Below are 57,671 nucleotides of genomic sequence, written 5' to 3' on the forward strand. Positions count from 1 at the left end.
CGAAGGCGGGGCATCCGGTACGCCGCGGCTTCTCGGACCCGCCGCTTCAACACGGCCGCCGGCCGGGGCAGCCTCAAATTCGAATACCCATCGATGAGGCCGCCAGCCGGATCATCTGTACGGCAGCGCCGGTGTAACGGCCACCGTTGAAATTGACATCAACAACCCACAAAACGAACACAGCAACAAATGCGGCGGTGACTGCTCTCATAAATTATTAACGATGAGGATACGGAACATGTTCCGGGCCTGCGTCGCGATAACGTGGTTGTCAGCGAGAGACGAGGCGGTGAGACGGATCAATCGTGCGTGTTACCCTGGCAGCAGACATAACCGCGTTCACCAGTGCTTTGCCGGCTGAACAACACAGGTGTTGGGCCAGGTCGCCATCTCGCAACCTGGCCCCACGTATAAAATAAACCCTACTGACAGACGTACATGATGCTGTCGCCGCCCTTGGTCGCAGTACCGGGCGTGCATCCAATACCATTGCGCGCTGCGTAGTCAGACCAGCCGGTGTAGCTGTACCCACGCCCACTCCAGGGGCCACCGAAGTAGTAGGCCCTCACGGCGTACCAGGAGCCCGGCTCGACATAGACAGCCCTCGCGGCGTAACCACGCGTGATATAGACCCGCTTCTGCGCCTCGGCTTTATTGATCGACAGCGATATCCCGCCTTGATCGGACCAGCCAGGCGAAAACAACGCCGCGCATGCGAACGTCGACGCAGCAACGGCCACCGTTCTCAAAGTCATTTTCATGATCTCCTCCATTGCTAATCCCCGCGGCTTAAACCGTGCTTTTGCCGGTGGAGCGCCCTTTGACATAGATCAAGCGCCCAGCTCGTTCGGTTGGGGCTATGGCCGCATGTGCTGGGAGGTAGCGTTGTGCAATTCGCGGGCCCGAGGTGAGGCCGCGGCTTAAGCCGTCGCTGCGGCGGGCGGCTTCAATTCGGCCAGAGCGTGCCGCACGACGGTCACTGCGCCTTGCAGCGCAAGCATGGCCATGATCGCGGCGACGATAATGTCGGGCCAGCCGGTGCCGGTGCCGAACACGCCAAGCGCAGCCAGCAGCACAGCCAGATTGCCCAACACGTCATTGCGCGTGCAAGTCCAGGCCGACCGCATGTTGGCGTCACCCGTGCGGTGCCGCCACAACAGGTAAAAGGACAGCGCGTTGGCGACCAGCGCGGCAAAGCCGACGCTGCCCATGGTGATGGCCTGCGGCAGCGTGCCGTGCAGGGCATGCCAGCCGGTGACGCCGATAACCCACAGCCCGAAGACGCCCATCGTGGCGCCCTTGGCAAGCGCAGCGCTGGCCCGATAGCGCAAGGCCATGCCGACCACGAACAGGCTGATCGCGTAGTTCGCCGCATCGCCCAGAAAGTCGAGCGCGTCGGCTTGGAGTGAGGCAGAGCCCGCAGCCAGGCCCGCGCCGATCTCGACCATGAACATCGCAGCATTGATGCCGAGCACGGCCCACAAGACGCGCCGGAACGCGCTCACGTCCTGGCGCGGGCCGAGATTCAACGGTGGTGGTGCGCAGCAGTGATCCGCCATGACCGGAAGATAGTCGCAGGCAGCAACGTTACACAATCACGTGCAACACATTCCCTTGCCGTCCTGGACCGGCGGGCACCGCATGGTTCCGTACGAGCAGTAAACGCAGCAATCGCCCGGCTTGGGCTTGAGCCGGGTGCCGCAACGCCGACAGTCGTAGAAAAACTGGCAGGCGTTTGTCGGCATCGTCTCGGTTGCTTCGTTCCCGCACGAGGGACAGGTCAGCGTCGATTCAAGCTGCATGGACCTAAACTGAATGAGGACACCTCCAAATTCAACCTCGGACGTGTGCACCTGATCTCACAGCTTCCCGATCACCATCGCGATCGCGGCAGCCAGGAACGGAAACGGCACCGACACCGCCGCGCGAAACCAGACGAACCGGGCCGGCATGAACGGGATTTCCCAGAGGATCATGCGCTGGAAGGCGAACAGCGCCCAGGCGACGACATAGGCGATCACCTGCGGCGGGCCGCCGCCGACCTTCAGCGCCACCGCGCCGATCGAGAAACCGACCACCGGGCCGCCGGGGGTGGCTGCGCCGGCGATGACCGCGGTCAAGACGCCGAACCAGCCGCTATCAGGGCCGAGCCAGCCGGTGATGACTTCCGGCGGGATCACGGCGGCGATGTAGCCGGAGCCGATCACGCCGAGCGCAATGCGCGGCACGATGTTGATGAAATCCATACTGCCTTCGCGCACCGACGACACCAGCACGACGCGGCCGCGCTGCCAGGCCATGAAGCCGAGGATGGCGACCGAGCCCCACAAGGTGATGTCGATGATCAGCGCGGAGAGGGTCATGCCGGCGGCTCCGGCTCGCCCTTCGGGTACATCCGCACGAAGACGAAGCGGCCGAGCGCGCCGGCCAGCACCGGGATCGGCAGCGAGATCACGATCCGCCACAGCGTGAACTCCGTGCCCAGGATCGGCAGCTCCCAGGCGACCGCGCGGCCGTAGCCGATCAGCGTCCAGCTCACGACCATGGCGATGGTGGCGCCGAAATCGGCGCCGACCGTGAGCAGCGCCGCCGCCACCGGATAGGCGGTGAAGGGACCGCCCGGCAGGATCGCGCCGAACGCCGTTCCGATCAAAAGGCCCTTCAGGCCCGAGTTCGGCCCGAGCGCTCGCGAGACTTTGTCGTGCGGCAGAATTTCCGCAATGAAGCCGCCGAGCAGGCAGCCGGCCAGCACGCGCGGCATGATCTCACCAAACAGCCAGAGATCATGCGTGAGGATCCTGAGCACGCCGTCGATGCCGTCGCGCCGCCAGACCAGGCCTGCGCAAACCGCGACCAGCGCGCCGATCACGATCATCGACCAGCCGACCGGCTTGCGGGCGCGCCGGGGCTTCGGCTCGGCGTCATCGGCAGGCGCCGGGTCTTTTATCTGATCTTCTGACAAGGACGATGGGTTCGGCGGGTGATACGAATCCATCCTGCTTAGTCCCGCCATGGTGGCGACGCAACGATAGCCATGCGCATCTCAGGCATGCCCATGTGAGGGCGTCACGCAGCCCTGCCCGCCCCGGGCCATTCGTTCAGGCGAACTGGCGGACCAGCGCAAGGCCGGCAAACAGCCCGGCAATCGAGAGCACCACCGAGCCAACGACGTAAAGCGCCGCGGATGTGAGTTCGCCGCGCTCGTAGAGCAGCGCCGCATCGAGCGAGTACGCTGAAAACGTGGTGTAGCCACCGAGGATGCCGGTCATCAAAAACAGCCGCCACGGCTGCGACGCCTCGCCCTTGAAGGCGAGATAGCCCGCGATCAGCCCCATCACGGTCGAGCCCGTGATGTTGATGATGAAGGTGCCCCAAGGAAAGCCGGTGCCGAAAGCGCGGGCGCAGGTGAGATTGATGAGATGGCGGAGACTCGCGCCAAGCCCCCCACCGAGAAAGACGAGTAGATAGCTTGCCGCGTTACCCACTATTGCCCCGGTGTTCACCCTCCCCTGGAGGGGGAGGGTCGACGCGACTGAAAGGAGCGGCGGGGTGGGGTGAAGGTCTCTCCACTCGAACAGTGCCCGAGTTGAGAGATCACCCCACCCCGGTCCGCATTCAGCTTCGCTGCATGCGAACCGACCCTCCCCCTCCAGGGGAGGGTGAAACGGCGCGGACACATGGCCGTTTCATCTTCGCTTGTCAGCGACACGTTGCTTACCCATCGCGCCGACGGATTGGCCTCACACCTTGCCGAACAGCTCGTCGACATAGTCCCAGTTGATCAGATGATCGCAGAACGCCTTCAGATAGTCGGGACGGCGGTTGCGATAATCGATGTAGTAGGAGTGCTCCCAGACGTCGCAGCCGAGGATCGGCGTGGCGCCATGGACCAGCGGGCTTTCGCCGTTCGCGGTCTTGGAGATTTCGAGCTTGCCGTTCTTGACCGACAGCCAGCACCAGCCGGAGCCGAACTGACCGACGCCGGCGGCGGCGAAATCGGCCTTGAACTTGTCGAGACCGCCAAGGTCTTCGGTGATCTTCTTCTCCAGACGGCCGGGCAGCTTGCTGCCGCCGCCGTTCGGCTTCATCCAGTTCCAGAAATGCAGGTGGTTGTAGTGCTGGCCGGCATTGTTGAACACGGCCGGATTCTTGCCGAACGAACCCTTGACGATCTCCTCCAGGGACTTGCCTTCGAATTCGGTCCCCTTGATCGCGTTGTTTCCGTTGGTCACGTAAGCCTGGTGATGCTTGTCGTGGTGGTATTCCAGCGTTTCCTTGGACATGTGGGGCGCAAGGGCGTCGTGGGAATAGGGCAGATTGGGCAGCGTGAATGTCATGGGGTGATGTCCGAACTGATGGGAGACTTGGTCTGGTCTAACGGGAACTCTTATAGAAGGTTCCAATGCGCATAAACATCGCAATTTGGCAAGAACGCGCAAGGTTCTGGGTAACGCCCCTCCGCGTCCAGCGTATGACGGATATGGTGCCGACGGTTTTTGGCGCGATGAGGTAATGAAATGAGCATCGAGATCGACGTTCTGAACGGGGACGCATCATGGCCACGGGCCGAACCGCTGATGCAGGCGGTGTGGCCGGCGCATGTGGTTGAAAAGCTGTCGTGGGGTCACGTCAAATGGGCCCATGCCGATCTGCGCGTGCTGATCGACGCGCCGGAGGACGCAGCTCAGCCGGGTCTCGCCTGCCATGTCGGCATCTTCTTCCGCGACGCGACCTGGGACGGGCGCAAGGTCCATATCGGCGGCGTTGGCGGCGTCTCGACACGCCCGGACTGCCGGGGACGCGGCTATGCCTCGCTGGCGCTGAACGCCGCCATCAGGACCATGCGCGACCACGAAGCGGTGCGGTTTGCGATGCTGTTCTGCGAGCCGCACAATGAAGCGTTCTATGAAGCGCGCGGCTGGCATCGCTTCCTGGGCGAGGTCTATGCCGAGCAGCCGCAGGGCCGCGTGCGTTTCGAGGCGATGGCGCCGTTCGTGTTCGATTTTACCCGAAAGCCGCGCGACGGAATTATCGACCTATGCGGCCTGCCGTGGTGACCCCTGCACCGGGCGCGGGTGGCTTGCGCTGGTCTAGCCGGATAATATGTCATCCATAATTTATTCGATTTGGATGATCGTGACGCATGACCATTGACGCCCCGCTCGACATGCGTCCTACCACCGCAGTTCCGCCCGCGCCGGCCAACGGCCTGCTGACCTCGCCGATCCTGCCGACGCTGCTGAACCTGGCGCTGCCCAATGCGATCGCCATGGTGGGCACGACGCTGGTTGCCGTCGCCGAAACTGCCTATATCGGCCGGCTCGGCACCGAGCCGCTCGCCGGCATCGCGCTGGTGTTTCCCTTTGTGATGCTGACGCAGATGATGTCGGCGGGTGCGATGGGCGGCGGCGTATCGTCTGCGATCAGCCGGGCGATCGGCGCGGGGAATCGCGACCGCGCCGCTGATCTGGCGCTGCATGCGGCAATGATCGGCGCCTGCGCCGGAATCTTTTTCACGGTTACGATGCTGATTTTCGGCCGCGCGTTCTACACGCTGCTCGGCGGGCGCGGCGGCGTGCTCGAACAGGCCATGCAATATTCGCACGTGCTGTTCTCCGGCGCGATGGCGATCTGGCTGGTTAACACACTGGCCTCGGTGGTGCGCGGTACCGGCGACATGCGGATTCCGTCGGTGACGCTGATCGGCACCGCGCTGGTGCAGATCGCGGTCGGCGGCGCGCTGGGCCTTGGGCTGTTCGGCCTGCCCAGGCTCGGCATGGCTGGCGTTGCCGCAGGTCAGCTCACCGCCTTCACGCTCGGGGCGATCTTTCTGATCTGGTATCTCGTCAGCGGCCGCAGCCGGCTGGCGCTGAACTTCAAGGGCTTCAAATTCCAGCGCGACATGTTCTTCGACATTCTCAGGGTCGGTGCGGTGGCCTGCCTGTCGCCGCTGCAGACCGTGCTGACGGTGCTGATCTTCACCAAAATCCTGGCCGGCTACGGCACCGCGACATTGGCCGGCTATGGCATGGGCTCGCGGCTGGAATTTCTGCTGACGCCGATCGCGTTCGCCTTCGGCGTCGCCTCGGTGCCGATGGTCGGCATGGCTGTTGGCGCGGGGCTGGTGACGCGCGCGCGGCAGGTGGCGTGGACCGCGGGCATAGCTGCCGGCATCGCCGTGGGCGCCATCGGACTGATCGTCGCCGCGATGCCGTCGCTCTGGGTTTCGCTGTTCACCAGCGATCCCGGCGTCACCGCCGCGGCTTCTTCCTATCTGGTCTGGGCCGGCCCGGCGTTCGCCTTTTTCGGGATGGGCGCCTGCCTCTATTTCTCGTCGCAGGGGGCTGCGAAGGTCGGCGGCCCCGTGATGGCCGGCACCACGCGATTGCTGATCGTCGGCGGCGGCGGCTGGTGGCTGGCCTCGATGGGCGCGCCGGCATGGACACTGTTCGCATTGATCGGCGCGGCGATGGTCGTGTACGGCCTCGGTACGGCGTTGTCGATCCGCCTCACCCGCTGGAGCAAATGATCGTGTTCGCGCAATCCGACGTTGCACAAATCTGATTTGTTGCTATGCAGGCCTGCTTTTTCGAAGGAATGATTCATGGCTTGCAGAACGGCTTTCATCATCGCGATCTCGGCGGCATTGCTGGCCGCACCGTCGGTCTTGGCACAAGGCGCCGGAGAGCCGACCGGCGTCTGGCAGACCCAGGCTGGCGACGCGCGGGTAAAAATCAGCAAATGCGGTGGCGGTATCTGCGGCGTGATCGTCGGCCTCAAAGAGCCGATCGATCCGGCCACCGGCAAGCCCCAGGTTGATGACAAGAATCCCAACCCGGCGCTGAAGAAGCGTCCGATGATCGGCCTGCCGCTGTTCAGCGGCATGCAGTCGGTATCGCCCAACAAATGGTCGGGCCAGATCTACAACGCCGATGACGGCGGCACCTACGCGAGCAGCGTCTCGGTGACGGGGGCGGATACGCTGAAAGTCGAAGGCTGCGTCGGCGCACTCTGCGGCAGCGAAAACTGGACGCGTGTGGGGCGGTAGGCTCGATCAATCGCCGTTCCGTAGGGTGGGCAAAGCGCAGCGTGCCCACCATCTCTCCAGACCGTTGCTTTGAATGGTGGGCACGCGGAGCCTGTCATCGGGCGCGCATTCGCGCGACCCGGTGGCTTTTCCCACCCTACAGATCTTCGCTTAAGCCGCCATCGCCTTGAGCGCCGTCGCCGCCGAGGCGTAGCCGCCGCGGGCGCCGTCGATGAAGTGGACATGATCGCTGCGCATCACCGAGGGCGTGAAGCAGGTCATCATCGCCGCGTCCTGCCGGTGCAGGCCGTAGCGCACGATCCGCTCTGAAGCTGCCTTGGCCAGAAGCTCCGCCAGCGCGCGCTCCAGCTCCTCCGTGCAATCGAGGATCATCCGCAGGCCGTCGTCATATTTGCGGAAGTCGGAATTCTCCACCACCTGCTGCACATAATTCTTCGGCACGAAATTGCCGACCTTGATGCCGAAGCGCATCACGACATAGGCCCACAGCGTCACCGCCAGCACGACGGTGCGCCGCTTCAACAGCGGCCCGCCGCGTGCGGCGCGCGCTTCATACTCGACGCCGGCCGGCGGCCAGCGCAGCGGCGGCCCGCCCGGCGGCACCGGCCGTCCGGCATCCGGCGACTGTTCGACCCGTCTAATGATGTCCTCGATCACCTTGCGGAAGGCGAGCGGATCGGCGCCCCTGGCCGGCACCACCAGCACGGACAGAATGAGCCCGCGCGCGGAGGGAATTTCCTCGAACCGGCAAGAAAGCCCGGACAGATCGGGCTGCGTGCCCGGCGCTGCCGCCGGCACCGCAAACTCGCCGCGCTTCATCGCCGCATCTGCCCAGCCAAGCCCGCCGCCGGAAAACATCGCATAGGACAGATTGGCCGACGGGCCGAAGCGGGCGACCTTGATATCGAGGCCCTGCGCGCGGATGTCCTTGACCGGCACTAGCGCCACCCGCATCACCAGATCGAGATCGTGGCTGACCCATGCCGCCGTCGCCGCCAGCGCGTCGCGGGCGCGCGCGAGGTCTGAGGGCGACACCGCAAAGCTGGCGCCATCGCCGCCGAACACGAACGGAAATTCGCGCCCGTCAAGCGCGTTGGTGACGGCCGCGATGACGGCGGCGCCAGCCATGTTGACCGCCTTGTAGCGCTGGTTCGCGATCGCCTTGGTCGATTCCACGATGTCGGCGACGCCGACGGTCCAGTCATCAGGCAACGGCGAATACATCGCCGGGTCCATCAGGCTGCCAAAGCCGCGAAAGACCGGGATCGCGCCGTAGAAAATGTCGGTGCCGTCAGGCGTCGTCATGGCAGTGAGACCCCCCGGGGTTCCAGCTTTCCAGCAGATACGGTCGATTTTGAAATCCGGTTCGCGACAGATCGTCCTACCCCTTCGCCAGCCCCCGCAGCACCAGCTGATTGAGCCGGCTGGCAAACGCGGCCGGGTCTTCCGGCAACTCGCCGTCGAGGATCTGCGCCTGCTCCAACAGCAGGAACGACAGATCTTTGGCCGCCTCCTTGTCGCCGGCAATCGCCGCGACCAGGGGATGGCGCATGTTGATCTCCAGGATCGGCCTGGTGGTGGGCGCCTTGTTCTGCATCGCCAGCAGCCGTTCGAGCATGCGGTCATGCGCGTCGCCGCCGGCAACGAGACACGACGCGCTCGCCGTCAGCCGCTGCGAGGCGCGCACGTCGGAGACGCGCTCGCCGAGCGCGTCCTTGATCAGCGCAATCGTCGTGGCTTCATCTGCGCCGGAATCTTCCTTCTTGTCCTCGGCCTTGTCATCCAATAGCGGGATCAGGGCGAAATCGATATCGCCCTGGCTCAGCGACTTCAGCGGCTTGCCGCCGAAATCGAGCTGGCCTGAGGTCCAGAACGCATCGACCGGATCGGTCAGCAGCAGCACCTCGATGCCGCGGGCGGTTGCCGACTCCAGTTTCGGGTTCGCCTTCAGCCGTTCGATGCTGTCGCCGGTCAGGTAATAGATGTCGGTCTGGTTCGGCTTGAGATCTTCGACATATTGCTTGAGCGCGCGCTTCTCGCCCTTGGTCGTGGTGAAGCGCGACAAGCCCAACAATTTCTCGCGGCGCTCAAAATCCTCCCAGATGCCTTCCTTGATCACGGGGCCGAACGCGTCCCAGATTTTGACGAACGCTTCCGGCTCCTTTTCGCCGAGGCTTTCAAGCTCCGATATCACGCGGCCGGTGACGGCTTTGCGGATCTGGGTGAGTTGCGGATTGTTCTGCAGCATCTCTCTGGAGATGTTGAGCGGCAGATCCTCGCTGTCGATCACGCCGCGGATGAAGCGCAAATAAGCCGGCAAGACATCGGCGTCGTCGGCGATGAAGACGCGGCGGACATAGAGCTTGACCTTACCCTTGCGCGCCTGATCGAACAGATCGAACGGCTTGGTCGACGGCGCGAACAGCAGCACCGCATAGGACTGCCGGCCCTCGGCGCGATAATGCAGCGTCATCGCCGGCTCGTCGAAGGCGCCGGCGATCTGTTGATAGGCCTGCTTGTAGTCCTCCGGCGAGAGCTCCGATTTCGGCCGCTGCCATAGCGCGCTGGCCGAGTTGATCTGGCGCGGCTCGCCCTCCTCCGGCACCAGTTCGATCGGGAACTGGATGTTGTCGGACCAGGCGCGGACGATGCGCTCGATCTCGTGCGTCTCGAGATATTTCGCTGCATCCTTCTTCAGATGCAGGACGATCTCGGTGCCGCGCGTGACGCGGGCGGCTTCCTCGTCGCTGGCCGGCGCGATTTCAAACCCGCTGCCGCCCGAGGACGACCAGACAAAAACTTGATCGGAACCGGCGCGGCGGCTGGTGACGACGATGCGCTCGGCGACCATGAACGCCGCATAGAAGCCGACGCCGAACTGGCCGATCAGATTGGTGCCGTCCTTGGCCTCGGTCAGGCGGGAGAGAAAGGATTTTGTGCCGGAGCGTGCGATGGTGCCGAGATTGTCGATCAGTTCCTGCCGGTCCATGCCTATGCCGCTGTCGACGACGGAAAGCGTATTGGCCTTCTTGTCCGGCGCGATGCGGATTTTGGGCGGCGCGCCGTCCGTGATCAGCTCAGGCGCCGATATCGCCTCATAGCGCAGCTTGTCGCAGGCATCCGATGCGTTTGAAATCAGCTCACGCAGGAAGATGTCGGTCTCCGAATAGACCGAGTGCACCATCAGATTCAGAAGCTCGGCGACCTCGGCCTGGAACGGCTGGGATTCGGGGGCAGTGGTGGTGGTCATACGGGGCTCGCAGGGAACAGGGCCAAAGGAAAGCCCTGATATAACGATGCCATCCGGGGTGGCAAGCTTTGCCGGGCCCCGCCAGACGCCTGTGCCCGCCCCCTTACCGCTCGATAAAAGCGCGTTGGAATTGATCTAGAATCGGCTTGAACAGGTAGCTCAGCATGGTCCGGCTGCCGGTCTGCATGAACACTTCCGCGGGCATGCCCGAAGAGAGCTGCAGCCCGGCCAGCCGCCGGCGCTCTTCTTCCGGCAGCATGATCCGGACCGTGAAATAGGACATGCCGGTCTGCTGGTCGCGGGTGGTGTCAGGCGAGACATACGACACCTGACCGATCAACTGCGGCGTTACCCGCTGGTTGAAGGCCGAGAAGCGGACGAAAGCCTGCTGGCCTTTCCGCACCTGGTCGATGTCGTTCGGCTGCAACCGCGCCTCGATCTGCAGATCATCGGAATCCGGCACCACCTCCATGACGGTGTCGCCAGCGCGAATGACGCCGCCGATGGTGTGCGCGTTCAGCTGATGGATCACACCCGACGTCGGCGCGCGCATCTCGATGCGCTCGAGGACGTCGCGCGCTGCGACGCTTCGTTCGCTGAGTTCGGCTTCCTTGCCCTGCGCCTCGCCGAGCTCCTTGACGACTTCCGTCCGCACATCCTGGTCGAGCCTGACCATCTGAAGCTTCGCCTCGTCGACCTTTGTTTTGGTCTCGGCGATAGTTGAGATCAACTGGCCACGTTCACCTTCTATCCTGGCGCTCTCGCGCTGCAAGGCGGTGAGCCGCGCGATTGGCACGAGGCGCTTGTCGAAGAGCTCCTGCACGCCCGTGAGTTCGCCGGTGATCAGTTCCAGTTGCTTGGCCTTGGATGCGACCTGCGCCTCCAGGCCCACGATCTCCTCGCCAAGCTGCGACACCTTGCTCTTGAGCAGCTCCTTCTGACTCTCGCGTGCCGTCACCCGCGCCCTGAACAGCGACGCCTCCGAAGCAAGCAGCGTCTTGACATTGGGGTCGTCCAGCCGCGCCGACATTTCCGGCGGAATCGCCGGCCGGGGCTGACCGTCGCGCTCGGCGACCAGCCGCGCGATCTTCGCCCGCATATCGTCGAGCTGCTTGCTGACCACCTGAAGGCTGGCCTGCGCCTGCGTCGCGTCCAGCCGCAGCAGCAGATCGCCGGCGGTGACCCGCATGCCGTTATGGACCGGGATCTGCGCGACCACGCCGCCGGTCGGATGCTGGATGGCCTTGACGTTGGACTGCACCACCAGATTGCCCGGCACCACGACGGCGCCCGACAACGGCACCAGCGCCATCCAGCCGCCTGCCAACCCGCCGACAACGATCAGCGCGCGCAAGCCAGTGCGCAATTCGCCCTCAAAGGCGCGCGCCGCCCGGACCACGATACTTTCGCCAGGCGCGCCCGCCACATCCGCCGATCCATCGCGATTGGCAAGGAATGCGACGCCGGCGGTCAGGCCATTGCGGACGACCCCCGTCACGGAACGTTCGCGCGGCACCGGGCCCGCCGGGCTCGGCGGCGCCAATTGGGGAGCCTCGATGCGCGGCGGCAGCCGTGTGTCGTCGATCGACAAAACCTCCGGCCGCGACCTCGGCATGTTCATGAGCGACGGATCATCGGGCGCGATGATCGGACCGCGCGCCTGCCGTTCATTCCGCCAGGAATTGCTTGAGGGAGCATTGCTTAAGGGAGCATTGCCCGCCGGGCCGCGCATGCCGCTCGCCGGTGGCGGGGCCATGAACTGCGGCTCGCGCGCGCTGCGTCCGCCCCGCGGCGCCGGAGGCTCGGGATCGAGAACCTCGGACTGGGATCCGAAGGGGCCGAGCCAATCCAGCACCCGTCCCATCTTGCCCTTTTTCTTCGACCGCTTCGGCCGGGCCTGGCGCGAACGCCGCGCGCCCGGACCTGGTTCGTCATTCGCCGGGCGGCGAAGCGGCGGCCGCTGGTCTTGCTCGAAAGCCTGTCGCAATCGTTGCAGTTCGAGGATCAGCGCCTGGCCTTGTGGCGCCGCGATGTCGTCATCTGTTCCGCCGAACCGCTGGCGCGCAACTCTCTCATCGGCATGCACGTGGTCAAAACCCTTCATGATGAAACACTCTCGGCAAGCGATGTGCGCTGTTCTGCCTTGGCCTGCGGCGGGGGCTGCGGCGATCCCGGCGGCCCCTTGCCGCCAGCGTTGCGGACGCGAGCGAACACTTCTGCGCTCGGGCCGAACGCGATCGCCTTGCCTTCGTAGAGTACCATCGTCATATCAAGCGCGGAGAGCGCGCTCGGGCGATGCGAGATGACGACGACGATGGATTTGTTCTGGCGCATGATCCCGATAGCGCGCGTCAAGGCGTTCTCACCGTCGGCATCCAGATTGGCGTTGGGTTCGTCGAGCACGAGCAGGAAGGGATCGCCGAACACCGCCCGCGCCAGCCCTACCCGCTGCTTCTGGCCGGCCGACAGCGACATGCCGCCCTGCCCTATTCGCGTCGCATAGCCCTCCGGCAGGCGCAGGATGATGTCATGGACACCTGCGATCTGCGCGGCCTTCAGGATGGCATCCGAACTCGCGTGCTCGTCGAAGCGGCAGATGTTCTCCGCCACGGTACCGTCGAACAGGCCGACATCCTGCGGGAGATAGCCGATGTGCCGGCCGAGATCTTCGTTGCGCCATTGATCGAGCGACGCGCCGTCGAGCCGCACGGCGCCCCGATGCGCCGGCCAGATTCCAACCAGCGCCTTCGAGAGCGAGGTCTTGCCTGACGCACTCGCGCCCAACAGCGCCAGCCCGGAGCCGGCCTTGAGCGAAAACGTGACACCCGACACGATCGGCATGTCGAAGCCCGGTGCTGCCACCGCGAGATTCTGAACGGACAATTCGCGGACGGGACGCGGCAGCATGACCGGCGGCGCCGGAGGCTGAGCGGTCGCCTTGCAGATGTCGCGCAGGCGCGCCAGGCCCTGGCGGGCTGCGGACAGTTGCTTCCAGGTGCCAAGCGCGATTATTCGACAGGCGCGAGCGCGCGCCCCATCAGGATCGAGGACGCGATCATGATGCCGCCCGACGCCTTGTCGGCGATGACGAGATAGGCGCCCATGCCCAGCATTCCCGATTGCAGGACGTAGCGCAGCACTTTCGCGCTCGAGCCGAGATTGGCATAGACGTCGGTCGCGCGGATGTTTTCCTGCAGGTACCGCTCGTTGGCTTGCGACCAGCGCGCCGTCAGGCGATCCGTCATGCCGAGGGCGCGCACGATTTCCGCGTTGCGCTGCGTCGCATCCGCCAGCACCTGCCGCTGCGCGTTCAGGTCCATCGCCGCCTTGGTCGCGCCGCGCGAGATCCGCTCGGTCACCAACGTCATGGCAATGATCGCCGCGGTGCCAAGCAGCGCCGTGAAGCCGATCAGCGGATGAAACAGAAACAGCCCGATCAGGAAGACCGGGATCCACGGCATGTCCAGGAACGCCGTCGGCCCCAGGCCCGACATGAAGGTGCGCACCTGATCGAGATCGCGCAGCGGCTGCTGCATCAAGACCGGCTTCACCCCGCGCAGCGGCAAGGTGGCGAGCGCCCAATGGATCGACCCCTGCAGCGCGCCATCGAACAGCGTTGCGATCCGGCAAAGCATCCGCGACCGCATCGCATCGAAATATCCCTGCACCAGGTAGGCGATCAGCACCATCAAGGACAGGCCGAACAGGGTCGCGAGGTTACGGCTCGGAATCACCCGATCGTACACCTGCAACATATAAAGCGAGCCTGACAGCATCAGGATGTTGATGACGCCGCTGAAGACGGCGACGCCGATCATGCGGCGCGCGCTCGCGCGCATCGCGGTCGCGACGGGATCGTCGGCAGCCAGCGTCGATAACAGGCCGGAAATTGCGCGGGGCGTCGGTGCTGCCCGCGCTCGGCTCTGTGCCTGACCCTGAGCGATACTCATTGAACTGCCCTTCGACCCGCTCGAGCGGGTCTCCCTGCAAGTCTCCTTGACGCGCGATGCAGACCATTTTTCGGCGAGAATGCGACGAATGCCGATTGTTCAAGTTCGCTCGTGGGTAGAACGGTGGCAAAGGCCTCGTTGTCGCCTATCCGGTGTGCGCGGCCGAGCAAAATTCCGGCACGGGAGGGACAGCGTCCCGGATTTGCGATGGACGCCGACATGGGCTGCGATATCCCTCTTTCGAACGCGTCTAATTCGCCGTTTTTCGGCGCGGCGCGCGTCATGGATTCGTCCGTCTATAACCTTGCTTCGGCGCTCATTGGTCGCTGTGTCGGCCGAATGACGCCACGAAGCTCCGTGATCCTTCATCGTGCGCACATCCTGCTTTCTGGCGGAGGATTGCGCCCATACGTCATGAAACTGAGTGAATAGCAGGGGACGAATGATGGCGGGCTTCGCTGACAAGGAGTATCTTCGCGACGCCGATTTGCCGATCGATGAGGTCGCGAGTCCGCAAGCCGCTCCGGAATCGCCGTCCGCCGTGCCCCCTCCCGACGAAACGCCGCCTGCCAGGCATGCGCCCGGCTCCTCAACCCCTCCGAATCTTCTCGACCTCGGCACGACCTTCAACGGTACGACGCGGTCGCCGGTCGGCGACGTTTGGCAGAACGGCCCCGAGGAGGTCGGCAAGGTATCCGGAAGCGTGACGCCCCATACGAACGATCTCGCGGCGGCACAGAGCGGATTGCTGGCCGGGATCAATGCGGGGCAGTTTTCCGGCGCCGCGCTCGGCCATGTTCAGGCGATCTTGTCCGACATCACCACCGCCATCTCGGCAGCCAACGCCTCGGTGAGTGGAGGAGGCATGCCCGGCGCAGAACAAACGCTCCGCGCCAGCCATCTCAGTATTCTCAACACCGTCAATACCGATCCCGTGCTGGCGAATCCGGGGACGCAGAACGGGGTAACCGAACCAATCCCGGCGCGCGAGGATGCCCCCGCTGACAAGACGGAGGCCACCGCGCCGGACGCCAATTCGGCGGAGACCACCCATCTGGCGGAGGCCGGCGATGCCGAAAACACGGCGCAGATCGACGAGAACCTCGATGCTGCGATAGCGGAGATGGAAGCGTTGATAGCTGCAAACCCCGATCTGTTCGTTGGGTTGACCGTCGACGATGCCGACGAGATCGTGCAGCAGATCCAGCTCGAACTCAGCCATATCCACAAGGGGGAGGTCCCTCCTGGTGCGGCACAGCACATCAGTGGCGATATCACCGATATCGTTACGGGCGATATCGATCTGGCAAGCATGACTGCGCAGGGCCCGCCGAACTCGCCTGGACAGCAGGCCGTCAACATCGTCGGCGCCAGCGAAACCCAGGCCTCGCCGCCAGTTTCCACCATCGCGACCGGCGATGTGCCGGTCACGATTGTTACGACGGAAGCCCCCACGACCGTCGTCGATCACAGCCAATCGGGCATGCCCGAATTGACACATCATTTACATCACACGTGGGGATAGCGGCGCGCGGCGCGGCCTCCAGCCGTCCCCATGTCCCGGAGATGCTGGAGGCCGACACATCGAGCAAAGAACGCGTTCGCCGATCCGGCGCACGCAGCGGGCGCAGAGAACAGGTTTTAGCCGGCCTGCGCCGCAAATCTTTAGACGATGGCCTCAATGACGGCTCTGGGGACCATCATTAGTACGGCGGCGACATCGGCGGTTTGGAGGAAATCGGCGCGGTTGCTGCCTCGGAAGTGAAGTAGCGGGGCGTATGCGTGAGGCAGCGTAAGACGGACTATGGGACCATCATTCTACACTGGACGTTCGTGGCAGCCTTCGCCGTTGCGCTCGTTACCGGCTTGCGTATCGCGACTGAAACACCCGACCGTACCTGGATCAACTGGTTCGATGCCGTTCTGCCGCGTGACAGCGTATGGATCGCCCATATGCAGGCCGCCATCGTCCTGGTCGCGGTGGCGATCGGCTACATCGTCTACATGCTCCGCTCCGGACTCGGCCGCCGCGTCCAGCTCGACAAGGTTCGCCTGCGCGGGCTGTTTGTCGGCCGCGGGCAGGCGAGGTTGAGCGCCGTGATCGCCCTGATGTACTGGATTTTCTTTGTCACGATGGCCGGGCTATTGGTCAGCGGCGGCGCGCTCTATTTCGGTTTCTACTCCGGGTATGACGTGGCGATGCTGCACTGGGTGGGGACCTGGGTGATCCTCGCCTTTGTCGTCCTGCATGTCTTGACCCAGTTCAAAAGCGGCGGCGCTTCGCAACTGCTGCGCATTTTTCGTCCCGCCCCGCTGCCTGCGCCGCCGCCGCGGCTCGATGCCGTCGAACTGCTGGGCATGCTGGCCGAGCAGTCGGCGCGTTCGCAAGGACCTGAAAACCCGGACGCGCCGCCCGATGCCTCGTCCCACCCACTTCAGCCGCGCGCAGAGATGCGCCGCGATCGAACGGCTGAGCCGGATCCGGCGCCCCGCCCCCCGGCCGGGCCTGCGCGATCGCGAAACCCGACCCTGCAGGCCAATGCGTTCGTGGTCGCGGCCGCCGCCGCGATCACCGGCGCCTCGCTCATCGTAGCCACCGACCGGCTGGCGGTGGACAGTGTGCAGATTCGCCGCATCAACGCCGCCGACGCACCGACCCTCGACGGCGACACGTCCGATCGGGCCTGGCGTGGCGTCAAGCCGTTTTCGCTGCTGACCGGAGAAGGCGGAAACTTCGACGGCAAAGGCGAAGCCAGAATCGAGATCCGCGCGGTGCATGACGGCACCTATGCGTACTTCCTATTCACCTGGCAGGATTCGACGCGCTCGCTGAAGCACCTGCCGCTCGTCAAGGAAGCCGACGGATGGCATCTGCTCCATTCCGGCTTTCAGCTCGGCGACGAGCATCAATACAACGAAGACAAGTTTTCGGTGCTGCTGACCACATCGGATGTCACGCTGGCCGGCGGCCGAACCTTTCATCCGGGGCCGCAGCCGGTTGCCGGCGCGCCGGCAACCATGAGCGGCCGTGGACTGCATTACACGGCGTCCGGCTACGCCGACGTCTGGCAGTGGAAGGCCACAAGCGGCGCGACCGGATGGATGGACGACGCCCATTTCGGGCCTCCGTTGAATCCGACCCCGATGCAGGCGGCCAACGTCGTTCCCTACAAGGGCGGCTTCGCAGCCGACCCTGGAACGGCAAACTACCGGGACAACTTCACCATCGAGGCCGACATGTCAGGCGGCCCGCGCCGCAGCCGCCTGATCGCCCCGCTGCGCCTGCCCAAAGTCGTCGCCGCCACGACCGACGCGATGGGCGATATCGACCTCGATCCCAATCATGGCGAGAGCGACGGCGCGCGCTGGTTCATGCCCGAGAAGGATTCAGTTGCCTATTCGACCGATGTCGACGCCCGCATCCCGACCGGAACCGTGATCCCGGGCGTCATCGTGGGCGGCGAATTTTCCGGCGACCGTGCCGACGTTCGATGCGCAGCCCGCTGGGCCTCCGGCCTCTGGGCGCTCGAGGTGCGACGCCGGCTCGACACCACAAGCCAGTTTGACGTGCCGATCAAGACCGGCGTCTTCATGCGGGTCGCCGCTTTCGACCACAGCCAGATCAGACATACACGGCACGTTCGGCCGATTCGTATCGAGGTGGAATAAATGTCAAAGATTTGCAAAGTCACGATCAACGACGAGCCGTTTCTGGCGAATCGCGGCGAGCTGCTGCTCGATTGGGCATTGATGAACGGCGTCGATCTTCCGCACGATTGCCGCGCCGGAATCTGCGGCGCCTGCCGCGTGCGCCTGGTCGACGGCCAGGTGTTCGGCGGCCACAGCCACGGCGACGACATGATCCATGCCTGCCAGGCCCGGATCGTTTCCGATCTCGAGATTGCGATCGAGGCCGCTCCCGAACCGGTGGCGCTGTCGGCGGAAGTGGCGCAGACCGTCCAGCTCGCGCCCGACGTGGTGGGCGTCGATATCGAACTGCCGAAGCCGCTCGACTATCTTCCCGGCCAATATTGCAAGCTGCAGTTTCAGGGCTTTCCGGCGAGGTCCTACAGCCCGACTTTTCCGCTGGAAGGCGCTCCCCACGATCACATGCTGCACTTTCACATCCGAAAGGTTACGGACGGGCTGGTATCCTCGGCGCTCGGCCAGGAAATCCGCCCCGGGCACCGCGTCAAGCTGACGGGACCGTATGGCCGCGCCTTTTTCAGGCAAGGCCACGCAGGCCGCATCGTTCTCGTCGCCAGCGGTACCGGCTTCGCCCCGATGTGGTCGGTCGCGGTCGCCGCGATCATGGAGCAGCCGCAGCGCGAAATGGTCTTCATCGTGCAGGCCCGCAGCATCCGCTCGCTCTACATGCATGCCGCGCTGTGCCGCCTGGCGCTGTTTCCCAATGTCAGGCTGATCCCGATGGTGTCGGAGCCGCAGCAAATCTCGCACGCGATTCAGAGCGGCCGGCCGACCGATCATTTGCCAAAGCTGTCGCCGGACGATGTGGTTTATACCGCGGGCGCGCCGGCGATGACCGACGCGGTGGCGCGGATTGCCAAGGCCGCGGGCGCAAGGTGCTACACCGACCCCTTCGTGCAGGAGCCGCGGACTGCCGAACAATCAGGGTTGATGTCGCGCCTCAGCGGCTGGCTCAACGAGTCCAAAAGCGGGACTATTCCGCCGCAGCCGGCGCGAAAGGCGGCGCCCATGACGCGAGGCGTAGCCGCAGTCGGCGCCGGCAACCGCTAGCTAGTTCATGGTCATGCTGCGGCTGCGGGAGCCAGCAGGCTCTCGCATCCGGTGTCTGCGATGATCGACGACACGCTTGGCGCGCGGCGCAGTCGAGCTTGCCCTATTCCTCAGCCGGAGATCGCCGCGATATAGCGCTGGACGGACATCTCGAACGCCGCCTTTGCATTGTCGGCGATGTTGCGGCCCCACCATGCGCCATAGATGCGGTCGAACGCCAGCGGCTCGACCGCAGCCCAGATCCGCCGCACGGCTGACGCATTGAGCGGAATGTAGTTCGGAAAACTGTACATGAAGCTGAGCGAGCGGCGGTCCATCGCCACCATCGCGACATCGCCGGTAAGCAATGCACCCCTGCCCGCCGCGCCCGCGCGCCAGTGCAGGATCGTGCCGCCGGCGAAATGTCCGCCGGTTCGCACCAGAACAATGTCGTCGGAGAGCCGGTGGCTGTCGCCGGTCCATGGCACGATGGCCGAATGCGGCCGTGTGACAAGAGCGCGATCGTCGCCATGCAGATAGACCGGCGCGCCACCGAACGCCTCACTCCAATCGGCGACCGCGCCATAGTAATGCGGGTGCGAGACGGCAATCGCCTTCAGGCCGCCGAGCGAGCGGACGTAGTCGATGGCTTCGCGGGTGGCCAGCGGCACACAATCCCACATCACGCATCCATCGGCCTCGGGCACCAGCAGCGCGCGCTGCCCGATCGCAAAACCCGGCTGCATGCTGATGCCGGGAATGTCGAGGTCGTCACGCCAGACGAGCTTGTAACGTTTCGCCAATTCCTCGCGCGTGAGCCACGCCTGGCCCTTCCAGTTCACAAATTGCCGCTCGTCCTCGCAAACCGGGCAGGCCTGCGGCGGCGCAGCGCTTTCGGGAAACTGGGCACCACATTGTTCGCACGTCCACAGCGGCATGGCGTTGCTCCTATTCGAGGCGTGTTCGGGCTGCGACAGAACCCGCGACCGCTAGACCAATCGGTCCAAATGCCAAGGATTCTGGCACGTTACGGGAGGTTTGGGTATTGCGGCCTGGATGGACGGCAGATAGGCTTCGCTTGACGCCGACCGGATTTTAATCGTCCCGGTTGTCCTAACCTGGGAGCATTTTGCTGCGACCGAGTTATGCGGGATGCCATCTTCATGAGGCGCCAGATCGCCGCAATTCTGGTAGCCCACATCGCCGACTACGGTTGGTCGCCGATGACGAAGAAGACGCTGCGGCGAATGGCGTCCTGTCGAACCACCATTGACGACTTCATTGCGATAGCGGGTCGTTCAGTCCGATGGCTGTGCCCGACTGAGCGGGCCGTTGATCCATTGACCTGATACCCGATGACCTAATACCCGATAGCCGCCCCATCGCTGCGCGGATCCGAGCCGCCGCTCAATGTGCCGTTCCGCCGGTCGATGGTGATGCCGTGCGCGTGACCGGCCATTTCGTTCCAGGCGTCCCAGCGGTTGATCGCGTGACCGCGTTGCGCGAGCGCGTCGATCGTAGCTTCGGGGAAGCGGCTCTCGATATGCAGCGTGTCGCGCGCTTCGCCGAGGGCGAAGCGGCCGGAAAGAAACCGCGGCATCTCGATCGCCTCCTGGATATCGAGGCCGAAATCGATCATCGCCGAATAGAGCTGCATATGGATTTGCGGCTGGCCATCCGCCCCCATGCAGCCGAGCACGCTCCAGAGCTTGCCGTCGCGTTTGGCCATCGAGGCAATCAGTGTATGCATCGGGATCTTGCCCGGCTCGAGACGATTGGGATGGTTGCGATCGAGCGAGAAATACGCGCCGCGATTTTGCAGGATGACGCCCGTGTTTCCCGCTACCACGCAGGAGCCGAAGGCGCCATACAGGCTTTGAATCAGCGACGCTGCGTTGCCGTCGCGATCGACGGTGGCGACATAGACCGTATCGCCGGACAGGCTGCCGAAAGACGGCACCATGTCCCATTTCAATGCCGACCTCGCGTCGATCAGCCGGCCGCGCTCGGCTGCGTATTCTTTCGATATCAGCCGCTCGACCGGCACATCGGCAAAGGCGGGATCGGCGAGCACCTGGTCGCGGCCGTGGTAGGCGATCTGCTTGGCCTGTACCAGCAAATGGACATGGTCGGGCCCGAGGAAATCCTTTCGGTGCAGTTGGTGGGGCTCGACGAGATTGAGCATTTCGAGCACGGTAAAACCCTGCGTCGGCGGCGGCGTGTTGAAGACCGTAACGTCGCGGTAGCGGCCAACAAGGGGAGCGGCCCAGACGGCCCTTTGCCGGCCGAAATCGGCAAGGCGAAACAGGCCGCCGTTTTCCTTGGAGAAGCGCGCCATCTCGGCGGCGACCGGCCCTTCATAAAAGCCGGACCACCCGTCATCCGCGATCGATTGCAACGTGCGCGCCAGGTTTGCGTTGGCAAGCTTGGTGCCCGGCCGCGCTGCCGCCCCATCGGCAAAGAAAAGCGCCGCGGCCGCTTGATCCCGCGCCAGATCATCGCGCGTCATCTCGATGAAGCTTGCAAGGCGGCCGGTGACAGGAAAGCCGTCGCTTGCATACCGGATAGCGCTTTCCAGCACGCGCCGCAGCGGAAGCCTTCCATAGGCATCGTGCGCCTCGATCCAGCTCGCTACTCCACCCGGCACCGTCAAGGTCGCCGGCACGATGCCCCGCAGCGGGATTTCATTCAGCCCGCGCGCTTCAAAGGACGACAGCGTAGCGCGCTCCGCCGCCTTGCCGCCGCCGTTGAGGGAGCGGATCTCGCCGCTCGCGCCGTCGTGAACGAGCCAGAACGCATCGCCGCCGAGACCGGTCATGTGCGGATAGACTACCGACAGCACCGCGCTGGCCGCGATCGCCGCGTCGATGGCGGAGCCGCCGGCGCGAAGCACGTCAAGGCCGGCCGCGGAGGCGAGCGAATGCGGCGACGTCACCATGCCGTTCGAGGCAAGCGTGACGGGCCGGCCGGTACGAATGTCCAACTCAAATCCCCGAATCTGCTCAGACGCCGATCAGGCGCGGATCCGTCTGATCATGTAATTGTCGTAGATGGCCTCGCATGTCGTGAGCCGCCAGCGCACGGCGGGCGCGGACTACGCGATGGCGGGTGCGGCGACGGCGCCAGTGGCGACTGCGGCACCGGCTGCCTTGAGGAGCTTCCTGCGATTCATGGTCAGTCTCCTTGCGTAGTGAGATGAGAAGCGAACGCGTGGACCGTCAGCCGCAGCATGGCCCGCGGTTATCCCGGCTCGCGCTGTTTCGGTCGGGCGGCAGGTCCATCGCCGGATTCTCGGCAAAGAAGCCGTTCGGCTTCAGCGCGAAGCCGACATATTCGACCGGCATCACCGGAAAATCTTCGGGACGGCAGACATGCGTGGCCCCGAAACTGTGCCAGACGACGATATCCTGGTTTTCGATCGAACGGTTTTTCGCAACATATTTCGGCAGACCGTCGCCGCCGGCATGCTGGTTTGGGAATTCGCCGCTCGCATAACGCTCGTCGGGCGCGTAGCGCGTCACCCAGATGTGCTTGGTCGCAAAGCCGCCGCGCGAGGTCATGTAGCAGCCCTCCTGCGCGAGCATCACGGGCGCGCTGTGCGCCAGGAGCTTGTAGGCCGTCGGGCCGCCGACGCTGTTCTTATGATTGGGATTGGTGATCTTCCAGTAGCGTCCCGTCCGGCCGTCGGCCTCGCGGACCGCGTCGCGTTCGCGCGCGAGAAGGCGCGACGTGGTATCGAAGACGTTGCCGTAGGGATTGTCCGTCCCCCATGGCCGTGGCCGGAACTCGTGCTCGGTGACGCTATTGCCCTCACCATCCAGCATCATGTGGAGGCGGGCATTGAAGAAATGCTGGTGGGTCGGACCGCCGAGATTCTCAGCGACCATGCCGCCCCACGGATAGGGCTTGCCCGGCGCGATCGCCGCCGTCTGGATGATGCCGGTAAGCTTGACCTCGAGCTGAATGGTGCCGTCCTGGTAGAAGTACCAGAAGAACCCGTAATCGTAATTTCCAACGGTGGTGAAGAACGAGACGACGAGCCGCCGTGACCGCCGCACCTCGAAGGTCTCATTGCGGAATTCGTAGTGCTTCCAGAGGATCCCGTAATCCTCCTCGTGCAGGCAGATCGCATTCCTCATGACGGCCGGCTTGCCGTAATCGTCGGCGACCGGCACATCGAAATAATGGATATGGCCGAGGCAGTCGCAGCCGAGTTCGAGTGCGTTGGCGAGCTTGCCCAGTCCATACTCCCCGGCGTCGAACGCGCATTTCCAGAAATGATTCGCGGTCGGATCGGCATAGGGAACGATCATGTCGGTGACGCTGGCCCGGTAGATGATCGGCCGTTCGCGCTCACGATCGCGAAACGAGATCTGGTGCAGCACCAGTCCCTCGCGCGCGGTCCAGCCGACACGGAACGACCAGTTCTGCCAATTGACCTTCCATCCCTCGACCGTAAAGCTCGGGCCGTCCTTTTGCACCACATCCAGCGGCTTCACGTCCTTGCGCGTCTGCGAGATCGATGCCCGGTCGTAGTTGCGCGATTTCTTCGGGATCGGAATCACGTCGGGCTCATCGACCAGATGGACGATCCTGTTCTCGATCAGGTCGACGAGCGCGACCACGCCTTCGATCGGGTGCGCGTAGCCGTTGTCCTTGAGATCCTTGCGCCAATAGGAAACGGCGCTGACCAGCCTGCGCCCCTTCTCCACCTCGCGGTTGAAATAGCCGGCCGAAAACGGGTCGACCTGAACCAGCTCGATGTCCTCATCATTCAGGCCCCGCCGCTTCACCGCACGCCGCCAGTCCGCGTCGGCCTTGACGATGTCGCCGACCTTGAACACTTCCTCGATCGTGATCGGCGGCTGGCCGTAGGGATGGAGCTTGGTCGGATACTCGCGCCACGCCGTCACGCGCTTGGAATCGAGATCTACCGTCGCGACATGCGTCGCGCCGGTCTTGCTGTCGAACAAGGTGACGGCGGCCCGTCGCAGGAGCCCGGCTGCCGGCTTCCATCCGAGGACGTCGGACTTGGCCGGCTCTTCGAGCTGCACGTGCGTAAATCGCGCGTGCGGGCCGAGCCGCTTTTCCGTCCTCAATATTTCGGACGCCAGCGCGACTTCGGTCTCGCTGAGCGGATCGAGCGGATGGCCGGCATCTGTGCCGGCGGATGGCTTTGTGCGTACCATATCGGACCGAATTCTCCAGAATTTGGCCGCAGGCTACGGCGGCCCGAGCCGCTGCGTCTTGAATGAACCTGCCACGTCCGGCGGTTTGGCCCTTGCCAGAGCGACCGGTCCTGGGCGACGCTGGGGGACCACAAACCGGATCTTGTTCGCACGATGCCGATCAGCGTCTCCACCGACCCGATCCGCCCGGCCGAGCGAACAGCCTATTGGACCGAGGCGATCTGCCGGTCATTCGCCAGTGTCGAAACCAAGCCGCTCGGCTCTGCAGTCGTCAGCGGTCATTTCGAATTCGTCGAAATTGGCGGCGCGAAGCTGGTCCGCTTCGACAGCAGTCCACAATGCTACACCCGCGATGCCCGGCTCGTGAACATGGCCGGTTCGGACGAATTCATGTTCGATTTCCAACGGCGCGGCCGAAGCTCGATCGTGCAAGCCGGAAACGAAAGCACGATCGAACCGGGATACGGCGTGCTCTACGACGCGCGGCGTCCGTTCGAGGATCGGCTGTTCGGTCCCGAGCAGCGCGTGGAGCTGCTGATCGCCACAGTCCCCGCCTCGTCGCTGTTGCGATCCGTCCCCGAAGCGGCGCGACTATGCGCGAAACCTATCCCCTTGTCCGGGACGATTGCGCGCGCGATTGCCGCGCTGGTACGCGACGCGATCTCCGTGCCGGACGCACCCGCAAGACAAAGCGAGCCTGACATCGTCGCTTATCTGTCGGCGATACTGCGCCTTGCCGCCGGCGCAAGCCATGAGCTGAGCCGCCCCGGCCTGTTCAGGCTGATCGACACTTACCTGAGGGCAAACATCGCCACGATCCGACCGGCGCCGGCGCTTGCCGCCGAGTTCGGCATTTCGGAGCGAACCTTTCATCGCATCTTCGCCGACCGCGCGACCACGTTCGAACGCCATGTCCTTCACCTGCGTGTCGAATTGTTCAAAGAACTGCTGCGGCAGGCTTCGCTGGCAAGCGTTCCGATCGCAAGGCTTGCGCATCAATGCGGCTTCGCCGATGCCGCCCACGCCACGCGCACGTTCAAGGACAGATTTGGCGCCACGCCACGGGATTTTCGCGCCAACCTGCCAGAGCGACGACTCGATTAAGCGTCGCAATAGCTGCGATACCAGCTCGCGAACCTGTGGATTCCGTCCTCGATCGGGGTTGCCGGGCGGAAGCCTACGTCACGCACGAGGTCATCAACATCGGCATAGGTCGTCGGCACGTCGCCCGGCTGCATCGGCAGCAGTTCCTTGTTGGCCTTGCGCCCCAGCTCCTGCTCGAGGAGACCGAGCACGAGCATCAATTCCTGCGGCTTGTTGTTGCCGACATTATAGATGCGCCAAGGGGCAATGCTCGATCCCGGGTCCTGAATTCCGTTCCACCCGACTTGCCCAACCTGCGGCGGGAGCTCGATCAGGCGGACCAGGGCTTCCGTCACATCGTCGACATAGGTGAAGTCGCGAAGCATCCGCCCCCCGTTGAACAGCTTGACCGGATCGCCGCGGACGATCGCATCCGCAAACACGAACAGCGCCATATCGGGACGATACCAGGGGCCGTACACCGTAAAGAACCGCAAGCCGGTGCACGGTATCCCGTAAAGATGGCTGTACGAATGCGCCATCAACTCGTTGGCCTTCTTGCTCGCGGCATAAAGGCTGATCGGGTGATCGACGTTGTCGTGCACCGAAAACGGCAGCTTCCTGTTGGCCCCGTAGACGGACGACGAGGATGCGAACAGCAGATGACGGCAGCCATTGTGCCGGCATCCCTCCAGAATATTGGTGAAGCCGACCAGATTGGCGTCGACATAGGCGTGCGGGTCCCTGAGCGAGTATCGTACGCCGGCTTGCGCGGCCAGATGGATGACGACGGGAAAGCGATACCGCGCAAACAGCGCCGGTATCGCCACGCGATCCGCCACGTCAAGCCTTTCGAACTGAAAGCGCGGGTCGTTGCGGAGGATATCGAGCCGGGCCGCCTTCAGCCGCGGATCGTAGTATGTGTTGAGATTGTCGACCCCGACGACGCGGTGGCCGGACTGCAGCAACCGCTGCGCCACGTGGAATCCGATGAACCCCGCCGCCCCCGTTACCAGAATTGCCTGGTCCGACATCATGCGCGCACCCTATCCGATGTCATGACGGCCTCTGCGCATCAGTACGCCACCGATTTCGGCCGACCGACGCCGCAGTACAGAAAGCCGTTCCGCTCCACCTCTTCCGGCGAGTAGATGTTGCGCAGATCGACGATGACCGGGCAGGCCATGATGGTGGACAATTCCTTCAGATCCAGGGCGCGAAACTGCTCCCATTCCGTGACGATGACGAGCGCGTGACATCCTTTGGCGCAACGATAGGCGTTTTCGCTAAAGGTGACGTTCTCGAACACCTTCTTCGCCTGTTCCATGCCGACGGGATCGAAAACGCGAACCTCGGCGCCCATGTCCTGCAGCGCGGTGATCAGCGGAATCGACGGCGCGTCGCGCATGTCGTCGGTATCTGGCTTGAAGGTTACGCCAAGCACCGCGATCGATTTTCCGCGCAGATTGCCGCCGAACGCGTTGGCGACCTTGCGCGCCATCGCCCGTTTGCGCTGATCGTTGACGGCGACCACCGTTTCCACGATTCGCACCGGCGATTCATTGTCCTGGCCGGTCTTGATCAGCGCCATCGCATCCTTCGGAAAGCAGGATCCGCCAAAACCCGGGCCCGCATGCAGGAATTTCTGACCGATCCGGTTGTCGAGGCCGATGCCGCGCGCGACTTCCTGCACATTGGCACCGACCTTTTCTGCAAGGTCCGCGATCTCGTTGATGAAGGCGATCTTGGTGGCGAGAAAGGAATTCGCGGCATATTTCGTCAGCTCGGCCGTGCGGCGATCGGTATAGAGAATCGGCGAAGCGTTGAGGTGAAGCGGCCGGTAGACCTCGGCCATCACGCCGCGGGCGCGCGCGTCATCCGTTCCGATCACGATCCGGTCCGGATGCTTGAAGTCGCGGATCGCGGCGCCTTCGCGCAGGAACTCGGGATTCGAGACGACGGCGACCGTGGCGGCGGGATTCTCTTCGCGGATGATACGCTCGACCTCGTCGCCGGTGCCGACCGGAACTGTCGACTTGGTGACCACCACCGCCCGCTCCGGAAGCACCGCCGCGATCTCGCGCGCTGCCGCATAGACATAGGACAGATCGGCATGGCCGTCGCCGCGGCGCGACGGCGTGCCGACCGCGATGAACACCACTTCCGCTTCGCTGACGGCCGACTTCAGATCGCTCGCGAATGAAAGGCGACCTTGTTCAACATTTCGCGCCACCAGTTCGGCCAGCCCCGGCTCGTGAATCGGCATCTCTCCGTTGTTGAGGCTGTCAACCTTTTCCGCGTTGCTGTCGATACAGACGACCTGATGCCCGAAATCGGAAAAGCACGCCCCTGACACCAGCCCGACATAGCCGGCGCCAATCATCGCTATATGCATTACGGTTCCTGCGTGAGAAGCCGCGCGCGACCGTGGCCGCGCCGGCGGGGATAGACGGTGAAACGACGAGCTAGCTGCTCAGTATCGATTCACCGTCGAGATGACGGGGGAAGAAAAAGAAATTGTTGACGTAGAACTGCCCGTCCTTGCGGCCGCCATCCGGTCGCAGCGCACCGGCATCCTGCAGCCTATCGGGATCGAACTGCTCCACGGCGATCACGTCATTGTCTTTCAGAAAGAAACCCCGATAGGACTTGCTCCGGAAGAATTCGAACACCAGGCGCGTCGCTTCGGCGCGATGGCGGTCTTCCGCCTCCACCAGAAATACCGGCTGGCACCGCTCCAGAAGTTCGACGGCGCCGTTCAGGACATTCAACTCGTGGCCTTCGACGTCGATCTTCACGAACGCCACGTCCTGGTCGATGACAGCGTCGAGCCGCGCGATCGGCACATGGGCCGAGACTATCTTGGCCGATGAATCGTTTCGCGCCTCCAGCGAGGCAAGCCCATAGACCAGGCCGTCATCGCCCTGCGGGATGAACAGCTCGGCATCGCCGTCATGATCCGACAGCGCTATCTCGTGGATGCTCACATTCCGCGCCGAGGTTCGGCGCAGCAGCCTTGCCATCTGCTGCGAAGGCTCGAAGGCATGAACCTGCCGGGAGAGGCGCGCCAGCCGCCGCGTGTACAGGCCGCAATTGGCGCCGATGTCGACCGTCACCGCGTCATCGGGTATCACCTTCTCGAGATAGGACAGTTCCCGCTCCGCCGATTTGGGCCGCTTCATGAAATGCCATTGCAGCCATATCGAGGGAAACGCGTCCTTCACCAGTTCCTTGACCTGTTGCTTTGCGTTCATCGCCGCCTCCCTTGGTGTCGCACGCACAGAATTCGCCGCGGCGTGCGTCGTCCTCGATGCGGATGCTGCCTCCCACCCAGCCGCACCTCAGACACGGTCATAGATATCCTGCACGCGAACGATATCGTCCTCGCCGAGATAGGCGCCCGACTGGACTTCGATCAGATTGAGCGGAACCTTGCCGGGATTTTCCAGACGATGCATGCATCCCAAGGGCACGAAGATCGACTCGTTCTCGCGCAAGAGGATTTCCTCGTCGTCGCGCGTGACGATCGCGGTGCCGTTCACCACGACCCAATGCTCGGCGCGGTGATAATGTTTCTGCAGCGACAGCTTGGCGCCGGGATTGACGGTGATCCGCTTGACCTGGAACCGGTCGCCTGAATGGATCGACTGATAGTAGCCCCAGGGACGATGGACGCTGTGAGTCTGGGTCGCCGACCGGTGGCCGTTTGCCTTCAGGCGCTCGACCAGCTTTCCAACATCCTGGTCGCGCTTGCGGCTGGTCACCAGCACCACATCGGGCGAGGTCGCGATGACGAGATCCTCGACCCCGAGCGCCGCGACCAGCGGCCCATCGCCGCGGACATAGCAACCCGAGGTGTCTTCCATCACCGCATCGCCAATCACCACATTGCCCGACGGATCCTTTTCCGCCATCGACCACAAGGCCGACCAGCTTCCGACATCGCTCCAGTCGAACGTCGCGGGCACGACCACGGCATTGTCGGTCTTTTCCATGATCGCGTAGTCCATCGAGATGGCCGGGCAGGCCTCGAAGGCCCGTTCCTCGAGGCGAAGAAAATCGAGATCGCGGGTCGCGCCGGTCAACGCCTTGCGGCAGGCGGCGAGCACGTCCGGCGCCCGTTGCGCCAACTCGTCGATGAACTGGCGGGCCGGCAGCAGAAATATGCCGCTGTTCCAGACATGCTGGTCGCAGGCCAGCAGGCGCTCCACCGTCACCAGATCCGGCTTCTCGACGAAGCTGGCCACACTGCGAATCGACGAAGCGGCCTCCCACTCGTCGCCCATCCGGATATAGCCGAAGCCGGTCGCCGCCGATGAGGGCCGGACGCCGAACAGGACGAATCGGCCGTATCGCGCGGCCGTGACGCCCGCCGATATGGCGGCGCGAAACGCGGCGTGATCGCGCACCCAGTGATCCACCGGCATCGCCAGTATCACGGCGTCAGGATCGCTTTCACTGGCGAGCAGCGCTGCAATCGCGACCGCAGGCGCGGTGTTTCTTCCGAACGGTTCGAGCACGATGGTCGGACGATCGACGCCGACCGCGCGTAATTGTTCGCCGATCGCAAAGCGATGCTCGGCGTTGGCGATCACCATCGGCTCGGTAAATAGCGAGCGATCATCGACCCGCAGCGCCGTTTGCTGCAGCAGGGTGTTCTCGCCAAGCAGCGAAAGCAATTGCTTGGGGTAGGTCTCGCGCGACAGCGGCCACAGCCGCGAGCCGGCGCCACCTGACAGGAGAACGGGTACGATACGGCCGCGCGGCTCGATCATCGCCATGGCATGGTCCTTCGATGTCTTGACGTTGGTCAGAATCCGCTTCCCGACAGGAATTCCTTGCGGATGGTGCGGATGATGATCATGACGTCCATACGCAGTGACCACTGCTCGATGTAATGCAGGTCGTAATCAATCCGCGAGACCGCAGGCCCGAACTCGGCCGTGCTGCCCCTGCAGCCGCTGACCTGCGCGAGCCCGGTAATGCCGGGCCGCGCCGTATGGCGCTGAAAATAATATGGCACGAGGTCTTCGTAGGGCAGATCCGCGGCCAGCATTCCCGGAACGTGCGGCCGCGGCCCGACCAGCGACATGTCGCCCTTGATCACGTTGATCAGTTGCGGAATCTCGTCGAGGCTGGTCTTGCGCAGAATTCGCCCCACCGGCGTCACGCGCGCATCGCCCTGGACCGTCTGCCTTACGCCGCGCACATCACCGGCATCGTTACGCATGGTGCGGAACTTATAGATCTTGAAGCGGCGGTTCCGATAGCCGTAGCGGTATTGAAAGAACAGCACCGGGCCCGGCGACGTCGTCTTGATCGCCACGGCAATCGCAATCAGGAGAGGCGCGAAAAACAGCAATGCGCCGCCTGCCGCGGCGATATCGAAGACGCGCTTTGCGATCGACGACGACGGCTCAGTCCGCGCGGCACGGCGCGACCGCCGGCGGCCTCGATACGCACGATGCGTACCGCCGCCGGCAAACTCGACAGGACGGACCGAAATCTGAGTCCGCTCTCTCCGAATCGGCGTGACGTTGTTCCGATCGAAGTTGGCTGTCACGATCGAGGTCATGACTCTCCTCTCTGCTGAAACCGGACTGTGATCGAGCGATTAGAGTCGCTCGGCACCGCGCGTGACGACTTCGCAGCAGCGAACGCCAGCACCTTCCGCGAGCGCGAACGCTCGCCGGTCGGTAAGACTTTCCACAATCTTGAGCGAAATTTGGCGCGAAAGCGAAAATGTCGCGTGGAACAACGCAACGGAATCTTTACCGTGATTTGTGCGACGCGATATTCCGGTTTGTTCGGAAGCGCTTAGTTTCGATTTGCCCGGTTAACGGGCTGCGTGTGACTCGACGCAGCTATGCATATTCGAAAATCGCGGAACAAAATCGTCTGTTCGATTCTCGACATAAAATTGAACAATGCAGCGTCGCTATAAGGGCAACAAATGGCCGTCACGCCGTTGTCTTGAACGAGATCGTTCATCGAAAGCTAGCGATCCACCACAGCCTGACGACAGACGGAGACTGAAGCGCACGAGCTGGTGCGATGATCGCCAGGCTTCGAAGAAAAAACAGAGACGGCAGCGATTCGCGAGCCGTCCACCTCGCGGAACGCTTCCGGGGAGGCGCCCATGATGGCCGAACGTCTGCACAGCCGCGCGCTGGTGCCGCACGACAGAGTGCTGCCTGACCGTAAGCTCAGGAACCGAATCATCATCGGGAATGTGATAGCGTGGGTGGCGATCGTTATCTTGATCGCTCTGCTCTTTTTTTAGACACCTCGCCTCGGCGTACGGCGTGATGGATTGACCGCCACCCGGTTCCATGATCGACATCGCACACCATGCACCAGATGTCCGCGGCACCCTCGCGCTCCGTTAACGCTTCGGCGCCCGCCGCTACACGCATCTATGCGGTCGGTGACATCCACGGCCGGGCCGACCTGCTGAGCGAAATCACGGCGCGCATCGATGACGACATCCGGCGCCGACCGGTCGCGCATACGGTCGAGGTCTATCTCGGCGACTACATCGACCGCGGACCGCACTCCAGGACGGTGATGGATTTGCTCGCGGTTCGACTCGTCGCCAATCGCGCGGTGTGCCTGCGCGGCAACCACGAGGCTGTGATGGAAGGATTCCTTCAGGACCCGGCCATCCTCCAATATTGGCAGCAACTGGGCGGCATGCAGACGCTTGCGTCCTATGGTGTCGAGCTGCGCAACGGAACCGAGCCGGCGAACGATCTGCATCGCCGCTTTCTCGATGCGTTCCCGCGTGAACACGAACTGGTCATGCAGTGCTTGCGTAACCAGTTCAGCTGCGGAGATTTTCTGTTCGTTCACGCCGGCATTCGTCCGGACGTTCCACTCGATGATCAGGATCCCAACGATCTGATCTGGATTCGAGATGAGTTTCTCGACTGCACGCGGAACCACGAACGATTCGTCGTGCACGGCCATACGCCGGTGCCGCATCCCGACATCCGTTCCAACCGGATCAATATCGACACCGCTGCGTGGCGAACAGGAACCCTGACCTGCATTGCGATCGAAGGATCGACGATCCTCTTTTTGTGAAGTGCGAACGTGTGCTCCTGATCAGTGGAACTCGCGCATCACATTCTTTCGCCTTTTTTTCTTCTCAATGATCGACGGCTGTACGTGCATTCACGGAGATGCAGCCATGCAGCAACGGTCGCCCAGCGCCGGCCTGACGCTTCACTTACTTCTTTTCGTCTTTGCGATCGCCGGCATCAGTGCCGGCCTTTCGGTTCATGCTTCAGCACAGACGCCTCCATCCGCAGCGTCTGCGGAAAGTTACATCCTTGGCCCGAACGATCGAATCAGGCTGAAGGTCTACGGCGAGAGCGACATCACCGGCGAATATGAGATCGACAACACCGGTCAGGTCTCGATTCCACTCGCGGGCCATATAAAGGCTGCGGGCGCCACGACGCGGCAGCTCGAGAAATCGATCGCATCCGCGCTTGCCAAGGGAATCGTGCGCGATCCGCGCGTGAACGTCGAGATCGCGCAGTATCGCCCGTATTACATCCTCGGCGAAGTGAAGAAGAGCGGCGAATACCCGTATCGTCATGGGTTGACGGTGATGGACGCGGTCGCAAGCGCCGGCGGGTTCACGTACCGGGCCAATGAGAACAAGGTCTTTCTGCGCCGCTCAGGCGCCAGTGCTGAAGAGATCTTGCCTCTCAATGCTCCTGTTCCGGTTTTCCCGGGCGACAACATTCGGATTCCGGAACGCTACTTCTAGCGTCGCGGAACCGCAGATGAGATGCATGCCGCTTGCGTGCGGATGACGACGTGTGTGTTGCGTTGTCGTCACAAGCGTTTTGCATTGCGAAATATTTTTGCGGCGCGAGGAAAACTTTTTCCGGCAAGGCGCGTTGCAAGCGAGCGCATCACTTCAATCTCACAATTCAAAGACCTTGCGCCCGTGTACCGAGTATGAGGCATGCCTTTCTTATGCGCAGTCGACGATCATTTTCTGAGCGATGGGCTTCGCCCGTTAAGTGTTCGCCGCCTTCGTGTTCCCGCAAGGGATCGGTGATGGGATTCGAGTTAACAGTTGCATCGCTGAATGCATCCGAAGGAAGCGGAGAACGATTCCGCTCCATACGCGTGCCCGGCCGATGCCGCTTCAGCCTGTTGCCCGCCCCGGCGGCTGTCATCCTGCTCGGTCTTGGATCGTCGGCGAATGCCCAGGCCATTCCGTGGACCAGCGGAGAATTCGCCTCCCCCTGGAACGCACAGAAGATCTTTGAGCCGTCATCGCTGCCGGACCGGACCGATCCGAACAATCGCGAAGAGATCCCGCCCGAAGACATGCCGGTGAAGAAGCGACAACAGCCTGGCTATGAACCCGTCGGCATTCGCTCCGGTTCCTGGATGTTCAACCCGTCGCTGACCGCCGGAACTTTTTACGACAGCAACATCTTTGCTTCGAACACCGCGCCGCGTTCCGACATCGCGGCGGTGATCGAGCCGACGCTGCGTGCGCACTCATTATGGGGACGGCATGGCCTGGACCTGAAACTGGACGCGCAGTCGACGACCTATAACCAGTTTTCGAGCCTGAACCAGACCAACGCCAGCCTGAAGGGCAACGGTTGGCTGGACATCACGAACGACACGATGCTGCTCGGCAGCTTTCAGATCGCACATCTGAACGAAGGCGTCGGCACGCTCACTTCCCCCGCCAACGCCATATCGCCGACGCCATACAATTTGATGTCCGGCGACGTCACGCTGCGCAAGGAGTTCAACCGGCTGACGACATCGGTCGGCTTCCGCACCGATTCCTACGACTACGGATCGACGCGCGCGCAGGACGGCACCGTCATCAACCAGGACGCCCGCGATGGGCAGGTCTACGCGCTGCACAGCCGGATCGACTATGCGATCTCTTCCACCCTCGGCTGGTTCGGTGGCGTAGAAGGCAATCAGCGCGACATCAGGGGAACTCCGGGCCATACACTGGACTCGCAAGGCTATCGCGCGCTGACCGGCATCACGGTCGGCTTAAGCAATCTGGTGACCGGCGAATTCGGCGCCGGCTATGTTCAGCAGCGCTTCGACGACCCGTCGATCGGCAACATCGAAGGCCCTTCCTACCGCGCACGACTGACATGGCGGCCGACGCGCCTGCTCGACGTGCACTTCAACGCCGAACAGCTTGTCACGCAGACCACCGACACCAGCGCCACCGGCGTGCTCGCGAACGCGGTGCAGCTCGGCCTCGATTACGAGCTGCGGCGCAACATCATCGTCTCGCTCGCCGGCGGTTACGAGAACGACAAGTTCTTCGGTCAGCTCCGCAAGGACAACGTGCTGACATCAGACACCCGCGTCAAATACCTCGTCAATCGTTTCGCGGCCGTTTCCGCCTACTACCGCTACACCAAGCGCGACAGCGACATTCCCGTCTTCACCTTCGACAAACACCTGGTAGGAATGAATGTTACAGCGCAATTCTGACCTGCCCTATGTGATCCCCGACGAACCTCCTGCCCGCCCCGCCGCGGAAAGCTGGCAGTATCCGACCGTCGATCTGCGCGAGATGGGCCGCATCCTGCGCCGTCGCTACCGGCTGCTGGCGCTGCCGGCCTTGGCGCTGCTCGGGCTGGCGCTGACCTATTTGATGTTCGCCACCACTCTCTATACAGCGACATCGACCGTGCTGGTCGATCCGCGCCGTGCCAATGTCGTCGAGACCAACCAGTCCGTGCTGTCAAACTTCGGCACGGATGATGCAACGATCGAAAGCCAGACGCTGCTGATCCAGTCGGTCGCGATTCTGACACGCGTCGTTGACAAGCTGAAGCTAACCGAAGATGAGGAATTCACACCGAAGCCCGGCCTGCTCGATCCGATCAAGGGGCTATTCCGCAGCAGCGGGCCGAGCGACGGAGCCAGCCCGGAGGACGCCGCCAGGTCGCGATCGGTCGATATCCTTCAGAAGCGGATGAAAGTGACGCGGCAGGGCACCACTTTCCTCGTCGACGTCGCCGTCAGTTCTCAATCGCCGCAGAAGGCCGCGACCATCGCCAACGCGATTGCGGATGCGTATTTCAACGAACAGGTACGCGCCAAATACGATGCGACGCGCATTGCCGCCACCTGGCTCAACAGCCAGATCGACGAGTTGAAGTCGAAGGTTGTCGCCTCCGAAAAGGCGGTCGAGGATTATCGTTCCGCCAATAATCTGATGGTGTCGCAGGGCGTCACGCTCAACGACCAGCAGATCACCGACCTCAACGGCAAGCTGATCGCCGCGCGCGCGCAAACCGCGGAGGCGCGGGCCAAGTACGAGCAGATCCAGGACATCGCGAAATCCGGCGGCGATCCCGGCGGCATCAACGCGGCCATTTCCTCGGAAATGATCACCAAACTGCGCACGCAATATGCCGACATCGCCAAGAACGAAGCTGATTTGTCGAGCAAATACGGCGCGCGTCACCCCCTCGTCGCCAATGTGCGGGCGCAGCGGCGCGATACCCAAAGACTGATCAACGAGGAAATCCGGCGGATACTGGAGAGCACCAAGCACGACTACGACGTGGCGCGTTCCCGCGAGACGTCGCTGCAGCAAAGCCTCGACAAGCTTCAGGGCGTGTCCACTTCCTCAGGGCAAGCGCAGGTGCGCTTGCGCGAACTGCAGCGCGAGGCCGAGGCCAACCGCACTCAGTATGAATCCTATCTGGCGCGGTCCAAGGAAACGACGGCGCAAGAGAGCCTTGAGATGCCGGATTCCCGGATCGTGACCAAGGCCAGCATTCCGATCAGGCCGTCGTCTCCCAAGACGATGCTGATCCTGGGTCTTGCGGTGATGCTCGGGCTCGGCGCCGGCAGCGTGCTGGCGTTCCTCGTCGACTATCTCGACGGCCGCGTCAAGACGCTCGAACAGGCCGAAGCCATATCGGGCGTGCCCGTGCTTGCGGCGGTTCCATTAGTCGGCGCGCGCGAGCTCGCCCGCCTCGCCCGGCGCGGACGCAACGAACTCGGCCGCTACGATCCGAAGAGCACGAAGTTGCTGCCGGCGCCGCTACAGCCACCCTTGACGCGCTACGCAATCGACGAGCCCGGCACGTTCTTCGCGGAAGCGATCCGTGCCGTTCGCCTTGCGCTGCAACGGACGATGCGATCGCAGCCGGTAAAGGTCGTACAGGTCACCTCCGCGCTCGACAGCGAAGGCAAGACCACGCTGGCCATCAACCTGGCGCAGTCGCTGGCCATGCTCGGCATCCGAACGCTCCTGATTGATGGCGACCTCCGCAACCCGCAAGTGACCCGCGCACTCTGTCCGCGCGCTGACGCGGGGCTGCTCGAAGTCGCAATCGGCCAGACCGCGCCTGAACAGGCCATTCTGGTGGATCACAGCACCGGGCTTTCGATTCTGCCGTCGACCAGGATCAAGGAAGTCGAATACATCACGGAGTTGATGTTCTCCGACCGGATCGTCGACGTTCTCGATCACTTCCGTCACCGCTACGAATTGATCGTGATCGACTCGCCGCCGCTGGTGCCTTTGGTCGATGGCCGCGCGCTCGCCGAACTCGCAGATCGCATCATCCTGGCGCTGGCATGGGACCAGACCCCCGGCGAAGTGCTGTCCCATGCCATGGACTTGCTGTCCCCGGTCAGCGACCGGATCATGGGGACGGTGCTCACACGAGTGGATCTCAGCCGCCTGCAGTTCTACGACTATTACCGCAGCTCGGCCTATCTCAAGCCATACGGCGCCGCGAGCCTCCATGCCGGAGCGGCGCGGTGAGAGTGCGTGGACCGTTGCACGGACCGGCCGGCATCGCACAGGTGCATCGCCGCCCCCTTGCGTCACCGGCAGTGCGGCCGGCTTCCTATGCGCATGGGCGCATGGCGAATGCCGACGCATTCATCGAACGGATCGCAGCCGGCCTGTTGCTGCTGGCCGTGATTGCAACGTTCACGCTCTCCTCCTCCGTTCTGACCAACTGGAAAATCCACTATTTGACGGCAGGCGGCAATTTTTACGAAAAACTGCACCCCGCAACCTATTTCAGCTTGCTTGCATTCTCTCTGCTGTTGCTGCGCAGCCGCGGCCCGGTCGGCGAGATCAACCGGATGTTTTCCGAATCGAAACTGCTGCTGGCGTATCTGCTCTGCTGGCTGTTTCTCTTGATCCAGGTGTTCGTGCTCGAACGCCCGTTCACGGTCATCATCGACACGTTTCTGCTGCCGATCCTGATCGCGATGGTGATGTGGCAACTGTCAGCGTCGCGAAAACATTCGCTGGCCTGGGCCGTTCATTTCACCATCCTGCTGAACGTCGTGATCGGCTACTATGAGTATTTCTCCGGCCATCGGCTGATCCCGTTGACGCTCGGCGACGTCGTGGTGGTGGGGGAATGGCGCTCCGCGGCGCTGCTGGGCCACCCGCTCACGGCATCCGGCGTTGTCGGCGCCTATGTTCTGGCGCTGGTGCTTCGTCCGGCGATTTGTCCGCCGATCCTGCTGCGGCTGCCGCTGATCGCATTCAGCCTCGGATCGCTGATGGCCTTTGGTGGCAGAACGTCGCTGGTCACCGTGCTGGCGATGATCGGGCTGCTCGGGGCCTTTGAGGCGTTCCGCCTGATGCGGGGAAGGCGAATGCCGCTTCCCGCGGCAATACTGGCAATCTGCGTGCTGTTTGCCGCAGGCGCCATCGTATTCGCCGCGCTCGACCTCGGCATTTTCGACAAAATGCTGCTGCGCTTCTCTTCCGACAAGGGCAGCACGCTGGCGCGCTATGCCACCTTCAGCCTGCTCTCGCATTTCGACTGGCATGAACTGATCCTCGGCCCCAACCCGGTTCGGGTGAATGCGCTGCAGTCGCAGCTCGGCCTCAACTACGGCATCGAAAACTTCTGGATTGCCTCCGTCGTCCAGTTCGGGCTCGTCCACACCATCCTGCTGACGGTCGGACTGGTCTGTTTCTTCGTCGAGTTGCTGCGCCGCTCGAACCCCGCGGCATGGGCGATCGTGCTGCTGATCGTCATCATCGCCGCCAGTTCGGTGAGCTTCTCGTCGAAGAACATTCAACTCGCGCAGTTCGTGATCCTCATTTCGGTCTTGCTGCCGCGCGAGCCGCGGCGCGGCGCCGCGCCCGCGCAAGTCCGCACCCCCATCAGCTACCGGTCCGTTCCGGCATAACTCGGGATTCCCTTTCGCATGACCATCTATGTCGACAACACCCATCTCGGACGTCACGTCACCGGTCTCGAACGCATCACGCTCGAGCTGTTCTCCGAGGCCGCGCTGGCGCCGCTCGACGTCGTTCCGGTGAGGGCGCAGGGTCTCCGCCAGATGGTGACGACGCAGACCCTGGGATTGCCGATGCGGCTCGCCGCTTCGTCCTCCATCCTGCTATGCCCCGGCTTTCCGCCCAGTCCGCTGCTACGGCCGTTCGCATCGCGGGTGCTGCCCTATATCCACGATGACTTTCTGATCACGCGGCGCGCCGAGCTCAATATGCGGGCGCGGCTCTATATGGCCGGGCCCTTCAAGCTCGCGTTGCGCCACTACCCGCGCTTTCTGGCAAATTCCGGCGACACAAGACGCAAACTTGCCGCGCATTGCCGGCCAGATGCCGAGGTGACGCTCTATCGGCCTTCGGTCCGCAACGTGTTCGGCCTCGACACCGGACAACGCGGCGAACGCAGTGCGCAGCCGCAACCGCTTCGGCTGATCGCGCTGGGCACGGTGGAGCCGCGCAAGAATTTCAGGGCCGCGGCGAAAATCCTCGGTGCGCTGCGCGTGCAGGGATTTCCGGAAGCGGCGCTGGACATCGTCGGCAGACCGGGATGGGGCGACGACTGGCAAGCGCTTGAGAGCCAACCGGGCGTCACGCTGCACGGATATCAGTCCGCTGAACGGGTCAATCAGTTGCTTGACGCCGCCGACCTGTTCATCTGCACCTCCCATGACGAAGGGCTGGGACTGCCGCTGCTGGAGGCGCAATACGCCGGCCTGCCGATCATCGCCCCCGACGCCGCCATTTTCCGCGAGGTGCTCGGCGAGTCCGGCATCCATGTCGATCCCGCCGATCCTTCCAGCGCGGCCGCGCGAATCGCGGCTGCCCTGTCGAACGAAGACTGGCGTGCCCGATACGTGGCGCTGGCGGTGCGGAATCTGGCGCGCTGGAACGATCTGGCGCGCGGCGACCGCGACACGGTCATCAGCCTGATCGCCAGCCTTGCCGCCTGACACTCGCGTTCCAGGAAATTCAGGTCCGGAGTACCGCAGCCTTGCATGACACCAGCGCCACAAGGCATCAGGACGGGTTGCGCATCATTGCGGCCAGCGCCGTGGTGATCCTTCACTATTCCGATTACTTCAAGGACGCGGGCGTCGGCCAATTCATGGTCGCGCGCACCTGGCATTTCAACCTGTTCGTGGACCTGTTCTTTGTCGTCTCCGGCTTTGTCATCGCCCGGCAGTATTTCGGCCGCGTCAACGACGCCGCATCGATCGGCCGCTTCCTCTGGCGTCGCCTCGCCCGCATCTATCCACTGCACCTCGCCACGCTTGCCTTCTATATAGCGCTTGCCGGCGCGCTTCATTTCGGCGCCGCCCGGACCGACAACCCCGCCCGTTACCCGCTTTCCGACCTGCCCGCACAGTTCCTGCTGCTTCACGCCTTCATCGGCGAGCGCCTGACGTTCAACTTCCCGAGTTGGTCGCTGTCGGCGGAAATGTTCTGCTATCTGCTTTTCCCGGCCGTCGCGCTGATCGCGCAACGCCGCAAGGAGACGGTCATTGCGCTCGTGGCTCTCGCCGCGCTCGCCAACTCCCTTTGGGCGTGGGCAGCAGGAATGGCGGCGTGGGCCGACTGGATCAACCAGGGCGGCGCCTTCAGGGCGCTGCCTGCCTTCAACCTCGGCATGGCCTGCTATCTGTTCCGCGACCGGATCGCGCGCTGGCCCACAATTCCTGGCGCGCTGGCCGCATCGCTGGCGGCGTTTATTGTGCTCGGTTCCCTGCTGCCGACGATGACTGCCCTGCTGGCGATCTATGCCATCGCGATGCTTGCCATCCAGGCCGATTGCGCGGGACGCGAGACGCTGCTGTCGCGGCTCCGCTTCGATCGCTGGTCGCCGCTGACCTATTCCTGCTACATGCTGCATATTCCGGTTGCGACCGTCATCATCACCTTCGGGTCGCGGCTGCTTTCGCTGTCGCCTCATGAACGCTTGATACTTGCGCCGGTGGCGATCGTCGTTCTTGCATTCGCGAGCATCGTCTCATTGCGCGCGTTTGAAACGCCGCTGCGGCGATATCTGACCGAGGCCTACGACCGCCGCGCCATCAGGCCCGAACCGTCTCCCGCGATCTCGCGGCAGGAGGGTGCATGATGACGGTCGTGGAGCGCATACCGGCAAACGCGGGATCCCTGAGCGTCGCACAGGCGCCGACCCGAAGCCGAGACGGCGTCATCGACGCCATGCGCGGCGTCGCGATACTGATGGTGATCGGAATTCATTCGCTGCCGCAGCCGCTCGATGCCATCTGGGCAAAATCGCTCGACGCGGCGCTGCGGCCCTGCGTGCCGGTGTTCCTGTTCACCTCCGGTTATCTGACGACGCTCTCCGGCCGCGTGCCGCTCGCGAAACGGTTAAAGGCGGCCTTGATTCCCTACGCGATCGCGTTCGTCGCCGCCTATGCCTACATGGCGCTGCATAATCCGGCGATGGACCATCGCCTCGGCACGACGCTGGCGCGGTTCACCCTGGGGTACGTCTTCGTCTACTATTACGTCTTCGTCTATGTCTGCTGCACGTTTGGCCTATGGCTCGTCTTCGCGGTTAGCGGCACCGAACAGCCTGCAAGAAAACGGATTGCGGCGCTGCTGATCCTCTCGATCGGCTGCGGTCTGCTCGCAGGCAGCTATATTGATCCTGCTATGTCGAGGTTGGGCGCCTCGGACGCACTGCTCGACGAAGTCCGCATGCGCGACATTCCGTTCTGGTTCTCGTTTGCCGCGCTCGGCGCGCTGACCGCGATGTTCGCAGACCTGAGCGACCACAACATGCGCCGCGCGCTGCCTGGCGCCACGCTGGCGGCCTACATGTTCTATGCCGCCGTGCGCATTCTCGGCCTCGGCGACGCCGCCACCTACGATTCGACCGCCTTCTTCCTCTATGCAGCGCTGTTCTGCGTTGCACTGCTCGCCGTCCAGCCAAGCTCGCCGCTGCTTGGATGGTTCGGCTCGGGCAGCTATTTCATCTATCTCTGGCACATCTTCATCGTCATGCTGCTGCGCGATCACACCACGCTGCATCAGCTCGGCGGCATCGCCAGCTTCGCCGTTTGCGGCGGCTTGGCCATCCTCCTCAGCGCCGCCGCGCTGCTGGCCGTCCGGCAGTTCGCCTCCGCCCGACTCTGCCGCTGGCTGGGGGCCTGAGATGCTCTTAAAACACACCCTGCTCTATCTGCCTGCGCAATTCGTCGGGCCGCTGTTCCAGCTTGTGGCGATGATCGTGTGGACGCATGTCGTCGATGAGCACACGCTCGGCGTCATCACGCTGATCACAGCCACGCACGAATTGCTGCAGATCGGCTTCCTCGCCTGGTGGTCGCAATATGCGCTGCGTTTCCTCGGACGCTATCAGGACGCCAACGACGCGCCGCGCTTCTACCGTACCGAAAACGCGGTCCTGCTCGCATCCGTTACGTTGCAGAGCGCGGCCGTCATTGGAATTCTGCTTCTGGTGATTGCGCCCGGCGCCAGAACGGACCTCCTCCTTGCCGCCGTCGCCTATGTGATTACCCGATCCCTCAATCTCTATATCGGCGAGCGCGCCCGCGCGCAGCAGCAGATCCGGGTCTACACGATCCAGCAGGTATTCGGGCCGTCGGTCGGATTTGTCCTCGGCCTGGTGCTGATCAAATTGTTCGGCCAATCGGCGGAGTGGCCGCTTGCGGGATACGCGGCGGCGCAACTGACCGCGGCGCTGATCGTGATGCCGACGCTGCGCTGCGGCTACCGCCTTTGGCCGATCGACCGGGAGATCGTCACGCACGCGCTGCGCTACGGCATTCCACTGATCGTCGGCGGCGCGCTCGGCTGGGTCGGCCTCAACGCGTCGCGCTTCATCGTCAACCAGATGTCGGGCGTGGCCGCGGCCGGGCTGTTCGCGGTCGGTTACGGCCTCGGCCAGCGCGCCGCGGCGGTCGCGGCCATGCTGGTGACAGCCGCCGCGTTTCCGCTGGCGGTCAAGAGCATGGAACAGGAGGGCAGCCAGGCCGGCATGCGCCAGCTTGCCGCCAACAGCGCGCTCCTGGTCGCCATCCTGGCGCCGAGCCTCGCCGGCATCTTCATGCTGAGAGCGGAGATCGTGCATCTGTTGATCGCGGTTCCGTTCCAGGCGGTGACGCTCGCCGTGCTGCCGCTCTCCACGCTTGCCGGCGCGATCCGCAACCTGCGCGCCCATTTCGGCGACCAGGTGTTTCTCCTGCAGAATCGCACGCGCTGGATGATGGGAATTGCGGCGATCGACGCCTCGACAACCGTAGTGCTGAGCGCCCTGTTCCTGCCGCGCTGGGGACTCACAGGAGTAGCCGGCGCCACCGTGCTGGCGGCGCTGGCCGCGGCAAGTGTCAGCTTCTCGATCGGGTTTACCCGGTTTGGCCTGCGGCTTCCGGTCGGCCATCTCGTGCGCATCGCTTTGGCCACGATCGCGATGGCGGCGTTGCTGCGGATCTTCCCGGAAGCCCGCACCATTGCCGTGCTGGCGGCACATGTCACGGCCGGCGCCGCCGTCTATTTCGGCGCGCTCGCCCTGCTCTACGCACCGACGCTGGTGCGAATACTCCGCCCGCGCCCCCAACATTCGGGAGCGTGAGTGATCTCGACCTACGATTTCCTTGTATTCTCGAACGCGCGCGCCATCGCGAACCAGAGCGGCTTCTTCTGCATCGATGAATCGAACGGCAGCGGCCGAGGCAGCCGTTGCGCGAGGGGGTCCTTCTTCTTCGCCGCGTCGGTATAGAACGAGTAGTTGTCGGCAAGTTCCCACGCGATCACCACCTTGACTGCCGGAACGCGCAGCACGTTATTCAGGTACTTCTCGGCCGTATCGGCGATCATGGCATCGCGCGTCGCGATGTCATCCGGAAACGTGTCGTCGCGCACGTCGAATTCAGTCAGGTAGATCTCGACGCCACGTTCGGCCAAGGCATGAAGAAATTCGGCGAAGCGTCCGGGGTCGTGCGGGTAGCGGGGCTGCAGGTGGCTTTGCAGACCGACGGCATGCAGCGGCACGCCGGCATGCTTCAATTCGTCCACCAGCTGCAGCAATCCCTTGCGTACCGTGAGGCCGACCTCATCGTCGCGCTCGCTCTGTGCTTCGTTCAGAACCAGTTTGGTCTTCCGGTCGACCATCGCCACGCGCTCGAATGCGCGGCGCACGTATCCTGTGCCGAACGTGTCGTACCATGGACCGAGCCTGTAACCGCCGGGCGCCTTGTGCCCGGGCCAGAACGGTTCGTTGACGACATCCCATGAATGCAGTTTGCCGACATAACGGGCAGCCACTTCCTCGATATAGGAATCGAAGAACTTCTCGCGCTCGGCCCCGCTCATGTTCCTGATCCATTGCGGAACCCATTCGTTCCAGATCAGGCAATGGCCCCGCATCGGAATGTTGTTACTTGCACAGAATTGCAGCAGACGGTCCGCGCTCTCGAACCGCTTCGGCCCCGGCTGCGGCGCGATGGTTCCCATCTTCATCGCAATGTCAGTCGTAACGATCCGCGTCTGCGTCTGATAGAGCTCGCGATAGGCATGATCCTTGTCGATGACAGGGCCTGCAGCTGCGCCGAACACGATCCCGTTACGGGCGGCGATGGCGCCGAGACTCTGCGTGGGCTGCGCCGCGAATGCTCCCTTCTCGTACGACGCAACGCTTGCTCCTGCGATAAGAGCGAGCGCATTTCGCCTCGACCACTGCTGCATAGCTGATCTCCATCACGTGAATGATTCGCCGCCATGTCTCGCACTTCGCATCGCGACATCGCCATCGTTGCGTCGCATTAGTTCGATTTCGTGACGATGCCGGTTGAGAAAATTTTCGACACACAGTTCCCGTCACGAAGCAGCGGGCATGTCGATAGTTCAGCGTGAATGCGTCTCTCGATCAAATCATCATCAGGGGATCGACATGTCGGAACCGCCAATATCGTTGCAGCCGAGTCTCACCGTCGATGGCATCACCATCAATGTTCCATCGCTCCCCGCGGCGGTTTCGTCGATCGTGTCGGCTGCGCAACATGGCGACACCTTCAGCGTCTGTACGCTCAATCTCGATCACGTTGTTCAATTGCAGCAACACGCGAACTTTCGCGCCGCCTATCGCCGTGCCCGATTTGTCACAGCCGATGGGTTCCCGATCGTCGTGCTGAGCCGTCTCATGGGAACGCGCATCGAGCGGACGACCGGCGCCGATCTCGTCGAGCCGGTCTGCGCGGAAGCGCGAAAGAAAGGCCTCCCGGTCTTTCTGCTGGGCGCGAACGATCTCACGCTGAACGCGACGGCGCGACGTCTCTCGGAACGATTCAGGGGATTGCAGATTGCAGGCTGCCTTGCGCCGGGACCGGGGTTCGATCCCTATTCCAGCGAAGCCGATGCGGCGATCGAACGTATTCGCGACTCCGGCGCCAGGCTCTGCTTCGTGGCGCTGGGTGCGCCACGGCAGGAGCTGTTCGCCGCGCGATGCCTCGACGAGTTGAACGGAACCGGCGTGTTGTGCATCGGCGCCGCGCTCGATTTCATTGCCGGCACACAGAGCCGCGCGCCGTCCATCGCGCGCAAGACGGGGCTTGAATGGGCGTGGCGCATGCTGCGCGAGCCGCGGCGGCTCGGCCCCCGCTATGTCAAATGCATGAGCGTTGTTCCGCGCCTCGTTGCGCGAACCATTCCGCAAATCGTCCAGGCACGCATGAGGAAAGCGGCATGACTTCAACATTGACCCTGGCGCTACGCGCGCGAAATGCCAACCCGATCAAGCCGCGTTACCAGATCTGCCTGATCCATCCGTTCGACCCGCGCGGCCAAAAGGTCGGCGGCCTCGAAACCTACATCCGCGACTTCATCACGTTTCATCCCGTTGACACCGACATCCTCTTCATCGGCGTCGACTCGACGGGCGATCTGGAGTTGGGAAAGCTTCACCGGCTGACGTTCCGCGGCCGCGGCTTCGACTTCCTGCCCATCCTGCATTATTCGGACCAGCAGGCGCGCGAAGCGGCCCGCAGCATCCGCACCTCGCTGACCGGCCAATTCTTCATGGCGCTGCTCCGCCACTTCGGCCCGATCGCACGGTTGATCCGCGCCAGGCGATGCTCGGTCGATCTGCGGCGCGTTGAATTTTCGTGGCTGCCGGCGATCCTGCGGCTTCCCTTCGTTCAGATGCTTCACGGCGAAGGTGCACCGAAATTGCAGATGGATTCGCTGCTGCGGAAATACGCCTTCGTCCACAATACCGGCGAGCGGTTCGCCGTCGCCATGAGCGAGAAGTTCCTTTGCGTCAATCCGTTCATCACCGAGCGGCTGCAGCAGACCTATCCGCGCCGCAAGGACAAGATCGACACGCTCTGGACATGGGTCAATACGGATATCTTCAAGCCGCAACTTTGGCCGCTGGACTCTTCACCGTTCCAGATCGTGTTCGCCGGCCGGCTCGATGAGTTCAAGGATCCGCCGCTGATGTTTCGCACCATCGATCGCCTGCGGCAGCGATTGAACGGCGATGTCAGGTTTCACTACATAGGCACCAGCGACCCGCACCGGTTCGAGGAATTCGCAGCCATCGAAGACATCACCGTGCGCCACGGCTTCAAGGATGCCGCGGGCATGGCGGAGACGCTGGCGAGCGCCCATGCCGGCATCCTGACATCCGAATTCGAAGGCATGCCGCGTTGCGTGCTGGAAACCCTGGCGGTTGGCCGGCCCGTCGTCGCCATGCACCTGCCGCAGCTCGAATCCGTGATCCGCCCTGGCGTCAGCGGCTATCTGGTGGCGCGCGACGGCAGTCGAGACGACATGGTGGATGCGCTCGCGCAGCGGTTTGTCGATGTCAGGACTGGCATCGAGGCGGGCGCGATGAATCCGGTACACATCGCCGATTCCATCAGGGCGTTCACCCCTGGCACCCAGCTCGCGCGGGTGTATCGCTATCACCAGGAAATTCAGGATGCGCGCGGCCTTGCCGCCGCGGCGCCGACCTATTGAGGGCGCCGGGTTGAACATCCTTCTGTTGACCAGCGAGTTCGCTCCCGCGATGGGAGGCATTGGGACCTACGCCCGCGAAATCGCCGCGGCCGCCAGCCGGCTCGGCGCCAAGGTCACTGTCGTGGCACCCGACTACGCGCGGCAGACCTGCGACGACGACCGGGCCCTGCCCTTCGAAGTCGCTCGGTTTCGCGGCGGGCTCCACTCCATGCGCGACCTGCCGCGCAAGATCATGCTGGCGCGCCGCGGCGTTCGCGGCGATCGATACGACGTGGTCCACGCGGCCGATTGGCCGTTCTTCATTCCGGTCGCGCTTTCGAGGTGGCGAACCTCGGCGCGGGTATTGATGACGGTGCATGGCACCGAGATCAATGAAGCGCAGACGCCGCTGAAGCGCATCGCCATTCGCAGCGCCGGCGTGTTCGGGCCGCGCACGGAGGTGGTCGCCAACAGCCGATTCACCGAGACGCTGTTCCGCGAGCGGTTCACCGTCGATCCCGCCAGGATCAGCGCGATCAATCTTGGCGTATCGGAATTCTGGTTCGGCGCGCCAAGGAAACGCCGCGAGATTCGCCTTGCCTATCGGCTGCCGGAGGACCGCCTGGTGATGATCACGGTGGCGCGAATCACGCGCCGCAAGGGGCTTCATCTGACGCTCGCTGCGCTGTCGCAGCTTCCGGACAATCTGCGCCAGCGCATCACGTGGCTTGTGATCGGACCGGACGGCGAAGCCGATTATGTCGATGAACTGCGACGGGCTGCCGGTCAGGCGGCCTGCGACATTCGTTTCCTCGGCCCGCAGCCGAATGAAGCGATCCGCGATCTCTACGCGGCTTCGGATTTCTTCTGCCTGACGGGACTGCCTGATACGACCGGCCGGGTGGAGGGATTTGGACTGGTCTATCTCGAGGCCGGAGCCGCCGGCCTGCCGAGCGTCGCGACCGAGGTCGGCGGGGTGCCCGATGCCGTGCTCGCCGACGAGACCGGAATTCTCGTGCCGCCATCGGTGGAGAGCATCTCGCTGGCGATCGCGGAACTGGCAGCCGACCGGGGCCTGCGCGCCATTCTCGCGGCGGGCGCCTCCGCCCATGCCCGCGCCCTTTCATGGGAACGCTGCGCGGCGACAACCTATGGCCTGGCCTATGCCGGCAAGCGGGCAACCGCGGACCGCGCCATCGGAACAGTGGCATGAAGCTGTTGGTCGCGACCACGATGCTGCTCGCGCTCGCGACCGGTACGGCGCGGGCGGATAGCGAGAACTGCCGCAAGAGCCGCGAGTATCTCCTGGGCACTCCCGGCGGTGACCTGTCACTGACGCCGCAGGCCTATAACGACCTGTTCAAGACCTGCATCGCGACATCAGCCATGCCCAACGTGAAGGATGCGTATATCCTGAGGGATGGCGGCATCGCTGTGGTCCCCAAGCAGGACAGCGTTGCGGCGACGGCCGCCACGCTTGCGCAGTTCTGCGACGCTCATCCGCACGGCGTGCTGCGCTTCATCACGGCTAAGGAAAAGCTCACCATCCGTTCCGTGACCGACGTCGCACGGATGTCGTCGACCTCGTCGACGCCGTGCAAGAAGATCAAGGGCCTTTCGTAACGCCCGCGCGCCGCCTCTCAAAACCTCACTTTTGCCGGTTGTAGTATTCCGGCATGGCGTGCGGATCCATCGCCTGCTCGGCCCTGCGCCCGAGAAAAAAGAAGCCGCTGGCAGCGTCGGCTGCGGCCCGGCCGCGGCCCAACGCATCGAGATACCTGATCCAGAAGAAGGGCAGCACGATCAGGCGTGACAGCTTGTTACCCGCGCCGAGCGCGCGCGAGAAATAACGGATCGACCATGCCAGCGCCACGCCGGCGCCACCGACCGGCCCGGCGCTGATTTCGGAAAATCGCCTGAACAACCAGCGGTGACCGCTCTGCGTGAAACGCGAGAAGTCATAGGCCTGCTCATGCACCTGCTGCATGAACGGTGTCTCCGCATAGACCAGGCCGTCCAGCCGGAGCACGCGATGCAGCTCGGCAACGACGGTGGCGGGTTCGAGCACATGTTCCAGCACCGCCTGCACCCAGACGCCATCGAACACGCCGTCCTCGAACGGCAATTTGTGAGCGTCCGCCACCAGCACGGTATGCGGCGAGGCGTAGACATCGGTGCCGACGAGCTCGATGGAATCGTCCCGGTAGAGTTCGTCCGCGCCCAAACCAATCGTCCCGCCGCCGATCACGAGCACGATCGGCCGCCTCGACTCCCGCTTCAACAGATCGATGAATTTCGTGCTGTTGGAAACCGCCACCGGATTGCCCCCGAAGGTAAGGCGATGCAGCCGCGACCCCATGGAACGGCGGCTGACATCCCGCTGCAGCGCCGAGCCGTTCTCGGCGTCGTACATTCGGCGCTCAAAAATGCTGGCTGCAAAATCCATCAGCACCGGCTGGGTGCCGATCATGGGAAACCCTGCCCTGCTATAATCGCAGGCACGGTTGGAACATGACGGCTGTGACCACGCGTTCCGCAGCGCCGACGAACAGCGAGGGCAGCGAAGACGCATTTTCCAGTGCGCAGGTTCCGTATTCGCTACCGAGTGATCGACGGCAGAAGACTGCAAAGAAGGCCTCGTATGTCATTTCTACTGCCCTGCCCACGCCTGTTCGCAATCGATGCTATTTCGAATGCACCGACAGCGCAACAATGCCGGACCGGGAACAATTCGGATGGTGACAATCTGGATGTCGCAGGAAGATCCCGCTCGACGCTGCCAAGAGGGCTTGCGCGAACACAACGCACGAAGCCGCCCCATTGTTTCGAACAAAATTTTAGGATTTCTCGAAACGCCTTCCAGCGGGCTTGCTCCGCGTGGCCAGCCGGATCGCGACATCGGCCTCAGCCGGCCTAACCCGGCGTTCATGACGCAACGATTGTGGATTTGACAATTACCGGCCCTGAGCAACTCCTGTCGCCCTTCAGGTGTTCCTTGAGGGCGGCGACGAAATCCTTACCCAGATCGTCGTTCTGGTAGAGGATGGCAATCTTGGCGGTGGGCGCGGTCCGCGTAATGTATCGCGCATAGATCGTGCCCTCCGTCCGGTAACTGGGCAGGCCGGTGGTGGTCATCGGACATTCGGCGAAGTTCGTGAATTTCGTGACGCCGCTGACGACAAGGAGATGCGGGACTTTTTTTGGCGTTGACGTATTTGATCGTTGCGCTGATGCCGGGCGTGCCCAGGGGCCCGAACAGAAACGCGACTTCGTCGCTCTCGACCAGCTTCCTGGTCCGACGCTCGCGGCCTAGATCCTTGAGCGTTTCTTCTCCGCCAGAGGCACGACCTGCAGGTCGATTTTCTCCAGCAAGTCGTCCAGATCGCGATAGCGCACGTGGGACTGACAACGTTCCTGTAGATCTGCAGGCTGGTAAAGAGCGCATACTCCTTGCCGTTCCGGTTGATCAAAGGCACCACCGGAACGGACTGGAAATTCGGCACGATCGCCTGGAGTTCGGCCTGCACGCTCCTGTCGCGATGCGACGGCGCGCGTGGTCGCGCGCTGGAAGAGCCTCGGTTCGCGCGAGGGCATGTACACCATGTAGAGACCCCAGTCGAAGAGGTTACGACTGTGCCCCCATTCCATGATGTGCAGCCGGGCGCGCCCCGCCGCCTCGTCGAGCATGAGCCCGACCGCCAGCGACTCGTAGAGCTTGGCGCATGGCGCCGACGAAAGACAGGCTTTGGCGCCCCTTGATCGGTTCGATCGCAATGTTCGCATCGCCGCGTTGTCGTACCATCGAGATCGACGGATCGAGCAACAAGAAGCCCGACATCAGGCCGGCTCCTTCGCGGTCGCGACGGCGCACATACTCCCACGGCAAATCCACGAGCGAGGCATCCATGTCGAGCCGGATACGCAGGCCGGTGTTCGGCCGCCCCACCACTTTTCCGAGGCTCTCGGCGAACAGGCGGAACACCGTCTTCGGAAAAAGAACATCGGCGAGCCGTGTTCCGACCGCCACGGCCTCGTCGATCGTGATCTCGGCGCGCCCGCCACGCGCGCTCCCACTGAAGAAGCTTGCACGCAGCTCAACGCCTTCCTCGACGGGAAACGCGACAGTCTCCCCCTCGGCCATGCGACCGGCGGGTGATGCGTCGATCCGGACGCCTATCTCGCGCGCGTTCCTGCGCTTTGCGACGATGACGAAGTCTTCGTAGGCCGTGGCGTACGACACCTCTTTCGTCGCAGTCCGCGTTGCGGCGCCGATCGTTGTTCGTCTGACCACCTTGAGCCCCACGCGTTGGCACGCAGTGCATGCACAGATGGTACGATCTGTGGCCGAGCGAACGTATCGGCTTCCGGCCGTCAATTCAACGGTACGGGGAGCACGCGATGCGACGATGACCCCGACGTTGTGTCCTATTGCCATTTCTATTGAGGCGAGTATCGTACAGGCGTTTCAGAATTTCGATTTCAGGCGTTTCGCTCACGACCGTCGACAAGCTCAAAGGCATGCAGCCGGGTGACACCGGATGAACTTTGCTGTGCGCGGTCAAGCGCGGATTGATCGCGCGCGGCGGTCGATCCCGGCGGAGGCAATTGCGGAGGTACAACATGGCCGCTCCGATCACGTTCGTCGTCCCTGGCGTCCGCGCAGACCGCGGCGCCACGCGCGGCGCCGGCGGCGCAGCATTGCCCGTCGGGCGCGTGAAGGACTCCATCACCGTCACGGCCCAGCGTGCCGCCGGGGAATCGGAAGTCCGAACGACCGCAATTCCCGGGGAAGACGTCGTTCTGATCGAAGTCGCCGGAGGACCCGAGCTGTGGCTACATCCGGACACCGCGCGGGAGCTGCTGCAATCCCAACAGGACGACCCGCTTCTCTCGCGCGGCGGGACGACGCTCGCGCCGGGCGAGGTACGTATTCCCGCCCGCTTGCAGTGGCGTCTCGAAGAAGGCGCAGCCGTGCCTGGCGCCACACGCGGCTTCCTCAGCGACGTGCTGGTGCGGGGGATTCAGGTCCTCACCGGTTTTGCCGAGGACAAGGCGGCGGATTTCGCGGCCTCGAAGGTCGTTCAGGCGTTCGACTCCAAGGTCAAGGCGGGCGTGTACCGGCTCGATCGTCAGCCGCCCGGATCGCTCAAGGACCGGACGCCGTCCACGATCGCATCTGGCGAGACACCATCGCTGGTGCTGATTCACGGGACCTTCAGCGAAACCTCCGGCACGTTCGGAAAGCTGTGGAACGAGCACCCGGAGCTCGTCGATCTGCTCTTCAAGAGGTTTCAGGACAGGGTCTATGCGCTCGACCACCCGACGCTTGGCGCAAGCCCGATCGCCAACGCCATCACGCTGGCCGAAGCCGCGCCAGAAGGCGCGCGGCTTCATCTGCTCACGCATTCGCGCGGCGGATTGGTCGCAGAAGTGCTGGCGCGGGTGTGCAGCGAACCGGTGGCGTCCGTCGAGCTGTTCGCAAATGACGGTTCGAGCGCGCAGGAGCTGAAGAAGCTCGCCGAGCTCGTCGCCAGGAAGCGCATTTCGATCGATCGGGTCGTCCGCGTCGCCTGCCCGGCGCGAGGCACCCTGCTCGCCTCCAAGCGTCTCGACGCCTATGTGTCGGTGGTGAAGTGGGCGCTCGAGCTCGCTCAGATTCCCGTCGCGGATGAGCTGGTCAAATTTCTGGGTGAAGTCGCCCGTCGACGCGCGGACCCAGACATGGTTCCGGGTCTCGCGGCGCAGATCCCGGATTCGCCGCTCGTCAAATGGCTGCATGCGACCGACAAGCCGATCAAGGGCGATCTGCGCGTCGTGGCCGGCGATCTCGAGGGCGATTCGGTCGGCACCTGGGTCAAGACCCTCCTGTCCGATGCCTTCTTCTGGACCGACAACGACCTGGTGGTGCAAACGCGATCGATGTATGGCGGGTCGCCGCGGGAGAAGGACTCGACGTTCGTCCTCGACCAGGGCGGCAAGGTCTCGCACTTCAACTATTTCAGAAACCCGCGGACTGCGAATGCGATCGTGAACGCGCTGGCGCTCAGCGCCGATCCGCCGGACGAATTTCGCGTCATCGGCCCGCTCTCGTGGAGCGGGGAGTCGTCGACGGGGGTTCGGGCGGCACTGCAATCGCGCGGTGCGGCCGCGGCCGCCGAGCTGCCTGCGCTCTTCATCCTGCCCGGCATACTCGGCAGCAATTTGAAGATCGACAACGATCGCATCTGGCTCGGATGGCGCCTCGTCAACGGCTTGAAGCAGCTCGCTTACGATCCCAAGGGTACCAATATCCTGCCGGACGGGCCGATTGGCATCTACTACGACGACCTCGCGACGTTCTTCTTCGACGACCACGACGTGAAGCCGTTCGCCTTCGACTGGCGGCGCCCGATGGCCGCCGAGGCCAAACGTCTCGCCGACGAAGTCGCCGCCGCCCTCGACGCGCGCAAAACATCGAAGCAGCCGGTGCGGATCATCGCGCATTCGATGGGCGGCCTGGTTGCGCGGATGATGCAGATCGTCAGCCGCAGCACGTGGGACCGGATGATGGCGGCCGACGGCGCGCGCCTGTTGATGTTGGGGACGCCGAACGGCGGCTCCTGGGCGCCGATGCAGGTCCTGTCGGGCGACGATACGTTCGGCAATCTCCTGACCAGCGTGGGCGCACCATTCGGCGGCAACGGGGCGCGCAAGCTCATCGCCAATTTCCCCGGGATCCTGCAACTCCAGGCCGGCCTGCTGAACGGTCTCGGCACCGACGCAACCTGGAAAGATCTTGCAGCCGCCGATCTTGCGGCGGCGCGCAGGAACAACCCCTGGCACAATCTGCCGCTGCAATTTGCCCAGTTGGAGTGGGGAATTCCCACCCAGGACGTGCTCAACGAAGCGGTCGAACTGCGGCGCGCGCTCGATCGGCAGCGCGACACCGACCTCGCCTCGTTCGCACACAAGCTCCTGCTCGTCGTCGGCAAGGCGGAGTTCACGCCAGCGGGCTACCAGAAGTCGGACGACGGCGTGATGTATCTGGACGCGCCGGACCAGGGCGACGGCCGGGTGCTGCTCGACAGCGCCGTGCTGCCGGGGGTGGCCACCTGGGTCGTGGACGCTGATCATGGATCTCTGCCCCGGCACAAGGAAGCCTTCGGCGGATACCGCGACTTGCTCAGCATGGGCCGGACGGATCGCCTCTTCACGCTGACCGCGGCCCAGACCGCGCGGGGACAGGCGGAACCAACTGCCAAACCGCTGGTGCGAAGCCGTCCGTCACGACTGCCGGGCGGTGAAACACCGCCACAGCGCGAAATCGACGTGCTGGCGCCCGCGGCCACGGCGCCCGCGCCGCAGGCGAAAACGCGGGCTGCGGGCCTGCACATCACCGTCATGAACGGCGATCTCACCTACGTCTCCGAGCCATTGCTGATCGGCCACTACCGCGCACTGCGCCTCACCGGCACGGAAGCGGTGATGGACCGCGCGATCGGTGGCGCGATGATCGCGTCACTCCAGCGGGGCCTCTATCCGGACGCGCCCGGCAGCCACCAGATCTTCGTCAACGTCACGACCAATGCCGACAATCCCTGGCAATTGCCGCGGCCGGAGGCCGTCATCGTGGCCGGTCTCGGCGCCGAGGGCGAACTGCGCGGATCGCATCTCGTGAATACCGTCCGGCAGGCGGTCATCGGATGGGCGCAGCGTCTGACGGAGCGGCGTCCCGTGCCGCCCGAATTCACGCTCGCGACGACACTGCTTGGCAGCGGCGGCAGCGGCATCACGGCGGGACAGGCGGCACAACTCATCGCGCAGGGCGTGCGCGAGGCCAACGAACAGCTCGCCCGGGACGGCACCGCGCCGCCGCGCTGGCCGCGCGTGAGCCAGCTCAAGATCATCGAGCTGTTTCTCGACCGCGCCAGCGAAGCCTGGAACGCCCTCCGGGCGCTCGCGGCGGCGGACAGCGCCCGCTTCACCGTCGAACCGACCATCGCCGAAGGCATCGGCGCAATGCGCCGGCCCACGGATGCCGGATACCGCGGCGCCGACTACGATTTCATCAGCGCCATCATCCAGAAAACCGAGAACGAGCCGGAATCGATCGTCTACACGGTGAATTCCAAGCGCGCACGCAGCGACGTGCGTCCCCAGTCCATGCAGGTGGGGCTCGTTCGAAACCTCGTGCTGACGGCCTCCAACAACGCCAACACCGACGCGCAGATCGGACGCACGCTCTTCAGGCTGCTCGTCCCGGTCGATCTCGAGCCGTTCCTGGGCAGCAGCACGGAGACGGTGCTTGAGCTCGACACGAGCACCGCCGCCATCCCCTGGGAGGCGCTCGAGCCCTCCAAATCGGACGGAAAGTCGAGCGGACTGCCGTGGTCCATCCGCACCAAGCTGTTGCGCAAGTTGCGGACGCCGGCGCCGCCCACACGCGCGGTCACCGACGCTTCGGCCGACGACGACATTCTCGTGATCGGCGATCCCGCATGCGACCGATTGGTCTATCCACTGCTGATGGGCGCGCGGCGGGAGGCGACGAAAGTCGCGGACTGCCTGGCTGAATTGGTCAACCCTCGCCACGTCCATCGGGTCATCAGCGGGCCCAAGCCCGGAGACGAAGAACCCGATCTGGGGACAGTGATCAACGCCTTGATCGACGGGGACTGGCGCATCATCCATATTGCCGGCCACGGCGAGCCGCCGACCGACGGCGTCACTCGCGGCGTCGTGCTGTCCGACGGCGCGTTCTTCGGGCCGCAGGAGATCAAAGCGCTGCGCGTCGTCCCCGAGCTGGTGTTCGTCAATTGCTGTCATCTGGCGGCCGACGCCCCGAAAACGCTCTTCGAGCCGGTCAATTACAATCGCGCGGAATTCGCCTCGGGCGTGGCCCATGCGCTGATTGAGGGCGGCGTGCGCTGCGTGATCGCGGCCGGCTGGGCGGTGGACGACGAAGCGGCGAGCGTATTTGCCACGAGCTTCTACAAGGCCCTGCTCGGCGGGGACCGCTTCATCGACGCCGTCGCAACGGCACGGGAGAGCGCGCGCAGCAGCCGTAGCAACACCTGGGCGGCCTATCAGTGCTACGGCGATCCGGACTGGCGCTTTCGGACACAGACCGGCGATGCCCAGAAGCCCACGCCGCGACCCGCGGGGCAGGAATTTTCCGGCATCGCGTCGGCTCCGGCCTTAATCGTCGCGCTCGAGCGGATCGCCGTCGAAACCGAATATCAGGGCAAGAAGCCCGAGGATCAGGCCGTCCGCCTGCACTACCTGGAACAGAAGTTCGCCCAGTACTGGGAGGGGCGCGGCAACGTTGCCGAAGCGTTCGGCACCGCATGGCTGAAAGCCAAGCGCTTCGACGAGGCGATCAAATGGTATCAGCGCGCGCGCGAGGCGCAGGACGGGACGGCATCCTTTGTCTCGATCGAACAATTGGCGAATGCCAGGATCCGCCTTGCGTGGGAGCGCGTCGAACGCGACGGCAAGACGATCGACCAGGCGCGCAAGGAGATCGAGGACGCGATGACGCTGCTCGACAGGTTGATTGCGCTCGCGCCGACCGTCGAGCGGGAAAGCCTCTATGGCTCCGGCTACAAGCGACTGGCCCTGCTCGAAGCGGCAGCGGCCGCCGCCGCGGCGAAGGCCGATGACCAGACCGCGACGGCAGCGGCAGAGGCCGCTGAAGCGGCCGCCATCGGACAGATGCTGACGCACTACGAGGCCGCGGAGACGATCGCCCGCAAATCGCCTTCCGCTTCCACCCAAGCGTTCTTCTACCCCGCGATGAACCGCATTGCCGCGCAGCTCGCGAGCAATGCAGGTACGCAAGCGATGGACAACGAAACCATCACCCTGGTGCGCAGCTCGATGGGCACTGTCGCGCCGGATTTCTGGTCCGTCGTCGGGCAAACTGAACTGGACATGTATGTGGCGATCGCGGCGAACTCGCTCGCGGAAAAAGCGGGTCCCCTGATCGAGAAGTTCCGTGAGCACCATACACGGGTCGACAACACGCGGCTCTGGGGTTCCGTGTTCGACAATGCGACCTTCGTGCTGTCCAAATACCGCGCGCGTGCCAGTCAATCCGAAGCTGCGGCCGCGAAGCAGCTTCTCGATGCACTCGGCTCGCAGGCGGGTCGCGCCGCAGCATCCGCATCCACGGGAGGCGGTGCGACGAGAGGCACTCCGAAAGCCGCGTCGGCGGGCAACAACACCAAGGCCGCGAAGAAGGCCAGGAAGGTGAAGGCGAAGCCGGCCGGCGGAGCGCGGACGCAGCAAGGCAGCACGCCAAAACGCAAACGGTGACCGCTCGGTCCAGCATCGTCGACCCGGCGGCTTCATAATGTCTGGAAGGAGGATCCAAATGGCGAAGACGGCAGAGCACAAGGCGAAGGCGGTATCGATCCATATCGGGCTGAACTCCGTTGACCCGAAGCACTACGCGGGCTGGAGCGGGGACCTCCTCGCCTGCGAGTTCGACGCCAACGACATGGCGGCGATCGCGCACGACGCCGGCATGAAATCGACGCTGCTGCTCACCACCAAGGCGACGCGGGCGAATGTGCTCGCAGCCGTGAGAGCCGCATCCAAGAAGCTGCAGGCGGGCGATCTGCTGTTCGTGACCTATTCCGGACATGGCGGCCAGATCGACGACGTGAGCGGCGAAGAAGAGGACAAGAAGGACGAAACCTGGTGCCTCTATGATGGCGAGCTCATCGACGACGAGGTGTTTTTGGAGTTGAGCCGCATTGCCGCGGGCGTGCGGGTGTTGGTCCTCTCCGACAGTTGCCACAGCGGCACCGTGATACGCGCGCGGGTTCCGGAAGGCAGCACGGCCGGGCGATCAAAGATGATGCCGCCTTCCGTCGCGATGCGGACCTATCGTGAGCATCAGGCCTTCTACGACAAGCTTCAGCGCGACGTGGCCGAGGCCGCGGGAAAGGCGTCCGTGCCGACGCCCGACAGCGCATTGGCGCGCGTTGCCGTCAGCAAGCGGCTGACCGCCATCGCCAACGAGTGCAAGGCGGCCGTGATCCTGATATCGGGCTGCCAGGACAACCAGACGTCCCTGGACGGCGATCACAACGGCGCGTTCACGGAGCAACTGCTTCGGGTGTGGAATCACGGCGCATTCAAGGGCAATTACGCCAAGTTCCACGCAGCCATCAAG

General features: G+C 63.7%; 47 protein-coding genes and 2 pseudogenes (1 of these 49 cut by a window edge). 24 read left to right on the plus strand and 25 right to left on the minus strand.

What is annotated here, in order from left to right; translation table 11 throughout:
* Positions 1–422 precede the first annotated feature (422 nt).
* From V1294_RS36325 to V1294_RS36355, 7 genes are all read right to left on the minus strand, one after another.
* On the minus strand, positions 423–773 hold the full coding sequence (locus V1294_RS36325) for a hypothetical protein (protein WP_334504043.1): 351 nt from the start codon (positions 771–773) through the stop codon (positions 423–425).
* A 147-nt stretch (positions 774–920) separates the two neighbouring features.
* Positions 921–1,559 carry a cation transporter gene (locus tag V1294_RS36330; RefSeq protein ID WP_334504046.1) on the minus strand — a complete coding sequence of 213 codons (639 nt, stop codon included), beginning with the start codon at positions 1,557–1,559 and terminating at the stop codon, positions 921–923.
* A gap of 36 nt (positions 1,560–1,595) precedes the next feature.
* Entirely contained in the window at positions 1,596–1,802 is a 207-nt protein-coding gene (locus V1294_RS36335) for a GDCCVxC domain-containing (seleno)protein (RefSeq protein ID WP_334485570.1), read from the minus strand.
* Between the two features lie 57 nt (positions 1,803–1,859).
* Positions 1,860–2,363: a hypothetical protein gene (locus V1294_RS36340; RefSeq protein ID WP_334504048.1), complete on the minus strand. Its 504-nt coding sequence runs from the start codon at positions 2,361–2,363 to the stop codon at positions 1,860–1,862.
* Positions 2,360–2,995, minus strand: a complete 636-nt coding sequence (locus tag V1294_RS36345) for a permease (protein ID WP_417021193.1) — start codon at positions 2,993–2,995, stop codon at positions 2,360–2,362. Before V1294_RS36345 ends, V1294_RS36340 begins: the two co-directional genes overlap by 4 nt.
* Positions 2,996–3,098: 103 nt before the next feature.
* A complete protein-coding gene (gene crcB, locus V1294_RS36350) occupies positions 3,099–3,485 on the minus strand; it encodes a fluoride efflux transporter CrcB (protein ID WP_334485572.1) in 387 nt (128 codons plus the stop codon).
* Positions 3,486–3,740: 255 nt separating this feature from the next.
* Positions 3,741–4,337: a superoxide dismutase gene (locus tag V1294_RS36355; RefSeq protein WP_334357997.1), complete on the minus strand. Its 597-nt coding sequence runs from the start codon at positions 4,335–4,337 to the stop codon at positions 3,741–3,743.
* Between the two features lie 180 nt (positions 4,338–4,517).
* Here V1294_RS36355 and V1294_RS36360 point away from each other — a divergent pair, with 180 nt between their 5' ends.
* From V1294_RS36360 to V1294_RS36370, 3 genes are all read left to right on the plus strand, one after another.
* Entirely contained in the window at positions 4,518–5,057 is a 540-nt protein-coding gene (locus tag V1294_RS36360) for a GNAT family N-acetyltransferase (RefSeq protein WP_334504050.1), read from the plus strand.
* Between the two features lie 86 nt (positions 5,058–5,143).
* Entirely contained in the window at positions 5,144–6,529 is a 1,386-nt protein-coding gene (locus tag V1294_RS36365; RefSeq protein ID WP_334504053.1) for an MATE family efflux transporter, read from the plus strand.
* A gap of 75 nt (positions 6,530–6,604) precedes the next feature.
* Positions 6,605–7,048, plus strand: a complete 444-nt coding sequence (locus V1294_RS36370) for a DUF2147 domain-containing protein (RefSeq protein WP_334504055.1) — start codon at positions 6,605–6,607, stop codon at positions 7,046–7,048.
* A gap of 150 nt (positions 7,049–7,198) precedes the next feature.
* Here the strand turns inward: V1294_RS36370 and V1294_RS36375 are convergent, their stop codons facing one another.
* The 4 genes and pseudogenes from V1294_RS36375 to V1294_RS38180 form a co-directional block, all read right to left on the minus strand.
* Complete coding sequence (locus V1294_RS36375) at positions 7,199–8,353, minus strand: DUF3095 domain-containing protein (RefSeq protein ID WP_334504057.1); 1,155 nt, start codon at positions 8,351–8,353, stop codon at positions 7,199–7,201.
* 76 nt (positions 8,354–8,429) lie between these two features.
* Positions 8,430–10,298, minus strand: a complete 1,869-nt coding sequence (htpG, locus tag V1294_RS36380) for a molecular chaperone HtpG (protein WP_334485584.1) — start codon at positions 10,296–10,298, stop codon at positions 8,430–8,432.
* 103 nt (positions 10,299–10,401) lie between these two features.
* A complete protein-coding gene (locus V1294_RS36385) occupies positions 10,402–12,402 on the minus strand; it encodes an HlyD family type I secretion periplasmic adaptor subunit (protein WP_334504059.1) in 2,001 nt (666 codons plus the stop codon).
* Positions 12,399–14,116 (minus strand): annotated as a pseudogene (locus V1294_RS38180) (type I secretion system permease/ATPase). Before V1294_RS38180 ends, V1294_RS36385 begins: the two are co-directional and overlap by 4 nt.
* 339 nt (positions 14,117–14,455) lie before the next feature.
* On the opposite strand from V1294_RS38180, the gene V1294_RS36400 reads away from it, so the two are divergent.
* From V1294_RS36400 to V1294_RS36415, 4 genes are all read left to right on the plus strand, one after another.
* Positions 14,456–14,680: a hypothetical protein gene (locus V1294_RS36400; protein ID WP_334504065.1), complete on the plus strand. Its 225-nt coding sequence runs from the start codon at positions 14,456–14,458 to the stop codon at positions 14,678–14,680.
* Between the two features lie 13 nt (positions 14,681–14,693).
* On the plus strand, positions 14,694–15,773 hold the full coding sequence (locus V1294_RS36405) for a hypothetical protein (RefSeq protein ID WP_334504068.1): 1,080 nt from the start codon (positions 14,694–14,696) through the stop codon (positions 15,771–15,773).
* A gap of 257 nt (positions 15,774–16,030) precedes the next feature.
* Positions 16,031–17,917 (plus strand): ethylbenzene dehydrogenase-related protein, encoded by a 1,887-nt coding sequence (locus V1294_RS36410; RefSeq protein ID WP_334504071.1) that lies wholly within the window; start codon positions 16,031–16,033, stop codon positions 17,915–17,917.
* Complete coding sequence (locus V1294_RS36415; RefSeq protein WP_334504073.1) at positions 17,918–19,006, plus strand: 2Fe-2S iron-sulfur cluster-binding protein; 1,089 nt, start codon at positions 17,918–17,920, stop codon at positions 19,004–19,006. It abuts the gene before it with no gap.
* 110 nt (positions 19,007–19,116) lie between these two features.
* Here V1294_RS36415 and V1294_RS36420 read toward each other — a convergent pair whose 3' ends face one another.
* From V1294_RS36420 to V1294_RS36430, 4 genes are all read right to left on the minus strand, one after another.
* On the minus strand, positions 19,117–19,923 hold the full coding sequence (locus tag V1294_RS36420) for an MBL fold metallo-hydrolase (RefSeq protein WP_334504075.1): 807 nt from the start codon (positions 19,921–19,923) through the stop codon (positions 19,117–19,119).
* Positions 19,924–20,345: 422 nt separating this feature from the next.
* Positions 20,346–21,968, minus strand: a complete 1,623-nt coding sequence (ggt, locus tag V1294_RS36425) for a gamma-glutamyltransferase (protein ID WP_334504077.1) — start codon at positions 21,966–21,968, stop codon at positions 20,346–20,348.
* Positions 21,969–22,079: 111 nt separating this feature from the next.
* On the minus strand, positions 22,080–22,157 hold the full coding sequence (locus tag V1294_RS38185; RefSeq protein ID WP_417021289.1) for a twin-arginine translocation signal domain-containing protein: 78 nt from the start codon (positions 22,155–22,157) through the stop codon (positions 22,080–22,082).
* Between the two features lie 46 nt (positions 22,158–22,203).
* On the minus strand, positions 22,204–24,174 hold the full coding sequence (locus tag V1294_RS36430; protein WP_334504081.1) for a primary-amine oxidase: 1,971 nt from the start codon (positions 24,172–24,174) through the stop codon (positions 22,204–22,206).
* Positions 24,175–24,327: 153 nt separating this feature from the next.
* Between V1294_RS36430 and V1294_RS36435 the strand changes: the two genes are divergently transcribed.
* Positions 24,328–25,278 (plus strand): helix-turn-helix domain-containing protein, encoded by a 951-nt coding sequence (locus V1294_RS36435; protein WP_334504083.1) that lies wholly within the window; start codon positions 24,328–24,330, stop codon positions 25,276–25,278.
* Here the strand turns inward: V1294_RS36435 and V1294_RS36440 are convergent.
* From V1294_RS36440 to V1294_RS36460, 5 genes are all read right to left on the minus strand, one after another.
* Positions 25,275–26,291 (minus strand): NAD-dependent epimerase, encoded by a 1,017-nt coding sequence (locus tag V1294_RS36440; protein WP_334504085.1) that lies wholly within the window; start codon positions 26,289–26,291, stop codon positions 25,275–25,277. The genes V1294_RS36435 and V1294_RS36440 overlap by 4 nt on opposite strands.
* Before the next feature lie 41 nt (positions 26,292–26,332).
* Positions 26,333–27,652 carry a UDP-glucose dehydrogenase family protein gene (locus V1294_RS36445; RefSeq protein WP_334485606.1) on the minus strand — a complete coding sequence of 440 codons (1,320 nt, stop codon included), beginning with the start codon at positions 27,650–27,652 and terminating at the stop codon, positions 26,333–26,335.
* 70 nt (positions 27,653–27,722) lie between these two features.
* Positions 27,723–28,511 carry an FkbM family methyltransferase gene (locus V1294_RS36450; protein WP_334504087.1) on the minus strand — a complete coding sequence of 263 codons (789 nt, stop codon included), beginning with the start codon at positions 28,509–28,511 and terminating at the stop codon, positions 27,723–27,725.
* Between the two features lie 87 nt (positions 28,512–28,598).
* Positions 28,599–30,032: a mannose-1-phosphate guanylyltransferase/mannose-6-phosphate isomerase gene (locus tag V1294_RS36455; protein ID WP_334504972.1), complete on the minus strand. Its 1,434-nt coding sequence runs from the start codon at positions 30,030–30,032 to the stop codon at positions 28,599–28,601.
* A gap of 35 nt (positions 30,033–30,067) precedes the next feature.
* Positions 30,068–30,832, minus strand: coding sequence for a sugar transferase (locus tag V1294_RS36460; RefSeq protein ID WP_334485610.1), 765 nt, complete (start codon positions 30,830–30,832; stop codon positions 30,068–30,070).
* A 564-nt stretch (positions 30,833–31,396) separates the two neighbouring features.
* Between V1294_RS36460 and V1294_RS36465 the strand changes: the two genes are divergently transcribed.
* The 10 genes from V1294_RS36465 to V1294_RS36510 all read left to right on the plus strand — a co-directional run bounded on the left by V1294_RS36465 (position 31,397) and on the right by V1294_RS36510 (position 43,145).
* On the plus strand, positions 31,397–31,540 hold the full coding sequence (locus V1294_RS36465; RefSeq protein ID WP_247781332.1) for a hypothetical protein: 144 nt from the start codon (positions 31,397–31,399) through the stop codon (positions 31,538–31,540).
* Between the two features lie 68 nt (positions 31,541–31,608).
* Positions 31,609–32,343 carry a metallophosphoesterase family protein gene (locus V1294_RS36470; RefSeq protein WP_334504090.1) on the plus strand — a complete coding sequence of 245 codons (735 nt, stop codon included), beginning with the start codon at positions 31,609–31,611 and terminating at the stop codon, positions 32,341–32,343.
* Positions 32,309–33,037 (plus strand): polysaccharide biosynthesis/export family protein, encoded by a 729-nt coding sequence (locus tag V1294_RS36475; RefSeq protein ID WP_334504092.1) that lies wholly within the window; start codon positions 32,309–32,311, stop codon positions 33,035–33,037. The genes V1294_RS36470 and V1294_RS36475 overlap by 35 nt, the downstream gene beginning before the upstream one ends.
* A 368-nt stretch (positions 33,038–33,405) precedes the next feature.
* Positions 33,406–34,761: an outer membrane beta-barrel protein gene (locus V1294_RS36480; protein ID WP_334504094.1), complete on the plus strand. Its 1,356-nt coding sequence runs from the start codon at positions 33,406–33,408 to the stop codon at positions 34,759–34,761.
* On the plus strand, positions 34,742–37,057 hold the full coding sequence (locus V1294_RS36485) for an AAA family ATPase (RefSeq protein ID WP_334485620.1): 2,316 nt from the start codon (positions 34,742–34,744) through the stop codon (positions 37,055–37,057). Before V1294_RS36480 ends, V1294_RS36485 begins: the two co-directional genes overlap by 20 nt.
* Positions 37,054–38,454: a VpsF family polysaccharide biosynthesis protein gene (locus tag V1294_RS36490; protein WP_334504096.1), complete on the plus strand. Its 1,401-nt coding sequence runs from the start codon at positions 37,054–37,056 to the stop codon at positions 38,452–38,454. The genes V1294_RS36485 and V1294_RS36490 overlap by 4 nt, the downstream gene beginning before the upstream one ends.
* A gap of 18 nt (positions 38,455–38,472) precedes the next feature.
* Entirely contained in the window at positions 38,473–39,507 is a 1,035-nt protein-coding gene (locus V1294_RS36495; RefSeq protein WP_334504098.1) for a glycosyltransferase, read from the plus strand.
* Positions 39,508–39,548: 41 nt separating this feature from the next.
* The gene (locus tag V1294_RS36500) at positions 39,549–40,655 is read left to right on the plus strand and encodes an acyltransferase family protein (RefSeq protein WP_334504100.1); all 1,107 of its coding nucleotides are present in this window, start codon (positions 39,549–39,551) and stop codon (positions 40,653–40,655) included.
* A complete protein-coding gene (locus V1294_RS36505) occupies positions 40,652–41,704 on the plus strand; it encodes an acyltransferase (RefSeq protein ID WP_334504101.1) in 1,053 nt (350 codons plus the stop codon). The genes V1294_RS36500 and V1294_RS36505 overlap by 4 nt, the downstream gene beginning before the upstream one ends.
* Before the next feature lies 1 nt (position 41,705).
* On the plus strand, positions 41,706–43,145 hold the full coding sequence (locus tag V1294_RS36510) for a lipopolysaccharide biosynthesis protein (protein ID WP_334504102.1): 1,440 nt from the start codon (positions 41,706–41,708) through the stop codon (positions 43,143–43,145).
* 11 nt (positions 43,146–43,156) lie between these two features.
* Here the strand turns inward: V1294_RS36510 and V1294_RS36515 are convergent, their stop codons facing one another.
* Entirely contained in the window at positions 43,157–44,257 is a 1,101-nt protein-coding gene (locus V1294_RS36515) for an endo-1,4-beta-xylanase (RefSeq protein ID WP_334504103.1), read from the minus strand.
* 205 nt (positions 44,258–44,462) lie between these two features.
* Between V1294_RS36515 and V1294_RS36520 the strand changes: the two genes are divergently transcribed.
* From V1294_RS36520 to V1294_RS36535, 4 genes are read left to right on the plus strand one after another with little or no spacing between them, the layout of a single operon-like run.
* Positions 44,463–45,257, plus strand: a complete 795-nt coding sequence (locus V1294_RS36520; RefSeq protein WP_334485634.1) for a WecB/TagA/CpsF family glycosyltransferase — start codon at positions 44,463–44,465, stop codon at positions 45,255–45,257.
* Positions 45,254–46,531, plus strand: a complete 1,278-nt coding sequence (locus tag V1294_RS36525) for a glycosyltransferase (protein ID WP_334504105.1) — start codon at positions 45,254–45,256, stop codon at positions 46,529–46,531. The genes V1294_RS36520 and V1294_RS36525 overlap by 4 nt, the downstream gene beginning before the upstream one ends.
* 10 nt (positions 46,532–46,541) lie before the next feature.
* Positions 46,542–47,723 carry a glycosyltransferase family 4 protein gene (locus tag V1294_RS36530; protein ID WP_334504107.1) on the plus strand — a complete coding sequence of 394 codons (1,182 nt, stop codon included), beginning with the start codon at positions 46,542–46,544 and terminating at the stop codon, positions 47,721–47,723.
* A complete protein-coding gene (locus V1294_RS36535; protein WP_334504110.1) occupies positions 47,720–48,133 on the plus strand; it encodes a hypothetical protein in 414 nt (137 codons plus the stop codon). Before V1294_RS36530 ends, V1294_RS36535 begins: the two co-directional genes overlap by 4 nt.
* Before the next feature lie 25 nt (positions 48,134–48,158).
* Here the strand turns inward: V1294_RS36535 and V1294_RS36540 are convergent, their stop codons facing one another.
* The 4 genes and pseudogenes from V1294_RS36540 to V1294_RS36555 form a co-directional block, all read right to left on the minus strand.
* A complete protein-coding gene (locus V1294_RS36540; protein ID WP_334504112.1) occupies positions 48,159–48,980 on the minus strand; it encodes a class I SAM-dependent methyltransferase in 822 nt (273 codons plus the stop codon).
* Positions 48,981–49,486: 506 nt separating this feature from the next.
* Positions 49,487–49,805 (minus strand): annotated as a pseudogene (locus V1294_RS36545) (ABC transporter substrate-binding protein); the annotation flags it as partial.
* A 14-nt stretch (positions 49,806–49,819) separates the two neighbouring features.
* Positions 49,820–50,197 carry a hypothetical protein gene (locus V1294_RS36550; RefSeq protein ID WP_334505019.1) on the minus strand — a complete coding sequence of 126 codons (378 nt, stop codon included), beginning with the start codon at positions 50,195–50,197 and terminating at the stop codon, positions 49,820–49,822.
* A complete protein-coding gene (locus tag V1294_RS36555) occupies positions 50,136–50,813 on the minus strand; it encodes a hypothetical protein (protein WP_334504115.1) in 678 nt (225 codons plus the stop codon). The genes V1294_RS36550 and V1294_RS36555 overlap by 62 nt, the downstream gene beginning before the upstream one ends.
* 317 nt (positions 50,814–51,130) lie before the next feature.
* Between V1294_RS36555 and V1294_RS36560 the strand changes: the two genes are divergently transcribed.
* Together V1294_RS36560 and V1294_RS36565 are read left to right on the plus strand one after the other, a co-directional pair.
* Entirely contained in the window at positions 51,131–56,806 is a 5,676-nt protein-coding gene (locus V1294_RS36560) for a DUF7379 domain-containing protein (protein ID WP_334504117.1), read from the plus strand.
* A gap of 58 nt (positions 56,807–56,864) precedes the next feature.
* A protein-coding gene (locus V1294_RS36565; RefSeq protein ID WP_334504118.1) for a caspase family protein crosses the window boundary here: on the plus strand, positions 56,865–57,671 show its 5' portion. 87 nt of this gene lie beyond the right edge of the window; the window shows 807 of its 894 coding nt (coding positions 1–807); its start codon is at positions 56,865–56,867; its stop codon lies off the right edge, out of view.

The organism is Bradyrhizobium sp. AZCC 1678 (genome assembly GCF_036924765.1).
Lineage (GTDB): Bacteria > Pseudomonadota > Alphaproteobacteria > Rhizobiales > Xanthobacteraceae > Bradyrhizobium > Bradyrhizobium algeriense.

Bases quoted from the DNA above. Each gene is read 5' to 3' on its own strand.
- V1294_RS36445 (WP_334485606.1), bottom strand. From the start codon at position 27,652: ATGCATATAGCGATGATTGGCGCCGGCTATGTCGGGCTGGTGTCAGGG.
- V1294_RS36340 (WP_334504048.1), bottom strand. From the start codon at position 2,363: ATGACCCTCTCCGCGCTGATCATCGACATCACCTTGTGGGGCTCGGTC.
- V1294_RS36355 (WP_334357997.1), bottom strand. From the start codon at position 4,337: ATGACATTCACGCTGCCCAATCTGCCCTATTCCCACGACGCCCTTGCG.
- V1294_RS36550 (WP_334505019.1), bottom strand. From the start codon at position 50,197: ATGCTCGACGAGGCGGCGGGGCGCGCCCGGCTGCACATCATGGAATGG.
- V1294_RS36375 (WP_334504057.1), bottom strand. From the start codon at position 8,353: ATGACGACGCCTGACGGCACCGACATTTTCTACGGCGCGATCCCGGTC.
- V1294_RS36430 (WP_334504081.1), bottom strand. From the start codon at position 24,174: ATGGTACGCACAAAGCCATCCGCCGGCACAGATGCCGGCCATCCGCTC.
- V1294_RS36365 (WP_334504053.1), top strand. From the start codon at position 5,144: ATGACCATTGACGCCCCGCTCGACATGCGTCCTACCACCGCAGTTCCG.
- V1294_RS36440 (WP_334504085.1), bottom strand. From the start codon at position 26,291: ATGTCGGACCAGGCAATTCTGGTAACGGGGGCGGCGGGGTTCATCGGA.
- V1294_RS36535 (WP_334504110.1), top strand. From the start codon at position 47,720: ATGAAGCTGTTGGTCGCGACCACGATGCTGCTCGCGCTCGCGACCGGT.
- V1294_RS36325 (WP_334504043.1), bottom strand. From the start codon at position 773: ATGGAGGAGATCATGAAAATGACTTTGAGAACGGTGGCCGTTGCTGCG.
- V1294_RS36465 (WP_247781332.1), top strand. From the start codon at position 31,397: ATGATGGCCGAACGTCTGCACAGCCGCGCGCTGGTGCCGCACGACAGA.
- V1294_RS36540 (WP_334504112.1), bottom strand. From the start codon at position 48,980: ATGATCGGCACCCAGCCGGTGCTGATGGATTTTGCAGCCAGCATTTTT.
- htpG (WP_334485584.1), bottom strand. From the start codon at position 10,298: ATGACCACCACCACTGCCCCCGAATCCCAGCCGTTCCAGGCCGAGGTC.
- V1294_RS36560 (WP_334504117.1), top strand. From the start codon at position 51,131: ATGGCCGCTCCGATCACGTTCGTCGTCCCTGGCGTCCGCGCAGACCGC.
- V1294_RS36450 (WP_334504087.1), bottom strand. From the start codon at position 28,511: ATGAACGCAAAGCAACAGGTCAAGGAACTGGTGAAGGACGCGTTTCCC.
- V1294_RS36470 (WP_334504090.1), top strand. From the start codon at position 31,609: ATGCACCAGATGTCCGCGGCACCCTCGCGCTCCGTTAACGCTTCGGCG.
- V1294_RS36360 (WP_334504050.1), top strand. From the start codon at position 4,518: ATGAGCATCGAGATCGACGTTCTGAACGGGGACGCATCATGGCCACGG.
- V1294_RS36420 (WP_334504075.1), bottom strand. From the start codon at position 19,923: ATGCCGCTGTGGACGTGCGAACAATGTGGTGCCCAGTTTCCCGAAAGC.
- V1294_RS36400 (WP_334504065.1), top strand. From the start codon at position 14,456: ATGGACGCCGACATGGGCTGCGATATCCCTCTTTCGAACGCGTCTAAT.
- V1294_RS36385 (WP_334504059.1), bottom strand. From the start codon at position 12,402: ATGAAGGGTTTTGACCACGTGCATGCCGATGAGAGAGTTGCGCGCCAG.
- V1294_RS36525 (WP_334504105.1), top strand. From the start codon at position 45,254: ATGACTTCAACATTGACCCTGGCGCTACGCGCGCGAAATGCCAACCCG.
- V1294_RS36515 (WP_334504103.1), bottom strand. From the start codon at position 44,257: ATGCAGCAGTGGTCGAGGCGAAATGCGCTCGCTCTTATCGCAGGAGCA.
- V1294_RS36415 (WP_334504073.1), top strand. From the start codon at position 17,918: ATGTCAAAGATTTGCAAAGTCACGATCAACGACGAGCCGTTTCTGGCG.
- V1294_RS36505 (WP_334504101.1), top strand. From the start codon at position 40,652: ATGATGACGGTCGTGGAGCGCATACCGGCAAACGCGGGATCCCTGAGC.
- V1294_RS38185 (WP_417021289.1), bottom strand. From the start codon at position 22,157: ATGAATCGCAGGAAGCTCCTCAAGGCAGCCGGTGCCGCAGTCGCCACT.
- V1294_RS36510 (WP_334504102.1), top strand. From the start codon at position 41,706: ATGCTCTTAAAACACACCCTGCTCTATCTGCCTGCGCAATTCGTCGGG.
- V1294_RS36495 (WP_334504098.1), top strand. From the start codon at position 38,473: ATGACCATCTATGTCGACAACACCCATCTCGGACGTCACGTCACCGGT.
- V1294_RS36485 (WP_334485620.1), top strand. From the start codon at position 34,742: ATGTTACAGCGCAATTCTGACCTGCCCTATGTGATCCCCGACGAACCT.
- V1294_RS36370 (WP_334504055.1), top strand. From the start codon at position 6,605: ATGGCTTGCAGAACGGCTTTCATCATCGCGATCTCGGCGGCATTGCTG.
- V1294_RS36455 (WP_334504972.1), bottom strand. From the start codon at position 30,032: ATGATCGAGCCGCGCGGCCGTATCGTACCCGTTCTCCTGTCAGGTGGC.
- V1294_RS36405 (WP_334504068.1), top strand. From the start codon at position 14,694: ATGGCGGGCTTCGCTGACAAGGAGTATCTTCGCGACGCCGATTTGCCG.
- V1294_RS36460 (WP_334485610.1), bottom strand. From the start codon at position 30,832: ATGACCTCGATCGTGACAGCCAACTTCGATCGGAACAACGTCACGCCG.
- V1294_RS36330 (WP_334504046.1), bottom strand. From the start codon at position 1,559: ATGGCGGATCACTGCTGCGCACCACCACCGTTGAATCTCGGCCCGCGC.
- V1294_RS36335 (WP_334485570.1), bottom strand. From the start codon at position 1,802: ATGCAGCTTGAATCGACGCTGACCTGTCCCTCGTGCGGGAACGAAGCA.
- V1294_RS36345 (WP_417021193.1), bottom strand. From the start codon at position 2,995: ATGGATTCGTATCACCCGCCGAACCCATCGTCCTTGTCAGAAGATCAG.
- V1294_RS36520 (WP_334485634.1), top strand. From the start codon at position 44,463: ATGTCGGAACCGCCAATATCGTTGCAGCCGAGTCTCACCGTCGATGGC.
- V1294_RS36435 (WP_334504083.1), top strand. From the start codon at position 24,328: ATGCCGATCAGCGTCTCCACCGACCCGATCCGCCCGGCCGAGCGAACA.